This is a genomic window from Ralstonia pickettii, from assembly GCF_030582395.1.
Taxonomy (GTDB): Bacteria; Pseudomonadota; Gammaproteobacteria; order Burkholderiales; family Burkholderiaceae; genus Ralstonia; species Ralstonia pickettii_D.
The window spans coordinates 1-57,671 of sequence record NZ_CP104381.1 but is presented as its reverse complement, the minus strand read 5'-3'; the positions used below and the strand labels follow the sequence as shown (position 1 = coordinate 57,671).

Below are 57,671 nucleotides of genomic sequence, written 5' to 3'. Positions count from 1 at the left end.
CGGCCCCATGCCGTCGGTCACGCTGTAGCCCTTGCCGCGGCGGTCGTCAAAGTACGCCGCGTCGGCCTGGGCCTGCGTGCGGTTGGTGGTGGCATTCACCACGTATTGAACGTTTGCGTTCAAGACCGGCAGATTGAGCTGCGTGCCACCGGCCGTGCCGTCGTTGGGCAGGCCCGTCCACGTGGACGCCACCACCGCCGGGAACGACCCGTTGGCCGGCGCACTCACGCCCGCATCGACGATTTCCGTAAGCGGCTGCCAGAGATCCAAAAAGCGCGTGAACAGGCGCACGCCGGCATTGGTGCCCAGCGTGGCGTAGCGTGCATCGCCGCGCTGGTTGCTGGCGATGTTGTCGACGAACGCCGGTACGCCGCTGGCCACGGCAGCCGTGTCGACAAAGCCGGGGTCTGCCGGCGGCGCCGGAATGGCCTGCGTGGTGGCAACGGGCGTGCTGCTGGTGTTGTCATCGCCGCCGCCGCACGCGGTGAGCGCGAGGGCGCCAAGAAGCGCAACGAGGCTGGAGCAAAGACGCGGGCGGGAAAACACGGGGCGGACAGTGGGGGACATGGTGCGGCGGGCGTGCAGCCCGGCGAGAGCGCTGGAAAGCCCCGCAGTCTCGGCACGCGGCATGAAACAACGGTGACGTTTCGTTGACAAATCCGCGTGATCTACGCCCCACATTGGGGCATTCCTTGCCATGACAGCGCTGCCAGTACGTTATGTCACAGAGTGATACAATTGCCGGCCGCACTCTTTGACTTTGGTGAAGCCTGGTCCGGGCAATCGCCGTCCCGTCGACCATGCCCGCTTCACCTTTGCATCCCGCCCTGCGCCGCTGGCTCCACAGCTTCGTTCCTGCCCCGGTGACGGTGCGCCGGGGCGAACGCATCCGCTCCGCCGTCGGCGCCCTCTTCGGCATCCTGTTGACGGGCACGATGATGAAGTTGGTGCCCGGCGCTGCCACGCTGATCCCGCTGCTGGTCGCGCCCATGGGCGCCTCGGCCGTGCTGCTGTTTGCGGTGCCGGCCAGTCCGCTCGCGCAGCCGTGGTCGATCATCGGCGGCAATCTGGTGGCCGCCACCGTGGGCGTGACCTTCGCACTGCTGGTCGATGATCCGGTGATTGCGTCTGCGCTGGCCGTCTCGGCGGCCATTGCCGGCATGTTTGCGCTGCGCTGCGTGCACCCGCCCTCGGGCGCGGTGGCGCTCACCGCCGTGATTGGCGGCCCGGCCGTGCATGCGCTGGGCTATCGCTTCGTGCTGGAGCCCATCCTGATCCAGTCAGCGCTGCTGCTGGTGGGCGCACTCGTGTACCACGCGGCCACGGGCCACCGGTATCCGCACGCGCAACGCCTGCCTGCTGCCGAGCGTCCGCCCACGGCGGCTGGTTTCACCCGCGCCGACATCGTCGCCGCGCTGCGCCGCCAGAGCGAGCTGCTCGACATCGACCCCGAAGACATCGAAGCCGTGCTGCGCGAGATGCAACTGCAGGCCTACACGCGCACGTTCCAGGCGCTCACCTGTGCAGACATCATGACCGCGCCGGTGGTGACGGTCTCGGCGGGCACGTCGATCCCGCGTGCGCTGCAACTGCTGCGCCAGCATGGCTTCAAGGCATTGCCGGTGGTGGACGAAGACAGGCGCGTGGTGGGCATCGTCACGCGTGTCGACCTGCTCGGCCTGGCACCGGCAGACCTGCGCCAGACGTTGCGCCGCTGGTTCAGCATCGGCGCGCTCACCCCGCCGCGTGTGGCCGATCATATGAAGACGCGCGTGCAGACCATTGCCGCCAGTGCGCCCATGTCGGATCTGGTGCCAATGTTTGCCAGCGCCGGCCACCACCACATTCCAGTGCTGGACGCCGATGGCCGGCTGGCCGGCATCGTCACTGAATCGGACTTGGTGGGCGGGCTGTACCGTCAGGCCAACATCGAGCCGCAAGTCGTCTGAACGGCCATCAAACCGCGTCCATCGGCAACTCGCGGAACGCACTCAGCTGCTCCGCCGCCACCGAGTACGCCACCAGGCGCGGGTAATCCGCCGCCGGCACGCGGTCCGGCACCATCAGTTGGATGAAGGCCCAGGCCACGGCCACCGTTACGCCGGCCTGGCTCAGCTCGTTCTGGTCCACCGGCAACGGCGCGTCCTTCCACTCCGCTTCAAGCGCTTCCAACGCCGCCAGCAACTGGCTGTGCACGCGTTCGACCCACGGCCCGTGCACTTTCTCGCTCGGGCGCAGGTTGTGTTCATAGACGATTTGCACGGCTTTCTCGCACGCGGCGAGCGCCAGGCCGATCACGCGCAGGGTGTACTGGCGCTCGGCAATGGTGGCAGGCATCAGGCTGCGCCCCGCCAGCATTTCTGCGTAATCGATGATGAGCGTGGAGTCGATCAGCACGGTGCCATCGTCGCACACCAAGGTGGGTGCCTTGACCACCGGATTGATGGCGCTGAACTGATCGAAATGCCGGAAGACCGAGACCGACGCGTGCTCGAACGGCACCCCGAGCAACTTGAGCGAAATGGCCGTGCGGCGCACATACGGCGAATCAAGCATGCCGATCAACTTCATGGAATCTCCTGGCTGGTGAGAGTGTGTGACGGGTCGGTAAACCGGGCCGCTCTGCAGCACATTCGGCGCGCGGGCATGGATGCACATGATAGACAGTCAGCGCAAAGCGTGCCTGCGGCATGGGCACGTTTTCTGCGTGCGCAGCATCCGCTTTGAGCCACCGATTTGCCACGCGATTTGAGCCGCCTGATGCCGCCACCGGCCGGCCTCCCGATTTTCTAGAATGCACCACACGGGCCAACGCTGCTGCCCGCCGGACAGGAGACCTTATGCCGTTCCTCGCGCACGACCATGACTGCCTCGGCTGGAGCGGTGAGATGGCGCAGCGCGTGCTGGCATTCGATTGGGCGTCCACGGAGCTGGGCCCGATCGAACACTGGCCATCCAGTCTGCGTGCCGCTGTGCAAATGGTGCTGGCGTGCCCGGTGCCGCTCGTCATGCTCTGGGGCCGCCACGGCTACATGGTCTACAACGACGCCTACGCCGTGTTTGCCGGCGGACGTCATCCGTATCTGCTCGGCTGCCCCGTTGAACTCGGCTGGCCCGAAGTGGCGGACTTCAACCGCCACGTCATGGATGTCTGCCTCGGTGGCGGCACGCTGTCGTACCGCGACAAGGAACTTGTCCTGCTGCGCAGCGGCCGCCCCGAAGACGTGTGGATGGATCTTTACTACAGCCCGCTGCCCGATGACACGGGCCGCCCGGGTGGCGTGCTTGCCATCGTGGTGGAAACCACCGAGCGCGTGCAGACCGAGCGCGAGCGGCAGGCCGCCGAGCAGGCCCTGCGCCAGTTGACCGAAACGCTCGAGCAACGCGTGGCCGACGCACTGTCTGCCCGCGCCGAAGTGGAAGCGCAATTGCGCCAGGCCCAGAAGATGGAAGCCATCGGCAACCTGACCGGCGGCGTCGCGCATGATTTCAACAACGTGCTGCAGGTGATTGCCGGCAACCTGCAGATGCTGGCCGTGGAAGCGCCGGGCAACACGCGCGTTCAGCACCGGGTGGCCGCTGCCACGCGCGCCGTGCAGCGCGGCGCCACGCTGGCCGCGCAATTGCTGGCCTTCGCGCGGCGCCAGCCACTCTCGCCTGCGGTGGTGAACCCGACACGGCTGATCCAGGGCATGAGCGAGATGCTGCACCGCGCGCTGGGCGAAGCCATCAAGGTGCAAACGCACCTGGCCGATGACCTGTGGCACGTGCAGGCCGACCGCAACCAGCTCGAGAACGCGCTGCTGAACCTTGCCATCAACGCACGCGATGCCATGCGCGGCGGCGGCGTGCTGACCATCGCCGCCACCAACGTCACGCTCGACAGCACGCAGGCGCAGGGGCGCGGCCAGCTTGCGCCCGGGGATTACGTCGTCTTCTCCGTCACCGATACCGGCGTGGGCATGCCGCCCGAAGTGGTCGAACACGTCTTCGAACCGTTCTTCACCACCAAGCCCGACGGCCACGGCACAGGCTTGGGGCTCAGCATGGTGTTCGGCTTCGTCACGCAGAGCGGCGGGCATGTCGCCATCGACAGCGCCGTCGGGCGGGGCACCACGGTGCAGCTTTACTTCCCGCGCAGCACGGTGGCCGCCCAGGACGATGCCCTCGAACTGCGCGATACCGTCGTCACGCCCATGGGTGGGCGCGAGACCATCCTCGTGGTGGAGGACGACACCGACGTGCGCCTGACCGCCGTCGACATGCTCACCCAGCTCGGCTACCGCGTGCTGACCGCCGCCAACGGCGAGGCCGCGCTGGAACTCATGAACAGCGGCACGCCCATCGATCTGTTGTTTACCGACGTGATCATGCCGGGCCCCATCAAGGGCGGCGAACTGTCGATCCGGGCCGCGCAACGCGTACCGCCGCTGCCGGTGCTGCTCGTCTCCGGCTATACGCGTGACGAAATCCTGCACGACGGGAGGCTGCCGCCCGGCGTGACGCTGCTCGACAAACCCTACCGGCGCGATGACCTGGCGCGCATGGTGCGCAACGTGCTCAACAGCAGCCGCACAGGGCAAGCGCAGGCGCAGCCAACCTCAACGACATCCATTGACGATGCTGGAACCGCGGTTGCCGACACGTCGCCACCGCCCACGGTGCTCCTGGTGGAAGACGACACCGCCTCCCGCGAAGCCCTGCAGGAGGTGCTCGCCACCTTCGGCCTGCAATGCCTGGCCGCCGCCACTGCGGAAGACGCACTCGCGCTGGCCCACACGCGCCCGGTTCAAGTGCTGCTGACCGACCTCACCCTGCCGGGCCGATCCGGCGCTGAGCTCGCCCGTGCGCTGCGGCCGCTGCACCCACACATGGACGTACTGCTGATGACCGGTTACGGCGCGCACGCCGAGATTGGCGAGCCTATTCCGGGCGCGCGCGTGCTCGCCAAGCCCGTCGAACTGACGCTGCTGCATGAAGCGCTGGCGCCATGGCTCGGTACGACCGTAAACGCGGCAACTCGACATGTGACGAACGCCGCATAATCGCTGCGTCCTGTCACAACTGACCGCGCCTGTCCGTCTAGGGAGCATCTTCCCTAGACGACACCTCCGCCATGACGTCACAACCACACCCCGACCGTGCTACCCGCACTGATCGCGAAGACACGGCCTTCAGCGCCGCGCGGCCTCGGCTTTTTGCGATTGCCTACCGCATGCTGGGCAGCCGGGCCGACGCGGAAGACGTTTTGCAGGACGCCTGGATGCGCTGGCACCAGACCGACCGAACCGCGCTGCAATCGGCCGAGGCGTGGCTAGTGACCGTCGTCACGCGCCTGTCGATCGACCGCCTGCGCGCCGCCAAGACCGAGCGCGAAGCCTACGTCGGCTGGTGGTTGCCCGAGCCGCTGGTTGAACCCGAAAGCCACGCCCCCTCGCCCGAAGCCGCCGTGGAACTGGCGGGCGATCTGTCGATGGCCCTGCTGTGGGTGCTCGAGCGCCTGTCGCCCGAGGAGCGCGCGGCGTTTCTGATGCGCCACGTGTTCGAGCAGGATTATTCGGAGATCGCCACCCTGCTGGGCAAGACCGAAGCTGCGTGCCGGCAGATGGTGCACCGCGCATTTGAGCGCGTGCAGCAGGGGCGCCCGCGCTTTGATGTCGCGCCCGATGCGCATCGGGAGTTGCTTGCGCGCTTTGCCGAAGCCTCGCGGACGGGCCAGCGCGACGCCATCCGCGCGCTGCTTGCAGACGACGCACAACTGGTGGGCGATGGCGGCGGCAAGGTGCCTTCGTTCATGCGCATCATTCAAGACGCCGGGCAGATCACCAAGATCTACTGCGAGCTGGTGCGCGCCATGGGCGACGTCCGCTACGTGCAGGCCCGCGTGAACGGCGAGCCCGGCCTGCTGCGCTACGTGGAGGGCAAGCTGGAATCGGCGCAGTCGTTCGTCATCGAGAACGGCCAGATCGTAGCCATCTACGTGGTGCGCAATCCGGACAAGCTGGCGCACATCGGCATCGGCGCATAAAAAACCGAGTTTTCTGGCAGGGCTGTCACAACGCAGCCGCGACAGGCGTCTTCAGGGTATGGAGCGAGGCAAGGCGAGCACCCGCTGCCCGCTGCCCACTGCCTGCCTCGGCGCCTTCATCCATTCAAACCCTCAGGAGCCACGTATGTCGCAAGCCCCACGCATTGCCTTCTTCGAACTCGCACCGAAGGCGTTCAACCACCTGCTGAACCTGTCCAACGGCCTGCGCCGCGACTTGCTGGGGGCAAGGCTGGTCGACCTCGTACTGCTGCGTGTGTCGCAAATCAACGGCTGTGCCTTCTGCATCGACATGCACTGGAGCGACCTGATGAAGATGGGCGAAGACCCCCGCCACGTGAACGCCGTGGCCGGCTGGCGCGAAGCGCCGTTCTTTACCGAGCGCGAGCGCGCTGCCCTGCGCTGGGCCGAGCTGGTCACCAACACGCCGCACAGCGATGCCAGCGACGAAGAGTTCGCCCGCCTGCGCACGCACTTCAGCGATGAAGAGATCGCCGAACTGAGCTTTGTGATCGTCACCATCAACAGCTGGAACCTGCTGAACGTGAGCCTGCGCAACCCGGTGCCGTTGAACGCGCCGTATGCTGCAGCGGCTTGACAAGCACTGCGCCGCCGGTCGGACGATCGCTGTACAGCAGCGCTTGCGCCCACGCGTAGGCGCTGCACCTACAGGCTCAACAAGTTCAGCCGTGCAGGAAGCGCACCATCAGCACTTCGTCTGCATAGCCCGTGGTCGATTTAAGCGCGCGGGGCTCCACGCCGTAGGTCTCAAACCCGCAACGCTCGTACAGCGCCAGCGCCGCATCGTTGCCGCGTACCACCGACAAGGTGAGCTGCTGCACCAGGCCCGTTGCGGCCGCCACGATGCGATCCACCAGCGCCACACCCACGCCGCGCCCGCGCGCGGCCGGCGCCACGTAAAAGCCCCACAGAAAACCCTTGTGCGCGAGCTTCGCTATCGTTTGCTGCTTGAATCCAACCATGCCGACGATGCGCGCGTCGCTGCCCGTTCCGGCATAGGCGCCCAGCACGATGGTGGTCGCCAAGCGTTCGGCAAACGCTTCCGTGGAGAGCCCCGCTTCGGCCTCATAGGTTGATCCGAATGCGTCGGGCGAATCCTTGAGCGCGGCAAGGCGAATGGCGCGGTAGTCAGCCACATCGTTTGCCTCCGCAGAAGACAACTGACGGATCAAGACTGTGTTGTTCGAGTTTGGGCTGGCGTTGGACATGGCTGGCAAGGCGATCAGCGTGTAGGCGAAAAGCAAACTATAGCCCGCAGTATCGCGCCAATCACACCCGCGCGACCTACAGTGCCGCCTCCGTCCATGAAGCCGAGGGCTCTGTCCGTCAATTGGCCTATGTCGGCATGTGCCCAGCTACCTATGCTTCGGGAAACGCGAGTCAATAAATCTACAAACCGCGACAACCGGAACGGGGGGAAGCCATGGCCGAGCTTTTGATCGCCAAAGCGCAAAGCAGCAGCGCACTCACACAACCCACACCGGCACCGATTCCGCCCGACGCCCTCCGACACGCACGCGGCATGCACGGCGCCGCGCTGGTGATGGCCGCCGCGCTGTCACTGGGGCTCAGTGCCTGCGGTGGCGGCGACGATGCCGGCACCACCACCCCGCCCACGAACAACAACACGCCAGCCCCCACCCCGTCACCCGCGCCCGCACCGGCGCCCAAACCGGCGCCATCGCCATCACCTGCGCCCACACCAACGCCGGCGCCCACACCTGCGCCCGTGCCCGCGCCTGCGCCCGCGACCTATTCCGTGGGCGGCACCGTCAGCGGGCTGACCAGCGGCAAGTCCGTCACGCTGTTGGACAACGGCGGCGATGCGGTTGTCGTCAACGCCAACGGCAGCTTCAACTTCCCCACCAAGCTCGCACAGGGCAGACCCTATGCAGCGACGGTCGGCACACGTCCGGTGGGAGAGACCTGCACCGTCACCAACGGCAGCGGCACCGTAGGCACCAGCAACGTGACCACCATTGCGGTGGCGTGCACGCCCAAGCCCCTGTTCGGCTATGCGGTCAACTCCAATGACGGCACCATCTCCGCCTTCACACTGAATGCGTCCACCGGGCTGCCCACGGCCATCGGTACGGCAGTCACGGTGGGCGCGGGCCCGCTGTCGCTGACCATCGACCCTGCGGGCAAGTTCGTCTACGTGGCCAACGCCAACGCGAACACCATCACCACGCTGTCCATCAATGCCGATACCGGCCTGCTGACGGTCGTGGGATCAGCCACCCCAACGGGTGTACAGCCGTACAGCATTGCGCGCACGCCCAACGGCAAGTTTGCGTACACGGCCAACTATGGTGACAACAAGATCTCGGCGTTCTCGATCAACACCGGCACGGGTGCGCTCACCGCGCTCTCGCCCATTACCGCCGGGGCCAACCCGTACACCGTCACCGTCAACAGCGCCGGCACCTTCGCCTATGTGGTGAACGCCAACAGCGGCGCCACGCCCGGCACGGCCATGGCGTTTGCTGTCAACAACAGTACCGGCGCGCTCACGCAGGTGGGCACCACGGTCAACACCGGCAACACGCCGCAGTTCATTGCGGTGAACTCGGCGGGCACCTATGCCTACGTGACCAACGCCGCAGACAACACCATCAACGTCTACAGCATCAGCAACACCGGGGCGCTCACCGCATCTGGCACACCCGTGGCGGCAGGCACCAACCCGTACTACATCGCCATCGCACCGTCAGGCGGCTTCATGTACGTAACCAACGTGCTGGACAACACCGTGAGCGTCTTCAGCATCAACCCGTCCAACGGGGCGCTCACAGCTGTCGCCACCACGCCCACCGGCAACGCGCCCGTGACCGTGATCGTCAACCCCGCCGGCACCTTCGCCTATGTGGTGAGCGCCGTGGACAACACCGTCAGCGCGTACAGCATCGACAGCACCACCGGCAAGCTGACCGCCGTGCCAAGCGGATCGGCCGCCACCGGCAACATCCCGCGCGGGATGGCGATCGTGGCAGTGCCTTGAGATCCAGGTTGTGGCTGAGCTGAGTTGAGCAGAATCGGTCTGCACAAATGGTCTGCACAAATGCAAAGCCCCTCGCGATGGCGAGGGGCTTTGTGCGCGTTCGTTCAGCGACGGCAGCGATCTTCGGTGTCGATTGCGTGCGTCATGGGCTCGGGATCGAGCGGTGTCGCTGCATGCGTCAATGCAGGATGCAATCGTGCGTCCCCTGAGCACTAGCCAGACTCGGCTCGCCCAGAATGTCGCGCACGGCATCTTCAATCGTGTTGGACAGCGCGTTGAGCGCGAGGTCGTTGTCTTCCGTGCCGAACGGATCTTCAAGCTGCGAGGCGATGGCCTCGTGCGCCATGAAGGTGTATGCCACGAACACCGCAAACACGGGCGTGAAACTGCCGATGCTTTCCACCAGCCCGAACGGCAGCGCCGCGCAGAAGAAGTACACGGTGCGGTGGATCATGACCGAGTACGCAAACGGCAGCGGCGTACCGGCAATGCGCTCGCACCCACCGATGCTGTTCGACAGCTCGTTCAGGTTGCGGTCGAACGCGAGGGCGGCGTACCCATCGAGCGCACCGGCTTGCGCGCGACGCTGCACCCATTCCCCCAGCCACTGCACGATGGCGATGGGCCGGTAGCGCGAGGCCATCACGCGCTCGAGCAACGGCGCGGGCAGGCGGGCGGCGAGGTCGTCGCGCGCATCGGTGTGGCGCAGCTGGTGGCGCAGCGCGTGTGGCAGCGCACCTAGCACCTGTGCGAACTCACGCACGTCTGCATCCGCTGCGGCAGCGTTCAGGCCTTCACCGCGCGGCAACGTCAGCGCCTGACGCATGAGCGAACGCGCCGTGGTGAGCAATTGGCCCCAGAGCTTGCGGGCCTCCCAATAGCGGTCGTAGCTGGCGTTATTGCGAAAGCCCAGGAACACCGCCAGCGCAATGCCGACGAGCGAGAATGGCGTCGTGCTCAGGTTGACCGAGATGGGCAGCAGGTGCGCATGCACCGCGATGGCCACCAACGACACGAGGAAGATCAGGAACAGACGAGGCAGGAGCTGAGGGAGCACCGATCCGCGCCATGCGAGCAGCATGCGGAACCAGTGCAGATGGGGGCGGACAACCATGGGAAGACGCGAATGCGTTGCAGGGGAGTGCGCGAATTATGGCAGAGGCAAGGCCGCGCGGATGCCTGCCTATGCCCTGCGGCTCACTGCACCGCGCCAATGAACGCCGCCAGTTCCGCCGTCTTGGGGCTGGCAAACACCTCTTTGGCCGGCCCGCTTTCATGGATCAGCCCCTGGTGCATGAAGACGAGCTGGTCGCCCACGTCACGGGCGAAGCGCATCTCGTGCGTGACCATGATCAGCGTCATGCCTTCGGCGGCGAGCTGCTTCACCACGGCCAGCACTTCGTTCACCAGTTCCGGATCGAGCGCGGAGGTGATCTCGTCGCACAGCAGCACCTTCGGCTGCATGGCCAGCGCGCGGGCAATGGCCACGCGCTGCTGCTGGCCGCCGCTGAGCTGGTCGGGGTACGCATCGAACTTATCGGCCAGGCCCACCTTGACGAGCATCTGACGCGCGAGGTCGTTGGCGTCGGCCTTCTTCATGCCCTTGACCACCACGGGCGACAGCGCCACGTTCTGGCCGGCTGTGAGGTGCGGAAACAGGTTGAACTGCTGGAACACCATGCCGACGTTCAGGCGCAGCGCGCGCAACCGCGCGGGCGTGGCCTGCGAGCCCTGGAGCACCGCGTTGTCCACGACGATCTGCCCGTCGTCAATCGCTTCCAGCCCGTTGATGGACCGCAGCAGCGTGCTCTTGCCCGAGCCGCTGCGCCCAATGATGGCGACCACCTGGCCGGCCTCCACGCGCAGGTCGACGCCCTTGAGAACGTGGTTGTTGCCGTAATGCTTGTGTACGGCGCAAAGATCAACGAGCGGCATAGAGCTTCTTTTCCAGATGAGAGGCGTAAAGAGACAGTGGCCAGCACAGCGCGAAATACCCAATGGCCACCAGCCCGTAGATGAGGAATGGCTGGAAGGTGGCATTGGCCAGCACCGAACCCAGCTTGGACAGGTCTTCAAACCCGATGATGGAGGCCACCGCCGTGCCCTTGACGATCTGCACGGAGAACCCCACGGTGGGCGCAATCGACAGGCGCACCGCCTGCGGCAGCACCACGTGGCGCATCTGCTGGAAGTAGCCCATCGCCAGGCTGGAAGACGCCTCCCACTGCCCGCGCGGAATGGCCTCGACACAGCCGCGCCACACCTCGGCCAGATAGGCGCTGGTGTACAGCGTCAGTCCGATGGCGGCAGCCGTCCACGGCGACATCTCGAACCCCGCCATGGACGCACCAAAGAACACGATGAACATCTGCATGAGCAGCGGCGTGTTCTGGAAGAGCTGGATGTACGCCTTGCTCACGCGCTGCAGCGTGGCGTTGCGCCCCACACGGGCAAACAGCACCACCAGGCCGGCGGTGCCGCCCAGCGCAAAGGCCATGAGCGACAGCATGAGCGTGGCAAGCAGCCCCTCACCCAGCTTGAGGAGTATGGGCAACAGAGGGATGTCGGCGATCATGCGGCGTCTCCAACGGAAGCGGCTGCGTTGGCAGGAGTAGCAAGCGGTGCAGCGGACACCGCAGGCGCGCGGCGCCCGACAATAAAGCGCTGCCCGATCCAGGCCAGCAAGTGACGCAGCAACAGCGCCAGCGCAAAGTACAGCGCCGTCACCACCAGGTAGGTTTCAAACGCGCGGAAGTTGCGCGACTGGATGAAGTTGGCCGCAAAGGTCAGATCCTGTGCAGCAATCTGCGAGACGACCGACGTGCCCAGCATCACGATCACGATCTGGCTGCTCAGCGCCGGCCACACCTTCTGCAGCGCGGGCCGCAGCACCACGTGCCGGAAGATGGCCCAGCGGCTCATCGCCAGCGCGTTGGCGGCTTCCAGCTGGCCGCGCGGTGTTTCTTGAATGCCTGCACGCACGATCTCTGTGATGTACGCGCCCAGGTTGACCACCGCCGTGAGCAGCGCCGCCTGCCATTCGTTGATCTGCACGCCCAGCGAGGGCAAGCCGAAGAACACGAACATCAACTGCACGAGGAACGGCGTGTTGCGGATGCCCTCCACATACACCTTGAACAACGCATTGAACGGGGCGATGCGCCAGGCGCGGCACACACCCCCGGCAATGCCGATGGCGCCACCGAGCACCGCGCCCGCCGCCGTGAGCGCAAGCGTGAATGCCGCGCCCTGCGCGAGCTGGCTGCTGTAACTGAAGACAGCGCCAAAGTCGAATTGATAGGCCATGGAGGTCATCCGTGGCCCGGCACACCAACGTGGGCGCCGGGCCTGTGTTGCGAAGGCGTGCGTGCGCTTAAAGCTTGGCCGGCAGCGGCATCTTGATCCAGCGCTGCGACAGATCGTTCAGGCGGCCATCCGTCTTCAGCTTGGTGATGACGGTGTTCACCTTGTCCAGCAGCGCGGGCTCGCCCTTGGCCACACCCACGTAGCAGGGCGTGTCTTCCACGGGGAACTTCAGGTCGAGCTGGCGCAGCTTCGTGCGCTCGTTCACCGCGTTGGCGACGATGTTGCCCACCGTCACCAACTGCACCTGGCCGATCAGGTAGCTCTGCGCGGTGGCGTTGTTGTCTTCATAGCGCTTGATGGTGGCCGACGCCGGCGCAACGGCCGAGAGCGCCAGATCTTCAGTCGAGCCGCGTGTGACGCCGATCGTCTTGCCGGCCAGATCTGCCGGCCCCTTGATCGACACATCCTTCGGGCCATACACGCTCTTGGGGAAGGGCGCATACGCCTGCGTGAAGTCGATCACCTTGGCACGCTCGGCGTTCTTACCCAAGCTGGAGATGACGACATCCACCTTGCCCGTGGTGAGGAACGGAATGCGGTTGGTGCTGGTGACGGGCACCAGCTCGGCCTTGACGCCGAGTTCCTTGGCGACGAGGTTGGCCATGTCGATGTCATAGCCCTGCAGCTTGAGGTCTGGCCCCAGCGAGCCGAACGGCGGGAAGTCGTTCGGGATGGCCACGCGGATCACGCCGGCTTTCTGGATGTTGGCCAGCGCATCGGCATGTGCCGGGCGGCCGGGCAGCAACGCCGCAACAGCGCTGGCCGCCATGACGGCATGGAGGAAGAAGCGACGCGAGATGGGGCGCGAAGCGTGGCGGGCAGTGATGCGGGTCATTCAAAAACTCCTTCAGGAAATTCAGGATCAGGAAATCGAGGCGAGGCGAAACGAAGCCGGTTCGTGCTGCATGGGTTCGGGCGTGGCGGGCGGCGCAGTCAGATCAATGCCGCTGCGGCGCGCGGCCGACAGCAGATGCGCGCGCATGGCCTCTGCGCTGGCGGCGACATCGCCCGCGGCAATGGCCTGCACGATGGCGTCGTGCTCGTGCGCGGGGTGGTCGTCTGCGCCGTTGCGGGCAAAGGGCAGGCGCAGGCTGTGGCCGATGGCGTGTTCCAACTGGCCGGCCATCGCCATCAACCCGGGGTTGCCGGACAACTGCGCCAGCAGCAGGTGGAAGTGCAAATCCGCCTCTGCCGCGCTCAGCAAATCATTGCGCTCCAGCGCGTGGGCCAACTGCTGCTGCAGCCACTGCAGGTGGCGCAGGCCGGCGGCATGCATGCGCGCGGCAGCCAGCGCCGTCCAGCCGGGCTCCAGCACCAGGCGCAGCTCGATCAACTGACGCGGCGACAGCGTGCCCAGCGCCGGCGTGGCAAACGGCCGGTGCATGCGCTCGGCATTCGCCCCTTCTGCGCCAAACGTCTGGCCGCGCACCACCACGCCCCGGCTGGGGAGGATGTCCACCAGGCCCAGCGTTTCGAGCACGGTGAGCGCCTCGCGCAACGACGCGCGGCTCACGCCCAGGCTTTCCGCCAGCTCACGCTGCGGCGGCAGGCGGCTGCCACTGGGGTACTCGCCACTCAGGATGCGTTGCTGGAGTGCTTGCGCGACGGAGGATGGAATGCTGTGCATGGGCCGGGATTGGAGAAAGACACGGTCGTGGTCTGACCGGTCGCCCACGGCTTATGCGAGTTTTGTGCCATGCAGCATAAAGCAGCGTATTGCGCGGTATTGCGGGGGGTTGGTTGCCTGGGCTTTGCCCTTGGGTGAGGCGTGGGCTGGGGGTGTGGGGGATTGGGCGCTTGGAGTTGGTGCGGGGTGCACCGGTTTGGGACGTGTGGGCGATGAGGGAGCGGCGTGCGCCAACTAGCGTTGCACCAGTGGCTGAGCGGCGCGGCTATATTGCTTCACCAGAAACGTGACCTCGATGGACGACGTAGACAACTCAGGCACATGGCGACAACTCCAACCTTCTACCCCTACAGCCCGGAGCCGCATCGGGGCATCGCGCAGTCAGCGCCCGTTGCGCGGAATGTCATCAAGCTGGCGATCGACGCCGATGAGGCGGAAGCGTGGTTTTCAGAAACGCATGCGTGCCAACGGCTACGGGAATTGTTTCCGGCAGCCCTTACGTTTTTGATTGAGGATGACTACCTAGGCGAGAAGCAAAAAGCGTCGATCGAACAGGAGCTGGCGCCGGTGAAGGTGACGTGGGAGCCCGGGTATCGGATTGATGGGCGTCACGGGCGTTAGCTCGTTCGCTCGCGGCTGAGAATGCTGGGCAGCGACGCGGCAGCTGTTGTAGCCGGCCGCGTCTATGCAAGAACGGAATCGTGATCGTGTTGTACAGCTTCGCCGCGCGGCTATTTGTCTTGGCCGGCCGGGTCGGCCTCCTGAAGCTCCAAAACGATCGAACGATACCTGGAAAAAACCCAGAGACCGAAAGAGCAACCTACCCAGACAATGGCTGCGAGCATTGCCGCCAGAAACACACCTACGAACGGACTTGCGTTTAATGCTGTAAGACCATGGAGCGGCCTGCCATTCCACATCACCCGGCCAATACCGAACAGCGAGAGAGCCCCGATCAGCAAGCTGAGCGGCACAATCGACAGGTACAAGCCGATCGCAATGAGCTTGATCATTGAGCCGGCGCTAATTCTTTTGACCGTGATATCACGGTACATGTGGTTCGCCCCTGTGCTGGACTCAGTATTGGTACGTGACTTGGAAGCCCGTCGTGATGTTGGCTGTGGCGAAGCCCGCCGGCTTGTAGATCGGCGTGCCCGCAAACAGGTCGTAGGAGAGCGAGCCGAAGCGCGTCGCCCAGCCGCCACGCAATCCAATCACCGCACCAGCGAGTTGCCGTCCAATGATGTTGACGGTGGAAGGACCATAGACGTGGCCGTAATCCACGCCGCCGTAGACCGACAGGCCCGTGTTGCCGATCGGCGCTTGCAGCTCGTTGCGCCAGTAAAAGCCGTAGTCCCCTGCAAGCAGGTTCTCGCCGTCGAAGCCGCGCACCGTGTAGCGGCTGCCAATCGTCAGAGCGTCGAGCGAATACAGGTGGTCGCGCGTGTATTGGCCCCGGAAGGTGGTGACGTAACGCAGGTTCTGCGATGCAATCTTGAACGGCACGGACAGGTTCGCATCGGCCACCACCATGTGGTAGCGCCAGGTCGGGCCGCCGCCATCCGCGAGCGTGTCGTCCTGCGCGCCCAACGCGCCGATGCCTTGGCGATATGCCAGGTTGGCATCGAGCTGCGCCGCGCCGAAGTAATGGCGGTCTGTGAGCCCCACCTCGGCGGTCGTGTTGTTGCGCCGCTGCTGGGGAATCTCCGTGTCCTCGATGAAGCTCTTGCCGAAGCGCCGGGAGAGGCGGAACTGCACGCCGAGCACATCGTTCTGGCTGCGCTCGATAACGCGTTGCAGCTTAAGGTCAATGGTTTGCGACTTGCCGGCAGACACGAACGTCTGATTCACGCCTGCGATCTGTTGGAAGTAATCGCTTGCGTAGGCGGACAGCGTGCCGGTCCAATATCCCCAAGGCACCGAATAGAACGCACTCCAGCCCCGCGTACCGTGCCCATCGTTGCTGTAGTCCAGGTCTTTGGTGTACCCGACGTTGAAGAGGTCGTTCAGGCCCGTGGGGTTGTCGATCGACAGGCTCACATTGCCCTGCAACTTGCCGGTGGCACGCGTGCCGGAATTGTCGACGGAGGCGACCACGCTCCACGGCTTGGCGCGCTTGACGGTTATCACCACATCGCTCACGCCAGGCGCCTGAGTCGGCTCGATCTGCATGTCGACGTCCTGGCTGGCCACGCGCTTCATCTGCTCCAGGCCTTGCTCCAGGTCGCGCAAGTTCAGCAAGTCACCGGCGCGCGCCGGGAAGGCCGACTTCCAGGTGCCGCGCACGCTCGGATCGGCAAAGCGCAGTTGGCCGATGGTGCCGGGGATGAGCGCAAAGCGCAGCGTGCCGCCCGAGAGGTCTTGCTGCGGCACCAGCACGCGCGTGGTGACGTAGCCGCGCGCGAGGATGGCTTGAGAGACGCCCTTGGAAAGTATCTGCACGCCTTGCTTGCCGACGCACTGGCCACGGTAGTGGTCGAGCCAGGCGCGGGCGAATGCGAACGGGTCTTGCGGCAGTGCAGACGCGCCGTGTGTGCGTACTGCTTCCGGCAGGTCTGACGACGCCTCCAGCGCAAAGCGCTCGATGCGAAAGCATGGCATCTCGGTCGGCAGCTCGGGGAACTCGACCGGCGCGGCTTGCTGCGCGCGGACAGTCGGCGCCTGCAACGCCTGCTGGCGTTCACGCGCTTCCTGCTGCTGGCGAAGGCGTTGCTCTTGTTCGGCATTGGCGGCGGCAATCTGACCTGGAGCCGTCTGAGCCAGCACTGCAAAGGGCGCCAGTGTGCACAGCAGCACGCCGATCCATGCGGGAGCAAAGGTTGAGTTGGATGTGTAGTACATGCAGATACGGTTCTCAGCCGCCAGAGGCAGGGTGTTGCGCCGTCAAGGATTTGCCACCGGGCGGCCGCTTGACCGCCCGGTTCTGGATCCATGTTGATCGACGCGCGTCAACTCACGGCGCGGGGGTGACCGCCACCGACAAGGAGGTCAGAGTGCCCAGCACAGAACCGGAGTTTTGCGCCTTCACGAGCCCAACGCCGGGAGCGAACCACAGGTTGCCCGTCGCCACGTTGGTAATGCTGAACGGCAAACCGTTGAAATCGGTACGCCGCACGGCGAGCGAGAACTTGCACGCCTGCGCATAAGTGGCGCTGCCAACGGACACGTCTTCGCGTCCCGCATACGTAAGCGTCAGTTCCTTGATATAGCGCGTCTTGAAGGTCGTAGGCAAAGAAGCAGTACCGCCCGCCTGCTGCTCCAGCATGACGAGTGTGACTGGCGTGTTCAGTTGGAAGTCAGTTGCTGCCGGCACCGTCTTGACCAACCCAGCATACGACAAGCCACTGCCAAAGCTCGCCTTGCCGGAAATGATGGCAGTGCGCAGCTGTTCCAGCGTCATCGGCGAGTAGGTATAGGCGTAGCGCTGCTGCGGATCCGTATCGCCGACCGAGGGATAGCTGATTGCACCGGCAGGCAGGAATGGCGCGTTCGGCAGCATGAACAGAGCGTGGTGCTGGTCAATACCAGCAATCTGGGCGTGAACGTCCAGTCCTGAATAGGACTGTCCTTCAAACGATTGCGCGCCCGCGCCCGTGATCGTAGCGACGGTCACCTCTACGGGCACGGTGGTCGAGGCGGTGACCGTTGCAGTCTTGCCGTTGCCGGGCAGGGTGAAGCAGGAACTATCGGGACTCGTACTGCTCGCCGTAGTTGCAGTCGAGGCGTTGCTCGTGCTGCTGGAATCGCCGCCACCGCCGCAGGCAGTGACCATCAGTGCGGCGGCGATTGCGAGGAGGCTTACTTTATTCTTATTCGTTTGAGCGGCTTTCATGTCTTTATTTAATCAACTCTATTGCATCGAAAAAAATAGTTCGTATAGCGAACGCGATTACGGCAGCGTGCCGGTTCCCGCAGAATGATCGGCATTGATCTTTTGTTGTATTTCATCTTCTGGTACTACCGCCGCCAAGCGAGCAGCGTTTGAGATCAAGATAGAAGGCCGCGCCAAGAAAAACATACTGCGTCATATAACAATGGTGACCCTGTAGTTGCACGTCGATGTGATCTCAAAATTCATCGACTCACTCACTTGCGGGCCGTTTAAGAGTTGCCCAACCTGGGGCGCGAGCTTCAGGTTTCAATGGGTAGCGAAACTTCCAGCTTGCGGGTGAGCTGCGTGGTGATTAGCGCCCCAGTAGCTTGGCGAGGAGGCTCACCTTCTTATCGGAGTGCGGCACCGACGGTCTGCGTACCGCCCCCCAGATCAGGCATCTCTTCTCGGCGCAGGCGCGCGATGACTGCATCGAGCAACGGATCGGAGTACATCGGCACGGGCTCGCGTAACCGAGCATAGTCGGGCCGCATCAACGGATGATCGATTGGCGGATTGTCTAGCCCGCGCTCCTGCCGAAGCCTTTGCCATGCAAGGATGACTGCAGGGAAACGCACGAGTAGCAAGTCGTTGTTGAATTCGTATCCACCGGCAGGCTTCGTGCGGTGCGTGTAGTAGTCACACAGCCACCTGACGTGGTCTTGCATCGGCGTTAGATTCGTGTCGCACCAATGGGTGACCAGATCATTCAGCACGGGTTCGCTGAGGGCCACCGGGGCTCCCTCATCGTCATCGTCGCCCCAGTCATTGAATCCCCATCCCCAATGGACCAGACAGACACGCAGGAGCCAGTGGTACAAGGGCTGCCCGAACATGCCCCCCACGTCGTAGAAGCGCTTGTGCTGATAGAGAACAAGAATTTCCTCTGCCAACAACTTGGCTTCGTCTATCCATCCTGCACACAGGCACCCAGCGAGGGACGCCATCGCTGTGCCAAAACCGGCCTGTCCCCCCGTCGTTGCGCCAACCTGCACGTAGTGGTCTAGTCGAACTCGCCAATATTGGTATGCCCAATAACGCCTAAGCTTGGGCTCCCACACTGACGCCGGTTCGTGCGAAAAAATGTCATGCGTTGCTTTTTCTAGGTCCAGAAGGCACGCAGAAAGTGCCCGCCCAACGAGGTTTGGGAGGCAAATGCGAGGCAAGCCAAGCGCCTCCAGCCGCTCCTCGAACGGCCTATTGTTGCCATGCGCATACTGCTCCATATTGGCGCGTTCATGAAGCCAGCCTTGCTCCAAGTGCTCGGAAAGATTGTCATTGCGCGCCAATAACTCGGCTTCTGATAGCCATTTTTTATACACACCAAGACGTTGCATCGGACTCCTCAATTCGATGGCGGCCAAGGACGCAAACTTGCACTCACCTGCCCGGTGGACCCGCGGCGCGGAATCTGGACCTGCATCACATTGTGGCTGATCGTATATCCCGAGGCAGGGTTCATGTAGCCCTGGATTTGCTGAGCGAGTGCCTGGGCATCGGATGAGACAGCTTGCTTATTCAGTTTCCCGTCAGCGGCATCCTGAATCCAATCGGCGAATTGCTTGGGAAGATTCCCCTGCGGCGTATTGCCCGGCAAGCCATCAAGGTTGCTCTTCACTTCAACGTGGTAGACGGTCTTGGTCTCTTTGTCCACATAGACCAAGTCAATACCGTTCCCTGACGCGTTCTGGATTGGCACAAAATCCTTACCCGTTGCATCCTTCAGCGCCTGACTCTAAATTAGGCCAAGAATTTCCTTGTATTTCGCGTTCATGGCCAAAAAATCATCGAAGCTCATTGCCGGATCATCGTTTAATACGAGATAAACTCCGCCATCAAGTTGCTCGACGTTGGGTGCTTTTCCTACCAGCCTTTTTACGACCTCGCTTGGTCCGTAACCAAGCGCTCGCTGACAAAGTTCCGAGTCCCAATATTGAGCGGCATGAAGAGTATAGATGTTGTTTCTACCGTCTACGTCGATTGCGGGATTTGCTCGAAGCTCGTTGTACCGCGCATTATTTTGCACGGCCTCCCCTTTCTCGTCGAAGGCGGAAGCCCCATCCTCAGAAGGGATGTAGCCTCCACAGTAAGCGGACTCATAAGAGTCAAAGAAAAGAGCCGCTCGATAACCGCGAAATGCGGAGATTGCGCGACACAAATCCCTGTGCAATACGTCTTTATAGTTAATTATCTTATTTGACGTCTTGAATTTATAAACTATCATCTCATCATCAACAGCTTTATCTTCAAATGCAACTCGACCGCCGCGATACTTGTATCCACCAGCGATATTAAGTCCTTTGAATTGGGGCGGCCTGATACTGTAGCCAACATAAAGCTCATCACCAAAATCAGGGAGTGATGGGATCGGTACGCCAGACAATCCCAGCGGGCCGCCGAACTGCTTGAGACCGTTCATGACGATCTCATGACGCCCTTCCGCCGTCTCGCTTTTGTTAGCCCTGTAGTAGATATACAACCTTACGTCCACGGATTTCATGGATTCCTTACTCTCACTGAGACGATATTCCCAAAGCCGTTTTCAATTATGAAATCGCGCGCCAGACTGGCTGTTTTTGTGTTCGGAAACTCATACACAACCTTATATCCTGGATTCTGTTGAAGCGCACTCCTCACCCTATCCAATGTCGAGAGGGTGGATTGCTGTGTTGCATCACTCCAAATTGCTAGCTTCGTTTTGGCATCAATCAGCAAGACCTTCGTCCCGTCTGCCGCCTCTTCGACACCATCGAACTTGACGTAGTTCACCCCGTTCGCGTTCGGGTTGTCGTAGCGCAAGGCTGGAACTGCGGGTTTCCCTGTTGCAAGGTCACTGAACGCACCATTCGTTCCGGCTTGGAAGTCTTGTGCTGCCGAACCACCTCTGGGCGTTTCTGTGACATAGATCAGCCCCTTGTTCTGTCCCCCGAGGCTTCTGGCCTCCGTCTCAGTTAGCACCAGGGTAGATGAGTTCGGCAGTAGGTCGTTCGGCAACCGAGCGTTTGCCGCGCTACCGCCAGCCGCACCGCCCTCTTCCGCCGCTCTGCCGATTGCCGTTGTACCGCGCTGTACCGCCTTTCCGGCCGCTCCTTCCAAGACGACGCTAGGTGCCACCGAATTGGTCATGATCGCGGCAGCGGTCTCAGCACTAATGATGCCAGCTTGCACCGCAGCCGTAGGGTTCGCTAGCGCGATAGAAAGCATTTCTGGAGCCAACGCCGCAAGAGCGAGACCCGCGGTGACTAGAGTAGGTCCTCCCATCAAGAGAACCGCAACAGTTGCGTTCTTGCCGGCAGCGGAGTTCAGGGCGTTTTGCGCTCGCAAGAGATCGCTAACTTGTTTGTCTGAGCACGGCTGCGTAGCACCGCAATATTTCCGAACCAGATCAACTCCGACTATGGCTGGTTTAGGCAGTGCGTGGTTGTTCTCCACCTCGATCGTTGCAGCGTTGGTGGCCGTAGCTGAGTTAAGCCCCGTGGCTCCGGCGACACCAGCAACCAAGCTCCGAACCAGGTTCTCGCGCGCCTGTTTTTCGTCCGGCGTCATGCCATCTGTCGGCCCCAGCAAACTGCCAATTACTGAGCTGGCCGCTGCTCCCATAGCGCCCGAGCCACAACTCTGGCTACTCGCCGCCGCCCCGGCGCAACCAACAATCGCGTGCAGCGCCGCACGGGCACCCTCGCTACCAAGGCTATCGGCCATCTGCTTCACCTGTTGCGTACCGAGTTCCTGCAAGTAGGCAATGGTCGCGTTCTGCGCAAGTTGGCCCATTCCGCCAGTCACATTGGCGCCTGCACCTGCTGTTAACGCAGTGATTAGCATCCGTCCAGTGCCACCCATGCCCCACGTCGCGTTGTCCTGCAGCGTCTGCGTGAGCTGTGCGATCTTGGCTTGGTCCTGCTGGTCGGCCGGCTTGGCCTTTTCGGCATCGAGCGCCTTCTGTGCCTGGGTCGATTCCGCTGCCCGGTTGTTCAGGAAGGTGTTCGTCTCACGAATGAAGGCGCCGGTGATCTCGAACCCGGTCTTGATTTCCTTTTCGTTGAAGATCGGCGCGAGCGAGCCGCTCGTATCCACATTCGTGGAGACGTTGCGGTTCACGCTGGCCACGGTCTGGTCGGCATCCTTGCCGGTCAGCGCTTGCTGCTTGGCACCGTCCGTGATGTGGATGGCGCCGCCGCTGATACCACTGACGGTTGTGCTGCTGCTGCTACCGCTTGCGCCCATCACGATCGGCGGCGCCGCGCTGAAGCCACCACTGGATGGCAGATTGGAGCCCGGCACCTTGTCGCCACCCGTGGTGGCTTGGCCTTGCTGGTTCGTCCCGACACCGCCCGCACCTGGGCTGCCGCTACCACCGCCAATCGGCATCATGCCGCCGCCACCGGTGCTGTAGCCGCCACCAATACCAACGCTGCTGGCGCTGTAGTCCGCGTGGTTGTGAATCTCGCTCGTCGTTAGCGTCGCGGTCGTCAGGCTGTTAGTACCGTCCTGGACAGCCTTGTCCGTAGAGGCCAGCACCGCACCTTTCAGATCGGTGTTGCCTTTCACGTTGACCTGGAAGCCGCCATCCCCGGCCTTGATGCCGGATTGTTCCTTCACGCTGGCGTAATCGCTGTCGATCTTCTGCTGGCTGGCGCTCACACTGCCCGAGGCGCCCATGCCCACCGTTACGCTACCGCCGATCGACTGATCCTTGCTATGGAAGGTACTCGTATCCTGGAGGCTTGCCATGTTCAGGTTGCCGCCCACATCCGCCACCACTTGCTTACCAAAGGCAACCGCGCCCTTGATATTGGTGTCGCCGCCGGATTCCAACGTGAGCTGGTTGCCAGCGTTGACGTGCGTATTGGTCCACGTCACATCGTGGCCGTTGCCGTCGCCGCGCGATGCGCTGGCATTGGCCGTTATGCCAAAGGATGCACCGCTAGAACCGACGGACACAGCAACTCCGACACCACCGCTCATGCTGCTGCTGCCGCGCTGCATGTCGGTGGTGTTCTTGGCCGCCAGCAGGTTGATGTCTCCATCAGCCTTGAGCGACGCGTTATTGCCGGCCTGGATGTCGCTACCCTGCACCGTAAGCGTGGAGTCTTTTCCGTCGCCGGTTGCACGAATGCGCACGTCGCCGCCGGCCCGCACCGTGGAGCCCGCAGCGGTTTCCGCATCCTGCGTCTGCGTGCTTTGGCTCTTGGAACCGCCCACCGTGACCGAGACGCTAAGGCCGCCAGCCGCCTTTGGATCGGCCTTTACGGCATCCATTGCATTCTTTCCCGCAAGGGCAGTGGCGCCGCCGGCCAGCAGTTTAAGGCGCGCGTCCGACGTCTGGCTTGCCGCGCTGCCCATCTGCGAAGCAGTCTGCAGCGCGGCAATCAAAGGAGCCGTCACGGCGACAGTCAAGCCAGACTGCTCAAACTTAGTCTCCTGGCTGCTGTGGCTGGTTTCCCGCGCCTCGGTGATGTCGACCTTCTTGGCCTGGATGTCGACATCGCCCTGCACGGCAATCACGTTGCTGCCGGTCTGCTGGTAGTGATTGCCAGCGGTGAGCGACACATTGCCATTGGTCGAGCCGACCGTGGACGCAACAGCGGTGGTCTGGGTGTTGCGATCATCTTCGCTTTGCTTGCGTGAGCCGATCGTGAAGCCGATGCCTCCCGAGCCCATAAGGCCGCTGGTCTTCTCTTCGCGGAAATGCGATTCGCTCGACGACGCCGTGGCGGCCGTAATATTGATGTCGCGCTTGGCTACCAACGTAGCATCGTTCGTCGCGGCGATACTGCTGCCGTTGACGTTGATGTCCCGGCCGGCCGACACAGCAAGGCTATCCGCCGAAACCGTCGAGCCGACTACGTCAGTGCGCTTGGTTGAGTCGATAGTCTTCGTCGAGGTGGACGACAGAAATCCGGAGTGTTTATCTTCTGACCAACGATCGCTCGTGTGCTGCGTATTCACCGCGCCGACTGTCACATCGCCTGTGGCGACTAGCTTTGCGGTGCCCTTATCAGTGGAGAGAGAAGAGCCAAGCACGGACACGTTGCCCGGTCCCTGGCTAGCGACCGTGGCGAGGCCATCGGCTTGCAGGACCTGATTGACGGACTGGGTCTGCCCCGCCCCGAGCGTCGCATTGTTGCCCGCCTGGATCGTGCTGCCGCTGGCCTTTTCGTCGTAGGACGACTGCTTGTACTGTGCATCGCCACCCAGCGACCCTTCGCTGTGCGTGTGCGTATTGATCGCTGCCGTCGCAGTCACATTGCCCGCCGCAGCCACCGTGGCGTTGTTACCGGCCTGGATGATCGACGAGGTGAGCGTCGCATCGCGCCCAGCCACCGCCACAACGTTCTGGCCCGCAGCTACGATGCTGCCCACGTTGGTCGTGGTCTGATCATGCGAATAGCTCAGCCCGCCGCGCGAAACCGCGTCCTGAGTCGTGCCGATTTGAACCGTGCCCAGCGTCAGATCGCGGCCTGCCACCAGGGATGCCGTGTTGCCCGCGCCTACGCTGCCGCCCAGCATGGTGATATCGCGGCCAGCCAATACGGTCGCATTGTTGGTGGCAGAGATCGTGCCGACCGAGCCGACACCGGTGGCGCCAGCGGTGTAGTTGTTCGGCCCGACCGTGTTCAGGTTCGAGATAAGCTGCGACGAATTGATGACATCACGACCGGCCACCACGCCCACATCTTGACCGGTGATGGTGCCGCCCAGGTTGTGCACATCTTGCACCGCCTGCACCAGAGTCTGACTACCATTTCCACCGAGCACGCCCTGGTTAAGGATGTTGTTGCCCAGGACTTGCGTCGCCACATCGCCCACGATGCGCCCGCTGCTGTTCACGTCGCCCGAGGCGTTCAATTGGACGGTATTGCCGGCCACCAATGCCCCAGTGGAAGCCAGATCGACCGTGTGGGCCTGCGCCAAGTAGAGCTTGGGCACCAGCACCGACTGGTGCGAGCCATCCGGCAGGGTCACATCCTGCGACACCAGCCACACCATATCGGTGGTCAATTGCGCCATCTGCGCGTCCGACAAACCGATGCCCGGCGTCAGGCTGAACGCCTTGGCATATTTCACACCCGAGTCCATGAGGGTGCGGTACTCGTCCAACTGGTCGGTTTGGCCCGCGAGGAAGACGCGGCCGGTCAACTGCGTGATCTGGTCACGTACAAGCTTTTCTTCGTAGAAACCGTCACCCAGGCGCTTTTCCGTGGTCTGCGGGTTCAGGTTCAGCGCGCTCAGCATGTAGTCGCTGGAGATGAACTTGGTGTATTGCGTGAAGCGCGGATCGGTCGCCACCAAGTATGTCGCGCTGGGCGCGGGCTGCACGTGGAAGAGCCCATTGAGGGGCAGCGTCAGGTTCGGAATGCCGCCATTGGCGGTGCCCAGCGTCTGGTAGGCGTGCGTGCTGCCCGTCGTTGCGCCAACGGCGCTGGTGGCCGTGCCGCTTACCGCAGCCGCGCTCGCGGCTCCCTTGCCGGCGCTGCCGACCGCACCGGCGGAATTGCCTGTGACCGTGCCGGCATTGGCAGCGCCGTTGCCAGCACTGGCCACCATGTCGGCAGCGCCGCCTGTCACGGTGCCAGTATTGGCGATGCCGCTGCCTGCACTGCCCACTGTGCTACCGGCGCTCCCCGCGACTGTACCGGCACCGGCAACCCCATTGCCTGCACTGCCGACCGTCGCGCCGCTCGCGCCACCTCCGGTCAGTCCGCTGCCCGTCACCGTTTGGCCCAGGCGGTCGACGGTGCTCACGTTGATGGTCTGTGCCGTGGTCTGGACGGCCTGGTTTGATGTGGCGATTGCAGGCAGCGCCGCGACCGTGGTGGATGCCACAGGCGTGGTTGGGTAGGGCACCACCTGGGTGTCCGAGCCGCCCCAAGTTTTCGCGTGCCAGAAGAAGGTCGAGGTCTCGGTCGTGCTCACGCTTTGTTGCAGCACCGTGCCCTGGTCCGTGACCGTGCCTCCTACGGCCGAGCGAATCAGGTTGCCGCCTGCGGCCATGGTGGATGACCCATTGAGAATCGAGCCACCGTTAGCGTTGACGCGTATCGCGCCTGCGGCGCGAATTCTTGCGGGATCGCTGGCCGAGATGAGTTGGTCAGTCGTCGTCGTAGTCGTCGTGGTGCGCGAGAGTTCGTGGTAATCGCGGCTGTCGATACCCAGGTCGTAACGCACTCGGACCTGATCCGGTTGAATGTTCTTGGTCGGGTCCCAGTCTGGCCGGAAGGTGATCGTGTAGGTGCTTCCGTTGTCCTGAATCGACTGATACCACTGTGCGGCGTTGGCGGTGATATTGCGCGAGAGTTGAGGGACGTTCTGCCGGCACTCGATGTCCTCTCTACCACACTGCCGAAGTGCGTCCGGATCCGGATAGCTCTCGGTAGCCGGCTTCGTTAAGGTCAGGCTCTTGGCTGTGGTGTCAAGGTTGGTGACAGTGGATTTGTCAACGGTGGCCGTGATCGGTAGCGTGTTGAAACCCGTCCAATCAACGACGCCATTCCGATACCACGTTGAGAGTGTCTGCGTGACGCTTTGCGGCGTGCCTGGCGCCGTTACTATGCTCGTGCGTGTGTTGTTGACCGCGCGAGCGGCGATGTCGATGTCGCCGCCCGCGTCGATGGTGGCTGAACGGTTGGTAAGTGTGCCGATTTGGTTGGTCAGAAGGCCGGTGGCCGGGTCGCGCGCGCCATCGCGGGCGATCTGCATGTTGCCGAAGCTGTACAACGTGGCGCCATCCAGGTTCGACACGGAATTGGTCGCGTAGACGTTCAACTGCTGCACCGCCGCCATCACCGCCGCCGCGCCCGAATTGGTAATGTCGGCTGCTTGGACCTGCACGTGGTTGCCGATCACCGTACCGGTGTTGGCGAGCGTCGCGCTCTGGGTCTGCACGCCGTTGCCCTCGATGCGGCCGGCATTGCTGATGGCGTTGCTCGCCGTGACGGACGTGTTCGCGCCGGTGATGTCGCCGGTGGCGGTATTCACCACGTTGGCGCCGCTGGCCGTGGTGTTGCCGGCGGCCCCCAGCGTGCCACTGTTCGTGAGCGTACCGGTGGCCGACACCAGCATGTCGCCATCGGCGCGCAGGTGGTTATTGGCGCCATTGGTGTAGTCGCCCGCCACCTTCAAGGTCAGATTACGGCCGGCGGTCATTTCGCCGTCACCTGACACGGCACCCTGCACGCCAACGTCGTGGTTCGCGCGCACGTTGCCGCCCGTGTTCGTCATCGACGCGACGGCCAGGCTCAGATCCTTGCCGCCCTGCATGGAACCGTTGTTGTTGGTGAGCGTCGCGCCCGTCTGGTTCAGGGTCAGGCCCTGGCCGCCGTATATCAGGCCGCCCTGGTTGTTGATCTGGGCCGTGGTGTTGAGCGTGAGCGCACCGCTGGCCACCAGCTTGGCGTTGGCCGTGTTGGTAAGCGTCTGGGAATTGAGTGTCACATCCCCAGTGCCTCCCATCGAACCACCGGCGTTGTTGATGCTGTTGGTGGCATTGATCGCAGTGGCGCCGTCCCCGGCGTTGACCAGGCGGCCGGCGGCGTTGTCCACGCGCGCGCCGGACACCGTCATGGTGCCGTGCGGGCCATTGGCCGTGATTTGGCCGCCCGCGTTACCGATTGCCCCGGATGCGGTGGCCGACAGATTGCCCTGGGTCTGCGCGGAGCCGGCCGTGTTGTCGAGTTGGCCGCCGCTGGCCAGCGTCAGGCTTGACTGGCCGTAGAGCGTCCCTTGCTTGTTTGTCAGGTCGCCCGTGGTGGAGACGGAGGCCGCGCCCAGCGCCGCCGCGCTGCCGTTCGTGTTGTCCAGCGTCGCGGATTGGGTGGTCAACGCACCGTTGGTCTGGATTTGGCCGTGGTTGGTGTTGGTCAGCGCCGCTTGCGCCGAGACTGACAGCGTGCCGGTGCCGGCGTGCTGCACCTTGCCGCCGTCGTTGTGTACGTTCCGGCCGGACAGGGTGAGGTTGTCAGCATTCACGGCAATCGTGCCGCCGGTATTGTCCAGCGAGCCGCCCGCCTTGAGCGTCGTATCCGTCCGATCGTACTGGGCAAGGATGCCGCCCCGGTTGACGAGATCGCCCGTGGTCACGATGCCGAGCTGGTTGCCCTCGATATGGCCAGAAGAGTTATCCAGCGAAGCAGCCGACAGGGAGGTGGCGTTGCCCGACAGCAAGCCGTTCTGGTTCGTTAGGGCATCTCCCACGTTGGCCGTCAACGCGCCACCAGCGCGCGCGCTACCGCTGCTGTTATCAAACGATTGCGTAGTCAGCGTTTCATTGCCTTTGGCGGTCAGCGTACCGTGGTTCTGCAAAGTCCCTGCGGACACGGCCAGATCGCCGTTGCCGCCGATGACGCCACGGCCCGCCGTACTGGCCGGGTTGGCGTTGAGCAGCGCTTGCTGCACAGCCACCGTGGTGGCGCCGTCGCCGACGTTCACCACGCGGCCCGAGGTATTGTCCAGCGAGTTCGCCGAAACGGACAGCGAACCATGGGCGCTGCTGGCTTCGATGTTGCCGCCGACATTGGTCAAGGCCCCGCCGGCTTGCACTTGCGAATTGCCGCCCGCGTGCAGGGTTCCATTGGTGTTGTTCAGCGCCACCGTGGTGAAAACGGTCTCGGTTCCCTGTGCGGCGATGAGACCGCTGGTGTTGTCGATCGACTGCGCATGTGTCGACAGCGCGCCATTGGTCTGCACCTGGCCGCCGACATTGGAGAGCGCGCCATTGCTGTCCATCGTAAGGGTGCCAGCGCCCGCGTGCTGCAGCTTGCCGCCGTCATTGGTGATCGCGTTGGCGTTGATCGACAGGTTGTGCGCGTTGGCGGCAATCGAGCCATTAATGTTATCCAGCGTCCCGCCCACCTTCAGATCCGTGTCGGTCTGGCTGTACTGGGCAAGTGTGCCGCCCCGGTTGACGAGGTCGCCGGTGGTGGACAAGCTCAATTGGTTGCCTTCGAGCTTGCCGGCAGTGTTGTCGAGCGTCGCCGCATTGATGGTTGTCGTACCGGACGACAGCGAGCCCTGGTGATTGACGAGCGCCCCGGCGACATTGGCGGTCAGCGCACCGTTCGCCGCTGCGCTGCCATTGCTGTTGTCGAACGATTGCGTAGTCAGCGTTTCGTTGCCCTTGGCGGTCAGCGCGCCATGGTTCTGCAAGGACCCGGCCGTCACGTCGAGATCGCCGTTGCCGCCGATGAAGCCACGGCCGGCGGTGTTGTTGGAGCTAGCGTTGACCAGCGCTTGCTGCACCGCCACTGTGGTGGTTCCATCGCCCACGTTCACCACACGGCCGCTGGTGTTATCGAGCGAGGCAGCGGATACCGACAAGGTGCCGTGCGCTGCATCCGCTTCGATGTTGCCTCCGACGTTCGTCAATGCGCCACCAGCCCGCACTCGGGAGCTGCCGCCCGCGTGCAAAGTGCCGTTCGTGTTATTCAGCGCCCCTGTGCTAGAGACGGTTTCCGCACCGTGCGCGGCGATGAGGCCACTGGTGTTGTCGAGGGCGGCGCTCTGTATCGACAGCGCGCCGTTGGTCTGTACTTGGCCACCAACATTGGAGAACGCCGCGTTGCTCGCTACGGTGATGGCACCAGTGCCTGCGTGTTGCAACTTGCCGCTGTCGTTGGTGATCGCGTTGGCGCTGACGGCGAGATTCTGAGCGTTTGCAGCGATCGTTCCGTTCGTGTTGTCGAGCGTCCCGCCAACCTTGAGCGTGGTGTCGACCTGGCTGTACTGGTTGATCGACCCGCCACGGTTCACCAGATTGCCGGTGGTCGTAAGCGCAAGTTGATTGCCTTCGATCTTGCCGGCGGTGTTGTCAGTCGCACCCGCCGTCAACGTGGTGCTGTTTGCGGACAGCGTGCCACTGGCGTTATTGAGGGCGCCGGCAATCGTCGCTGTGAGGGTACCACTCGCCAACGTGCTGCCGTTGCTGTTATCGAACGATTGCGCCGTCAGCACCTGATCACCCTTGGCGCTCAGCGTACCGTGATTCTGGAGGGCGCCGGCCGTAACGCCCAACGCACCGTTGCTACCGATCAGGCCCTGCCCGGAGGCATTCGTCGGATTGGCGTTCAGGAGCGTTTGCTGTACGGAAATCGCGGCAGCACCATCGCCGACATTCACGATACGGCCTGAGGTGTTATCCAGCGTACGTGCGGAGACCGACAAGGTGCTGTGCACGCCGTTGGCTTCAATATCGCCGCCGACATTTGTCAACGCATCGCCGGCCTCCACCTTGAGCGCGTCGCCCGAGCGCATCGTCCCATTGGTGTTGTTCAGCGCTCCTTGCGTCGTGACTGTCTGGGCGCCTTGTGCGGCAAGGAGACCGCTACTGTTGTCTAACGAAGCGGCCGCCGCCGACAAGATGCCGTTCGTCTGCACCTGACCCGCGACATTACTCAGGGTGCCTTGGCTGTCCAGCGTGAAGGTGCCTGTACCGGCATGCAAGAGCTTGCCGCCGTCATTGGTCATCGCCTGGGCGCTCACCGACAGGTTCAGCGCGTTGGCGGCAATCAATCCGTTGGTACTGTCGAGCGTTCCGCCGACCTTGATATTCGTGTCAGCTTGGCTGTACTGGTTGATCGACCCGCCTCGGTTCACCAGATTGCCGGTGGTCGTCAGCGCAAGTTGATTACCTTCAATCTTGCCCGTCGTGTTGTCGACCGAAGCTGCGGTCAGCGTCGTGCTGTTTGCTGAGAGCGTACCTTGGTTGTTGTTGACGATACCGGCAATCGTTGCCGAGAGTGCGCCACTGGCCAGTGCCGTGCCGTTGCTGTTGTCGAACGATTGTGCGTTCAGCGTCTGGTCACCCTTGGCGCTGAGCGTGCCGTGATTTTGCAGGGCTCCTGCCGTGATATTGAGGGCGCCGTTCCCACCAATCAGGCCTTGCCCTGGGACGTTCGTCGGATTGGCGTTGAGCAAGGTCTGCTGCACCGCCACTGTGGTCACACCATCCCCGACGTTCACCACGCGGCCGGAGGTGTTGTCCAGCGACGCCGACGATACGGACAACGTGCTGTGCGCACTGTTGGCCTCGACATTGCCCCCGACATTCGTGAGCGCCCCACCGGCTTGCACCTTGAGCGAATCACCCGCATGCACCGTACCGTTCGTGTTGTTCAATGCCCCTGCAACGGTCAATGTCTGTGCGCCTTGCGCGATCACCGATCCACTGGTGTTGTCCACCGAGCCCGCCTTAGCCGACAACGTGCCATTGGTGCGCACCTGGCCGCCTACGTTGGACAGCGCACCGGTGGTGGTCACTGAGAACGCGCCCGAGCCAGCGTGCTGCAACTTGCCGCCATCATTGGTCAGCGCCTGCGCGTTGACCGTCAGGTTCTGCGCATTGGCTGCAATCGTGCCGCCCGTGTTGTCCAAGGCCCCGCCGACCTGCAGCGTGGTGTCGGCCTGGCTGACCTGGTTGATCGCACCGTTTCGGTTGCTGAGGTTGCCCGTCGTGGTGAGGCCGAGCTGGTTGCCTTCGATCGTTCCTGCCGAGTTGTCGATCGACCCTGCGGACACGTTGGTCGTATCGGCCGACAGCGTGCCATGCTGGTTGTTCACGGCGCCTGTCACATTGGCTGCGAGTGTGCGGCCGGCCTTCACGCTGCCGTTGCTGTTGTCGAGCGTAGCAGCGTTGAGCGCGGCATCGGTTGCCGCGCTGATCTGACCACGGTTCGTCAGCGTTTGCGCGGTGATGGTGGCTGCGCCGTTGCCGCCAATCACGCCGCCCTGCGCGCCATCGGCCGTTGTGCCGGCCGCATTGGTAATCGACGTGGCGGCATTGACCGTGAGGCCATCTGCGTTGAGAGAAACGAGACGGCCAGCGGTGTTGTCAATCGTGGAACCGGAAACCGCAAGTGCGCCTGCGGCTTGAACCGTACCCTGGGTGTTGTTTACCGCACCGGTGGACTGCACGCCCAGGGCGGCCTGGCTGACGATCTGCCCACCGGCATTGGACACGCTGCCGGCTGTGACCTGCACGGGGCCATTGCCGCTCAAGCGGCCGGCATCGTTGACGAAGGCCCCTGCTGCGTTGGCATTCACAGCGCCACCCGCATGGGTCGATGCGCCGGTCAGATCGACATTGCCGGAAGAATTGAGCGCCAGATTGCCGTTCACCGAGGTCTGGCTGCGTGCCAAGCTCACGCCTGCGCCTTGGAATGTCGCATTACCGCCGGCCGCATTGGTGCCTGTGGCAGACAGAGCGCCAGTTGTGGTGACCTTCAAGTCAGCGGCTTGCGCGACAGCGCCGCTTTGCGCAACGCCGGCGCCCAGGCTGCCGGTGGAGTTCACGGCGCCCGCGTCGACGGACAGGCCTTGCTGCGAGGCGAGCGCACCGGCGTTGGTCAACGTTCCATCGGTGGACAGCGAGACAGGGCCGCTACCGTAGGTCGCACCCGAGTTCGTCACATCGCCGCGCGCGCTGGCGTTGAGGTTGCCTGTGGCACTGGTCGTGCCCGCCAGAATCAACTGGCCCCCAGACGTGAGCGTCAAATCGCCGGCCTGCGCGGCCGTCACACCCTTTAGGGACACGCCGACGCCATTCTCAGTCGACGCGAGCAGAATCTTGTTCGCGTACATACCGCCCAGCGCGCTGACATCGATGCCGACGGACGGTGCGCCGCCATCGCCGGCGATGGGTGTGGCGGCCAGCGTATTGCGGTCGACCTGGTTGGCGCCCGCAATCACATTCAATTGGTTTGCATAGACCGCCGCATTGGCCTGTACGGCGCGGGCGATCAAGTCCACCTGGTCGACATTGGCCGCGTTCAGGCCCCCGCCCTGGATGGTGATTTGTCCGCCCGTGACGCGATATGCGTCCAGGCTGCCGCTGCCCCCGAAAACGGGAATCCCAGTGGTTAGGGTGGCCCGGCTCGTGTTAATAAAGCCGCCCCCGCTTACCGTGATGCCATTCGGGTTGGCGATGACCACCTCCGCGCGCTGCCCGGCCACCTCGGTGTAGCCCTGGATGGTCGTCGGCGACGTGCTGGTGACCTGATTGACGATGATGCGAGCGCTGCCGCCAGGCAACAGGTTCGGGTTACCGTTGATATAGCCCGCCTGCTGGGTCTGCGTAATGGTCGAACTGTTGTTGAGGATGTTCCCGGCCGCAGGTACGTTGAACTGCGAGTACGTATTGAGCGAGACCCCGCTTCCGTTCGGGCGGGCGATGTTCACCTGCTGCAAACCGTTTGCCGTCTGCACAACTTGTGCGCCCGAGCCTGGAGCGGCCACCACCTGCGCATGCACGGCCGCAGGCACACCCAACGCGCACCAGGCCCCAAAGACCACTGGCAGCACAGTAAAGCGAGCCACCGAAACGGCCACACCAACTGCGCCCTGAGCACATGCGCCCGCGTTGCGCCCCTTACCGGTACTCGAGGCCGTTTCCTCCACGGCAACCAGCATGCCCCGAACGGCGTTGAATACAGTCCGATAACACTTTGCGTTCATGATGTTTCTCTACTGGCAATGGAGACGGCAAGTGCCTGCTGGCGACCGGGCGCGATCGCAAACAGGCGAGGAAAGGCGACGACAGGCAGGCCGCTCGCACCGGAGCGGCAAGATCGTTTCACTTCAGGGAAGAGGCAGGTCAGCGTATGCGCCGACGAAAGACACGCCGAGCGGATGTCCAGCGCCTTGAAGACACACAGCGGCGCGCCTGAGATGTCGTCTCATGCGAAAGCACTCCCTGCCCCGTCTGAAATGGAACAACCCCGACGGCCTCACTCGACTGACGGAGGGAGTGCCTTTTGCTGTTTGCGCGGATGATAATCGAAAGGACCGCCTCGAAGATTAACAACCGTGAACTCGATGCAAATGCGCGACGTTCAAGGATATTTACATCTGAATTCGGCGATATTGAATTCAGATTAATTGAGACTTGGCAGCGCGATTTCGGCAATGGCATTGGTGAAGACGTCATCCGAGCGCGGGGAATTCGCGCTTGGACCACCTCGGGCCGGCCGCCCTTACCAATTCCGTACGCTCCCACCCCGCGACTTGGGGATGGCGGCGGGGTTGCCTGCCGCCTACTGTCGTCGTGCGCGCTCTGCGCGACCACAGGGAGGGATGCATGAAGCGAGTGATTGCACTGCTGACCATACTGACCGCCGCATGGGCGCATGCTAGCGACAGCGTAAAGCCGGTGAGCCCGGGCACGAAGTCAGGGACATCAACCTCGGGAAACAAGTCCGGTGGTGGCGCCGATTCCGGGGGGCGCACATCTGGTGGCGGCACAGACGGCGGTGGCAAAGCGCATGACCCCGCCACGCGGGTGGACATCTCCGGAAATCGCCCGGAACGTCCTGGCGGCTACAACAGCAAAGGTGAAAGCCTCGAGCGGCCAAAGGACAACGCTGGCCCCATCCGATCGGGCGGAGGCGGCGGCCCTGCGCTTGGGCCTAAGCCTAAGGAAACCAAGGACGGAAGCTGACAGCCGAACGCATCCGCCCCGCCGCTCGTCACTGATACTCCATCAGCACCGACATGGCGCCATTCACAGTGCCGGGCGTGACGTTGGCTTCGGTCTGAACGTATGACACCCGCATCGGGATCGAGAACGAACCGCCGGTTTCGCTGTTGTAATAAGCGATTCTGGTCGGCGTATCGAATACAACAGCCGCCCCTGCACTGTCAGTTACCCTGATCCTCACGCCTTTGGCGGTCGATTGGGCGGAAAGCGGCAATACTCCCGCTGACATCTCAACGTTGTCGCCCATCGGTTTGAGCCTGTAGAAAATCCTGTTGTATCCCTTTGGGCAGTTGTTAATGCTGATCCGGAAGCTGCGCTCGGCAGCCGTTGTCCCAATGCCGGCCAAGGTTCTTGCCCGGGTGGGTTGCAGTTCCACGGTCTGACTTGGCACTGAGCAGGTTCCTTCGATTTTGGTCAGCCTCGTGCTAAGGCGGATGTAGTTATCGATCCTGCTGGATCCCGACGTTGTCTTTGTGAAAAACCAGAACTGAATTGGATCGGTGGTTGTTCCGTTGCCCAACTCTGGGGAACCGTCCCTCAGCAGTTGAATTTCGATCGGCGAAGAAAATTTTATGGACGGTTGATTTTCATCCAGCCTTGTCTGTGGTTCCCCATTGACGAGGACTTGCATCCGCAAGCCTTTGATTTCTGTGATGACGGTCGGTCCGTTTGATACCAAGCCCGGTACGTCACTCGAGGCGACATGAACATAGCTAATAGGACGGAAATTCACCAACCTGCATGTGCCCTCGTCACATAACGCTTGAGGCGTCAAATAGGCTCTCGCCACAACGGTATTAGCCGCAACATCCCGGGGCAGTGAGAGTGCGGTAGGGAAAGGGCGGAAGTCTGCGCCAAAAGCGGACGTGGCCGCAGTCAAGCCCAGCGTCGTTGCTACTGCCCGTTTCACCATGCGCATGGCTTTCAGACCCAGCCGGTGCATCTTCATTAGTCTCTCCTCCATATGCTCGGCAGTTTTGGAACCGCGTGCCTGGCGCATCGACCTATTGCACGGTCCTTCCACCGAAATTAGGTACACGTTTCAGTCGTTGGGGGATACCCAGGATGCGCCCGGTTATCGCAAACGCAGCGCTACGCAGGATGGTGCGATAACGGCTGGGCACATGGAGGTTGATTGTGTGTATCGAGGTTTGTTGGCGGTATCAGACCAATCCTAAGACCGTAAGCGCCGGGTGAAGAATCCGCGCGGTCTGGTTTGACGCTGTAGCAACCCAGACAGCCCGCAAACGGCAGGGATACTGCGAGGCATCTATGGGTCTCGTCAGGAAGAACGCCATGGCAACTATTCGAGTCTGCGCATGCTGCGGCCAATCCTTCATCCCACGCTCGCAAGTTCCGAATCAGACTTACTGCTCCATGCCGGCCTGCCAACGAGCGCGGCGACAGCGTTGGCAGCACGAGAAGATGGCGAACGATCCGGACTACCGCGAAAACCAAAAACGCAGTCAACGCGCTTGGCATGAGCGGCATCCGGACTACTGGCAGCAGTACCGGAACGCCGCAGCTAAAGGCGGGGAAACTAAGGACACGCACAAGAGGGGCCGAGACTCCTCGTATGCCGGCTCACTCCCGCCCAACTTCCCGGCTGGCCTCTACCGAATCGAGCCTGTTTTCCAACCGAGCGGCGCAACAATGGACGCGTGGATCGTACGAATGACGCCCGTGTATCTCGACCACTGATGCAAAAAGGACCTGTGCAAACATAGGACGTCATAGGCTCCGCATCTAACAACCGTTACCGTTTCTCCCATGTGAATCCTGGCCACTCCTGCGAGGCAGGAAATGGGCCTTCGAATCCACAGGCGCCCACGTCCGTTAGCTGGCATTGGCGGAAAAAACTCTACGCGGTTGGACGTATGGCCGAAACATTTTCGAGACCTCCCGACGAGCCGTTCCTGCTTCGTGGCGCCGAGTACGTTCGGATGTCGACAGAGCACCAGCAATATTCGACACAGAATCAGGCCGACAAGATTCGCGAGTACGCCCAGCGTCGCGGTATCCAGATTGTGCGGACCTATGCCGACGAGGGAAAGAGTGGCCTTCGTCTCGATGGCCGCCAAGCACTACAGCAACTCATCAAGGACGTGGAGTCGGGCACTGCAGACTTCCAAGTCATCCTGGTCTATGACGTCAGTCGGTGGGGCAGATTTCAGGACGCCGATGAAAGCGCCTATTACGAGTACATCTGCCGCCGTGCCGGCATACAGGTGGCCTACTGCGCGGAACAGTTTGAGAACGACGGTTCACCTGTCTCGACTATCGTCAAAGGCGTCAAGCGGGCCATGGCTGGCGAGTACAGCCGCGAGCTGTCTGCCAAGGTGTTCGCCGGCCAATGTCGGCTGATTGAACTGGGGTATCGACAGGGCGGGTCAGCGGGATACGGCCTGCGGCGCGTCCTGGTTGACCAGTTGGGTACCGTGCGAACTGAGCTTGCGCGCGGCCAGCAAAAGAGCCTGCAAACCGATCGCGTCATCCTGATGCCAGGGCCGGACGAAGAGACCGCAACGGTCAACCAAATATACCGATGGTTTATTGACGACAACTTACTGGAGTCGGAAATCGCCGGTCGTCTCAACGCCAGCGGGATTCGCACAGACCTCGGTCACGAATGGACACGCGCAACGGTGCGCCAAGTGCTGTCCAACGAAAAGTACATCGGCAACAACGTCTACAACCGGACGTCTTTCAAACTCAAGAAGCATCGGGTGGTCAACGGACCTGAAATGTGGATTCGGAGGGACGGGGCTTTCGAAGCCATCGTGTCACCCGAACTGTTCTATACAGCGCAAGGCATTCTGCGCGCCCGTGCACGACGATTCAGCGACGAAGAACTGTTGGACAAGTTGCGCAATCTCTATCGAACGCGGGGGTTTCTGTCGGGCTTGATCATCGACGAAACGGAAGGCATGCCTTCGGCCGCAGCCTATGCACACCGCTTCGGTAGTCTTGTACGAGCGTATCAAGCGGTCGGCTTTACGCCAGATCGTGATTACCACTACATCGAAATCAATCGCTTCTTGCGGCGTTTGCATCCGCAAATCATCGGGCATACGGAGCGGATGATTGCCGAACTAGGCGGCTCAGTAGAACGTGACTCGGCAACCGATCTGCTCACTGTCAATCGCGAGTTCAGTGTTTCGATCGTCTTATCCCGCTGTCAAATGCTGGAGACCGGCAGCCACCGGTGGAAGGTGCGCTTCGACGCTGGCCTTCTCCCCGACGTCACCGTAGCCGTGAGACTCGACACGACCAACGAAGGACCGCTGGACTACTACCTGTTGCCACGGTTGGACTTTGGTTTGCCACGCATCAGCTTGGCCGATCACAACAGATTCGAACTGGAGACCTATCGATTCGGCAACTTGGACTACCTCTATGGCATGGCCGAGCGCAGCCGCATCAGGAGGGCCGCATGACGAGGAAACACGCCAAGCCTGACCTGCGCATGATTCCGCTGGACACTATCGAAGTGCTTAACCCCCGGGACCGGAACGCACAGAAGTTCGAGGATATCGTCCGCAACATCCAGACCATCGGTTTAAAGAAGCCGATTACTGTCACCCCTCGCCCTGGGCAAGACGGCGCGGAGCACTACCTGTTGATCTGTGGTGAAGGACGCCTCAAGGCGTTCCGAGAGTTGGGGGAGAACTTTATCCCTGCGCTGGTGGTGGAGGCCACCGATGAAGACGCTTTCGTGATGAGCCTGGCCGAAAATATTGCCCGCCGGAAGGGCAACGCCTTGGAGCTATTGGCAGGTATTGGCCGACTGCAAGAGCAAGGCTATGACAAGAAAGCGATCGCTGAGAAAACCGGACTGACACTGGACTATGTACACGGCATCCTGCAACTCCTCAGCAGCGGTGAAGAGCGCCTACTTGTGGCGGTAGAGTCGGGGCGCATTCCGTTGACAGCAGCGCTTGTCATCTCGGGAGCCGGCAACAATGACCGTGCCGTACAAGTTGCGTTGCAGGAAGCCTATGAGACCGGCCAGTTGAGAGGTCACCAATTGCTGCACGCCCGCCGCGTTATCGAGCGGCGGCAGGCACTCGGAAAGACCTTGGCGCGCAGCGCGCCTCGCAAGCCGGCTGAGGTAACGACATCCAGTTTGGTGCGCAATTACCAGAAAGAAGTCGAACGTCAGAAACTGCTTGTCAGAAAGGCGGAGACAGCACAACAACGGCTGCTTTTCGTCGTTGAAGCCCTGCGGGAATTGATGCTCGATGAGAGCTTCACGGTGTTGCTCCGCGCCGAGCGTTTGGACACGCTCCCCAAATACCTCTCTGATCGAGTCTGGCCGGGGGGTCATACCTCATGACCGATCTGCTCGGGTTCATCCCTCGGCCACTGACGCTGCCGCTTGAGAACATTCTGCCGTCGCGCAAGACTCCCGAGGGCCTCCAGCAATCTGCGAAGTTCAAACAGATTCTGTCGTCCATTGAGGCGATCGGCATGATCGAGCCGTTGAGCGTGGGCAAACCCGACAAAGCCAGTGGACTGCACATCTTGCTTGATGGTCATATCCGACTCGCTGCGCTGAGGGAATTGGAGTTCGTGGATGCGCCTTGTCTGGTTGCCACCGATGACGAAGGCTATACGTACAACAACAGACTGAACCGGGTGAGCACGATTCAGGTGCACTTCATGATTCGGCGCGCGCTGGAGCGCGGTGTGCCTCGCGAAAAGCTGGCCAAGGCGCTGAACGTCGATGTTCGGCACATCATCATGCACGCGGCGCTGCTCAATGGCGTTTGCCCGGAAGCCGCAGAACTGCTGAAGGACTTTCACTTCTCACCCAACTTGGGCGCCGTGCTCCGCAAGCTGAAGCCCACTCGTCAGATCGAGTGCGTCGAACTGATGATCGCGGCGAACAACATCACGGTTTCGTATGCACAGGCGCTAGTTGCGGCCACGCCAAGCAATCTGCTGCTACATGAGAGCAAGCCGCGCAAGTTGGGCGGTGTCACCGCTGAGCAAATGGCAAAGATGGAGCGCGAGATGGGGAACCTGCAAGGCCAGCTCAAGTTGGTCGAGCAGTCCTACGGACAAGACGTCTTGAATCTGGTCCTCGCTAAGGGATACCTCACCAAATTGGTGGGTAACGAAGCGGTGTTTCGGTTTCTGTCCCAAAAGCACCCTGATGTTTTACGTGAATTTGAGACCTTGACACGGTCAGTGTCGCTGGAGGCCTGAACAGGGCGCTGAACCACTGCCTCTGTTGGCATTCCCGCCCGTCACGGGAATGCGTCAATCTGTTGTTATTGGCTGTAGCCACGCCGCTCTATGGCGGCTAGCACGTCCCACGATTGCGGATCGACATCGCGGCCTCCGAGCGACATCGATACGTACGCATCAATCGCATCCATAAAGCCCTTGATAAAAGCCGGCGGGAACGCGTGTGCGGAGAGGTGTTGAAGCTCTTCACGCAGCATGCCCGGGCGGCATTGGCCGTGGCTGCGCATGGCGGTTCGCGTGCGCTTGAGATACGCCTGCGCTGCGATGGCGCCGTTCAGGTAGGTGCGGTTTTTGGTGAGCCTACCTGTGTCGGATGACGTGGGCGCGTGCGTGGGTGGTTCGGGTGGAGACGGATAGGACGCGGGGCGGTGCCCGCTGTGATTTGCAGTCATGACAGCCTCTTGGATTAAATAAGAGACCCGTCATTCGTCGCCAGACGAGGTGGCGGGCCCGACGGCGAGGCTGGCGAACCGGCTCCAAGAAAACCGGCAGACCCGAAGGTCTCCCCACCCGGCCCGCCATAAAACGCGCGAGCAAGTGCTCGGGGCTGACCGTGCATGACATCAGCCCCTCTTGGAAAAACCACGGATCGCCAGACCCGGCTGCCGTTGGAGCAGCAGCGCGAGCAATTATAGCGACCGGGGAGGCGGGGAAAGTTGGATTATTGATTCGCGCGCAGTGGCGGTCAGAAGGTCACGCTCCACTCTCTGACAGTGAAGCGCCAGGGTAAAACACTGGAGCTTCACCCTCAGACACTGGAGCGTCAGTGTTAAACACTGGAGCTTCACCCTCGGACACTGAAGCGTCAGTGTTAAACACTGGAGCTTCACCCTCGGACACTGAAGCGTCAGTGTTAAACACTGGAGCTTCACCCTCAGACGCTGGAGCGTCAGTGTTTAACACTGGAGCTTCACTCTCAGACACTGGAGCGTCAGTGTCAAACACTGGAGCTTCACCCTCAGACACTGGAGCGTCAGTGTTAAACACTGGAGCTTCACTCTCCAACACTCAAAGTGCGAGGGCTAAGTCTCTCGCTCAAAGCACGAACGCCGACGCGGTGAAACGGTGCGCGCCGTGTAATGCGCGACCCCTTTCCGTCAAAAATTGTGCGTGGCATTGAGATACGCAGCAACGTTGCCCAACATCTCCGTGTCGTGCCGACCGGCATGACACTGATAGCTGCTTTAGAAGGATTTCAATGTCTCAAAACCTGATTTCGTTTCAACTCAGCGCCACCGACGTAACCGCCATTGATGGCGCCCTGAAGACCCTGGAAGAAAAGCTCGTCGGCCTGATTGGCCTGTCGACCGAACAACGCAGCAAGCTCATGAAGATGGGCCACAAGTCAGAAGCGTTCTGCCGCGAAGCCTTGGAACTGCTCAGCAACAACCCTGGCGTGCTGCCGGGCAACTTCAGCCTGCAGGAAATGCGCCGTGACCTAACGGGCTTTGACACCCTGCGCCCGCGCGTCGCCCGCATGGACAAGCTGCTGGAACGGATGCGTGATTCGCAGCTAGCAATGGGTAGCGATTTGATGTCGGCCGCGCTGGAGGGTTACACGTACTTGAAGGTTGCGGGCAAGGGCGAAGGACTGGAGGGGGCGCGTCGGGCGCTGTCGACTCGGTTTAGTCGGAGGCCGAGGAAGAAGGCGGAGGAGACTGCGCAGTGAGGTGATTGGTTGTTGATGGATTGAAGAGAGCCGCCCTTTGGGCGGTTCTCTGTTGATGGAGCGGCTAGCGTCGCCATCCGAGGCGAACCTTGTACGTTGCTCCAACCACGTACTCGCCGCCTGCACCAGGCTACGCCCCCTTGCACAAGGTGCCGGCAATCTAGTTGTGAACCACCAGAGCCCCCTTTCCCAAGGTTATAGGCAATGCGGTGGGGAATTCGCCCCCCTGATAAACTACGACACCCCGGCGTCCAGCCGGGTTTTGCACTCGCATAGCCAGACAGAAAAAATGACGCGTGAACGCTCGATACCCGTAATTGATTTATTCGCGGGGCCAGGAGGGCTTGGGGAGGGTTTCTCGTCGATCATCGGCCGAAACGGCAAACGACGATTCGAAGTCAAAGTCTCAATCGAGAAAGAAGAGATCGCACATCGAACTCTCTCGTTGCGTGCCCTCTTCCGTGCCCTTCCACCAAACGCGATCCCGGATTGCTACTACGACTATTTGCGCGGCAATATTTCCCGCCAAGAACTATTTGCGCACCCCACAATTTCGGATCAAGCGCGCGAAGCAGCCGGAGAGGCCCGTTGCGCAGAGCTAGGGGTGACGCCACACGCCGAGATTGACAGCTGGATCAAGGAAGCACTCGGCTCAGAAAGAGAGTGGGTGCTCATTGGCGGCCCGCCGTGCCAAGCGTACTCACTGGCAGGGCGCTCGCGGCTGAGGCCAAAAGACCCCGAGAAATTCGAGGCAGACAAACGACACTTCCTTTACACGGAATACCTACGCATCCTGCGCGAGTTCGGCCCGGCTGTGTTTGTCATGGAGAACGTCAAAGGGATGCTGACCTCTCAGCATGGCGGCTCGCCCATATTCGACCGCATCCTTGCCGACCTGCGTTCGCCGGGGAACGGCCATGAATACCTGATTCGTTCCTTTGTCACTCACGGAGACAACCTGGAACCAAATGACTACCTGATCAAGTCTGAAAACTATGGTCTTCCGCAGGCAAGACATCGTGTCATCCTTTTTGGCATCAGGAAGGACTTGGCATCCGCGGGTGCCAAGCTCCTTGCGCGAGAGGGCCGCTTTTCGCTTAAGCCGGCTCCGACACAGATCAGTGTGAATCAAGCACTTGCAGGACTGCCGGCGCTTCGAAGCCGCCTCTCGCGCGAAGAGGATAGCCATGATGCGTGGTTGTCCGCATTGGCAGAAACAATTGCGGGACTGAAAGGATGGCGCGTGCCTCACCGCACGAACATTGAGATGCGCATATCTCGAGCGGTTGAAGCGGCAAAACGTCATCGCGCTTTCGGGGGGCTGTTTCTATCTGGCTCGACCAGTGCAGAAAAGATGCCGGCACAGCTGCGTGATTGGGTACTTGACTCAAAACTCGGTGGCGTGATCCAGCACGAGACCCGCAAGCACATGCGCTCCGATCTTGCGCGATACATGTTTGCATCGTCTTTCGCCGACGTTTGTGGCTGGTCGCCGAGGCTCCCCGATTTCCCTGGCCGATTGCTACCCAAGCACGGCAATATGACCGCCGCAGAAGTGCCCTTTGTCGATCGTTTTCGCGTGCAGCTCGGGGGGCAACCGTCCACTACAGTGGTTTCGCATATCGCGAAGGACGGCCACTACTATATTCACCCAGATCCGTCACAGTGCCGCGCTCTCACGGTTCGAGAGGCAGCACGGCTCCAAACGTTTCCTGACAACTATTTCTTTGAAGGAAATCGGACCCAGCAGTACTGGCAAGTTGGCAATGCCGTCCCGCCCTATCTTGCGCGGCAAATCGCTGAGGTCGTGCTGGACTTTATCGATTCCACCCGGAATTGACTGTCTGCAGTCTTGGTCCCACCGTCATACAGTAGGACTGGCGTGCTTCACCCACGTGGCGAACTCCCTCGGGAGCAAATTAAGAAAGTTCGCCGGAGTGCAATCCTCCAAGTCATACGTCAATTCCAGTTGACGTGCGATGCTGGCAAGTCTTCGAGCTGAGCCGCCACTCTTTCCTCCTGCCCCTCTCCTAGGTTTCTGCAGGTCCTTGTCAAAGTACATCGCATACGCGGAAGCAATAATTGTCCGGTTAGCAAACAGATGCTGGTAAGCGCCCAGCTGCTCATTGATATCTGTTCGGGTTCCCTTGCCGCTGGTGAGTAACAGCACCTTTGCGTGCTCCCCGTGCGCTTTAACTGCTAGCCACGGCGTCCGCACAGCATGCCGGTAGTACCTGCGAAAGCTGAATCTCTCTTCCAGGACATAAACCGCGTCTTCAAGTGGCTTACGGATGCCCGCGCCATCCGGCTTGCACAACTGATCAAAATAGAAAAGAGCGAGCCAAGACCACAAACCATGGTTCCGAGAGATCAGACGATCCTCACAGTCAACAAAGACCTGGTCCATGTACCTACCGAGCTCATAGGCAGATGATGTTAACGCGCGAGCAGAATTGACCCACCTGGCGGGGTGATTTGCATCGAAATTTGACCCACGTGATTGAATGTTCTGCTCATTTTTTGAGCAGGGGATACGGAGGTGATCACGGTGGGCATGTTGGCCAAGATCAGGCGGATGTATTTCCGCGAGAAGGTGCCGTTGCGGGAAATTGCACGGCGAACGGGGTTGTCCCGGAACACGGTGCGGTCGTGGCTGCGAGAGCCAGAAGCGACGGAGCCGAAGTACCCGAAGCGGGTCAGTCCGAGCGTGGTGGACGAATGGGCGGGGCAGCTTGAGGAATGGCTGCGCACCGACAGCCATCGTCCGAAGCGTGAGCGCCGCACGGCGCGCTTCATGTTTGAAGCGATCCGGGCACAGGGCTACAGCGGAAGCTACACGCGGGTGAGCGAGTTCGCTCGGCGCTGGCGAGAGCAACAAGCCCAGGCTCCCCGACGCAAAGCGTTCGTGCCGCTGGCCTTCGAGCCAGGTGAAGCGTTCCAGTTCGACTGGAGCTGCGAGTATGTCTTCGTCGGCGGGCTGCGCCGACGTCTTGAAGTCGCCCATGTGAAGCTGAACGCCAGCCGCGCGTTCTGGCTGGTCGCCTATCCCACGCAAAGCCACGAGATGTTGTTCGACGCGCACGCCAAGGCGTTTGCCGCGTTTGGCGGTGTGCCACGCCGAGGCATCTACGACAACATGAAGACGGCGGTGGACAAGGTTGGCCGTGGCAAGGAGCGCACGGTCAACGCCCGCTTCGAGGCGATGTGCGGCCACTACCTGTTCGAGCCGGAGTTCTGCAACCGGGCCTCGGGCTGGGAGAAAGGCATCGTCGAGAAGAACGTGCAGGACCGGCGCAGGCAGATCTGGCACGAAGCGGCCCAACGGCGCTGGGCTTCCCTGGCGGCGTTGAACGACTGGGTGGCCGACCAGTGTCGGCAGGCATGGCGGGCACCACATCCGCAGTGGCCCGAGTTGATGGTCGAGGATGTGCTGCAGGACGAACGCCCCCGGCTGATGCCGAACCCGCGCCCGTTCGACGGCTACGTCGAGCAGTTCCTGCGGGTGTCCTCGACGGGACTGATCCACTTCCAGCGCAACCGCTACAGCGTGCCGACCGAGTTCGTGAACCAGCTCGTGAGCGTGCGGTGCTATCCGGCGCTGCTGAGCGTCGTTGCCGACGGTCGCGAGATAGCTCGTCACGAACGCAGCTTCGAGCGGTACCTGACGTTCTACGACTGGCAGCACTACATCACGCTGGTCGAGCGCAAGCCAGGCGCGCTTCGCAACGGTGCGCCGTTTGCCACGATGCCGCAGCCTCTCCAGGAGCTTCAGGGGCATCTACTCAAGCACGCCGGTGGCGACCGTGTGATGACGCAGGTGCTGTCCGCCGTTCGCGAACACGGCCTGGATGCCGTGCTGGTGGCGGTGCAAGCCGCGCTCGACTCAGGGCGGCCCAGCAGTGATCACGTGCTCAACGTGCTGAGCCGGCTGAAAGCGCCGGCGCAGCACCGGATCGTGGCCGCCACCACGCTCAGCCTGACCGAAGAACCTGTCGCGGATGTGAACCGCTATGAACGTCTGCGCGCACCGGAGAACCAGCATGTCCAATGAGATCGTTGCCCGCCTCAAGGCACTCAAGCTGCACGGCATGGCCAGCGGCTGGACTGAACTGTACGCGCAGTCCCGACATACCGAGTTCGATCCCGAGCGCTTCATGGAGCAATTGCTGATGGCCGAAGGTGCTGAACGCGAGGTTCGCTCGATTGCCTACCAGATGGCCGTCGCCCGGTTCCCGGCGCACCGCGACCTGAAGGGCTTCGACTTCGCGCAGGCCCGTGTCGACGAAGGGCTGATCCGGGATCTGTACCAGATGAAGTTCCTCGACAGCGCACACAACGTCGTGCTCATCGGCGGGCCGGGCACCGGCAAGACGCATCTGGCAACCGCCATCGGCATCGAGGCCATCCAGCGTCACGGCAGGCGCGTGCGCTACTTCTCGACGGTCGAACTGGCCAACACACTGGAGTTGGAAAAAGCTGCCGGCAAGCACGGACAGCTCGCGCACCGGCTTATGCATGTCGATCTGGTGATCCTCGACGAACTGGGCTACCTTCCGTTCAGCCAGACCGCCGGCGCGCTACTGTTCCACCTGCTCTCGAAGCTGTACGAACGCACCAGCGTGGTGATCACGACCAACCTGAGCTTCGGGGAGTGGGCCAGCGTGTTCGGCGATGCCAAGATGACCACGGCGCTGCTCGACCGCCTCACGCATCACTGCCACATCGTTGAAACCGGCAACGAGTCGTGGCGCTTCAAGACCAGCTCGGCGAAGGCTAGGCCAGCCCGTCGAAAGGGCTCAAGGGAGGCAGAAAACGAAGAGTTATCCACACCGCAGTAACGCTTTACGCCGTCTCGGGGTGGGTCAAATTTAGATGAAAACCGTGGGTCAAATTTAGCTGCGCGCCAACAAGATGAGAACGCCCGCTGCTCCAACGTGACTGGTTGCGCAAATCGGTCGGAGTATCTACCGTCGTTCAACAGATATGACGGCGGACTGGCTGATGGACTGGTACGCAGCACCGCCAAGTACTCTCGAAATTTAGCTAGACCTTCTTCATTGAGAACGCGCACAAGAGACATGCCTAATCCCCCAATATTCTCTGCATCACGCCGCGCTCTGCAGCGCAGCGATCACGCTCGACGCAAACCGATTTTTTTCGGCAAAGGCTGCAGCGATATCATCGGCGAGCGAGTCCACTGCGTCCGCATCCATACTTTCTTCCGATACGTCCCTGCCGAGCTGTGCTGAAAACCATGTGAGCCAGTCCCCTACCCACTCGTCCTCATCGTCGAAGTCATCGTTCTCGCGTAGAACCTCGCGAGCAAGCCGCCTCACCACCTCAGGATAAATGGCCCCCTGAAGAAATGCATCGCGCTTCAACCTTTCGATCAGGTCCGGAACGCGACTGTTCACAACCAGCGAAGGGCCCGCATCCTTATCAATCTCAAGCTGCCAAATTTCTTCCGCTAGGTCAGCAGTCCGCACCGGCAACAGTGGCCGCCTGTCGTCGCCATCCGAATCGTCCTCCGGACGGATCCCATTCGCGGATGCGAGTATCCGACCAACCTCACCCGCCTCGTCCACCACCTTGACTCGGAACAGGACGGTGGCTCCAGCGTCAATATCGGTAAGGAGGCACGTCTCAGGAGGTGTTACAGCTCGAACCGTCCCAAACGCAAAGCGCATCGATGAGCTCTTTACATATGGCTCAACATAGACCTTCGCGTCGGGGTCTAGCCTCATGTCCGCTGGAAGTTGTATGTCCGCTGTAAACGACGGAGGTTGTCCCATACCTCGTTCGGTTATTCGAATTCGGACATGCTCTCGGAGTATTCGCTTACGACCTGTTGAATTGATTCGAAAGCCCATTATTGCCTCGATGCGTCGACGATGAGATCTCGTTTCCCATCAAAACCTGTTACAGAGACCTCAAATTCAGGACTGTTAGCCGTGACAACCAAAATGTTGGGAGTCTGAGCATTCACGGTCGCGTCCTTGCTCACGACCTGTAGCTCGTTCTTCGAGAAGTCAAAATCAAGTGGGTCGTGCTTCGAGAAAGCATTCCCGCGAAGCACGTCATAGGCCGCTCGTATCCGAATCACCAACGGTAGTTCGTCTGGATGCAGCGATCTATCACCTTGGATGGAAAATCCTCCATTTAACCTCTTAAGGCGATACGCCTTCTGCTTGGGTGGAGGTGGATTTGGATGAATCGGCCGAACAACGGGGCCTCTAGATTTAGTGCCGCGAACGCCCGCATCAGCTGAGGCGGAGAAGAAATTGATGAGAGCGTTTTCGTCCACCTGCTCAAGGGACGAAACGATCTCGCCGTACAGCTGCCGTAGGGCATATCGAATCTCTTTGAGATGTGCTGCAGCATTTCGCCACCCTGCAGTCAATTTTTCTGCACTGGCGGACCAGCTCGTGTGAGCCGGATTCTCCGCGTCCCCCAAGAATTCGGAGATTGGCTTGTGATCCGCGACAAGAGCGGCAAGTACGTGATGTCCACCGAAGTACCTTGCCTCGGCCGGCAAAACGATGGCATCCCGGACAAACAGCGTGTCGCTGTCGGCGCCGGTCCGTTGAAGGAACAGATCGAAATACGTTTCGATTTCTTTTCCGTCTTTACGCTTCAACAGGAGCGGCGCCCTTACACAGAGACACTCGTCGGCCTGATACCGGCCGCGAAGTGTGTCGATACTCTCCCCTAGCGCCGCTTTCATTCCGAGGCTTGCCCAATTCGCGGGGAGATAGTGCGGAGCAGCATCCCCCGTACGCACGGCTCGCATTGCACTGATGAACTGTGCCAACTCGCCGCTTACGAAGCGCGGACCGCCATGGACCTTCGCTAGCGCCGCGAAAGACTCGGCGTTAATGGTCACCGAGCCAACGGTCACCACAAGTTTGCCGAGCAGGATTGGAAAGAAGTAATTACGCAGAGTGGCCTGAATGATTCGTTGCTCTGTCACGCTGGCCAGTGCACAGGGAATCGCGATTGACAAACCAGGCTCGGTAGTCCGTATCAACCCGCAAGCGCGCGCGAGCTCATTGATTTCCGCTGAATCAGTAATAGGCAGCTGCATCCCGGACTCTCCGAGCGCGCAATAGAAACCGTGTGAATCAAATCGCTCTCCATTAAGGCTGTGCGTCGTGAGAACCGCCTGCCCCATCAATAGAGCCTGCTTAGGATCATCCTCACGGACGGTCAATCCAAAGAAGGCTCTAATCTGTGAGGTGCTGGAAAATACCAACTTGCCCAACCCCCAGCGCCCCAATGATTTTCCCCCTTTGTGCGACTTGCCCATTCGGCGCCAAAAGTCACAGAACGGCTCTTCATCCATCGAGTTCCAGCTTCCGGTCAATCCGGTGGTTCCGAAGTCTTCGATAACCAGCAATTTTGACTTGGCTAGGTCGAGTGACTCGGGCATCAACGAGCACTCACGAAGCCGCATCGTGAGTTGCTCTAGGTCGAGACATTTGCTTAGGACATGGCAATCCGACTGGCTCGGCTGGTACATCGCAAACCGCACGCGTACCGTCTCACCATCGGCCCCGGCATCAAGACTGTTCTGAAGGGTTTCACGCACCAAAGCATCCGCCAACTCAACGTCATCGTTATTGAATTGATCTCGTTGCGTCGGTGGCCGGTCCATTTCGTCATCACGAAGGCACCTGAAGCGAAGCTGCATAGGATTCCCCCCTCCCAGTTGTAAGCCTAAAGACTGAACTCACCGTCGGCGCCTTGGGCGCCTCCGGTGAAGCGAAGCTTCATCAGCTCAAGCTCGCGCTGAAGCGTCCGGGCAATTTTTCGAACATCATCTTCGGTGTACTCATAGGCGGACCGATTGGACAGGTTGCCTATCAGGCGGATGTCCTTGATAGTTCGATTGACCCGATTCGTCGCAAGCTCAATGAACTTTCCACGTTTGTCTCGCATATACATCCCACAGTCGCAACATTCGCATAATATATCGCATATGTTACGCCCGGCAAGGCCATGTCTTTCCTCCAATCACCCGCATCGAGATGACTGAAACAACTGCTGCACGCAGCCGGAATATGGCTGCCATCCGCGCCAAGGACACAGGTCCGGAAAAGCTCCTGCGGTCAGCGATCTTTGCTCGCGGCTTCCGATTCAGGATCCATGTCCGAGGGCTGCCAGGATCGCCGGACCTAGTATTCCCGAAGTTCAAAGCCGCGGTGTTCGTTCACGGCTGCTTCTGGCACCGTCACATTGGGTGTCGATTCACGACCATGCCCAAAAGCAACGCTGCCTTTTGGGCCAAAAAGTTCTCCACTAACCAGCAGCGCGATATAACTGCTCGCAAGCGCCTGCACGACTTAGGCTGGCGCATTGGCGTGGTGTGGGAGTGCGCGATCCGCCGATCGCCTGACGCGGCTGCTGCAGCTCTAGCGACTTGGCTACTCGCAGGCGGGTCGCCCGATACAGATATCGGTGCGGATCTGCTGGCCTAAGGACTGGTCTGAGTACAAGCAGGGTCCCTCTCACCACTGAACGCGTTCCACAGATTTTCAAAATGGCAAGGAGTCCCTGCCACGCGCATTGTGAAAGGCAGCGGCGTTGACTGCACTTCCGCGGTCATGGCATCCAGCAAAGCCTTGTGGAGATCACTGATTACATTGGCTGAAGGGCCGATCTCAGTGCGCAGGCGGCAAAAATGGGGCCAATTCATCACAGCCAAACGGGGATGTTGCGTAGCGAAACCAAAGCCTTTGGTCCTCGCAACCGTACGGGAGATACCAAACAGACGAACGGAAACGATTGAGAGACGTGAATCAAGCTTTAGCCTGAAGGTTTTTGCCAACCGCTCTTTCGAAGAACCATCTAGCCATTGCTCGACTTTTGCTGCCCAGTCATCCATCTCCCTTGAGAGATTACTCGCTCTACTGCGTAACTGACGAACATCGTTAGTGGAAAAATCCTGCCATTTGATCTGAAACAGAGCTAGCTCACCTGTCGTACGATCAAAGATGGCAGCATCGACATCCGTTACGGTCTTACGCCCGTCTCGCAGCTTGATATTCCCTGGGACGCAAAAATATCTATTTCCACAAAATTGACCGTAAAGATCAGCTCGCAACCATCCCTCTCTAGGTGCCGAGAGACAGTTCCTCGAATCACCACCCCGCGACTCTAGAATATCTCGAATAGAATTAAACGGATTCCGACAGATAGATGAAATTGGCCGGAGCATCAATCCATTACCGAGGTCAACAAGCAATGGCATGACGGGATTTGTAGAACTAGAGATACGCGGCACATCATCTGGATGTAAGGCGATAGCTGAAAGTATTTTCCTAACAACCTCTTTATCCATAAAAGTAAGACCACAAATTGTCTCCTCGATTTCCTCTCTTGGAGTCCAAATGGTAAAACTCTCTGAAATAGATATTTCTGGCCGACTCTTTCCCGCAAGCAACACGAAGTGGATGTGTTTTAAATGCAAACTCGCCATCGCGGCCACCACCATAGTCAAATCCCGGACGCGAACCCCCGCGACGTTGGCATCTGGATGAAAGCCCGCGTCTTCACGCCAATCAGTGACAAGAAGAAGGGCCTTCGCTAGGAAATGACAATCGACCTCCGGGAGCGCCCCATACCCTGTCATGACGCCATACCCCGAGTCCCAGGGAAACAGCAAAGGTCGCATGAGCTCATCGATATCGCAACGAAGCCACTGGGCTAAGGGTGATGGCCCTTTCGAGCTGAGAAAACGGCCGATACTGCCAGCCACTTGGTCCAGTTCATCTCTACCGAATATCATCCACCCCATAGAGGGTTGCCCACTTTGGAGCTGGCTAAGCCTGCGTTCCAGTGTTGCCCATCGGGAAAACTCGATGTTATCCAAGAACTGATCGAGGACACCGCTACCGCCTTGGATTGTCCAACCGTCCTCGGTCCTTTCTGCATTCGCATATTTATGCCGCACCATTTCAGCCACTCTTCTCATCAGAGTTGCGCGGCCCAATTGATGCAATATTTTCAGAGCAGATTCCCGTCCCTCCCTCGTCGGTGTCACCAAGGGAAAACCCTTCGACTGAGGGAGTTTTGTGAGCAGATATGCTGTAGCGCTATTCAAGCCAAGCCATATGATTTCCATATCCCACGGCTTTAACCTAGATTCCGGCGGCAACGGCTTCTGAAACACAGACCAATAGTCAATCTGGCGCAAAGCCTCCGTGTAAATGACGAATCGATCTGCGGTGTTAAGAGGAAGAATAGAGGCGACTCGATTCCGCTCGGCGGTAGCCAGACCATCCAGTTCAAGAGCAGCCTGATCATTTATCACGAAAGACACCTATCGAGTCGCGTTATTTTTTCGATGTTTATCTCGATTATTCTGCTACATGACTTTCGGTTATGTCGCCCCCCACTGAAGAGGGAACTCCAAAGCCAGCGCCCCTCCCAAGTCAAATCGGCTCCGCCTTGCAAAGAACGGAGTATTTGTGCCGATTTACTCATAACTCTTGTTGCGGGTAGCGCCTGCCAGTCACGGCATGGCGGCATAACGATGCCCTGACACGCTCGTCGGGCTACTACAAAAAAAAACACCGAGAGATTTTCTCTCGGCGTTCTTTTTTTTCCTGCGACTAGCTAACTTCAAACATCAATATTCCGCGCCACCAACGCATTGCTCTCAATGAAGTTCCGGCGCGGTTCCACGTCGTCGCCCATCAGCGTGGTGAAAATCTGGTCCGCGGCAATGGCGTCTTCAATCTGCACGCGCAGCAGGCGGCGCTGGGTGACGTCCATGGTGGTTTCCCACAGCTGCTCGGGGTTCATTTCGCCCAGGCCCTTGTAGCGCTGGCGGCTCACGCCGCGCTCGGCTTCGCTCAGCAACCAGGTCATGGCGGCGTGGAAGTCGGCAACGTTCTGCTCGCGCACCTTGTCGCCGGTGCCGCGGCGTACCTTGGCGCCGTCGCCAATCAGGCCCTGGAAGGTGGCGGCGGTGCTTGAGAGCGCGGTGTAGTCGGCGCCGGCCACAAAGTCGGCGTCGATGTGGCTCAGGCGCTGGTTGCCGTGCTGGCGGCGGACGACCATGATGCGGTACTTCTCGGTCTTCTCGTCGTACTGCATGAAGGCGTCTGCGGTGGCGCCGCCGTTGGCGCTGCTGGCGTTGCCTTGCATTTCGAGCAGGCGGGCCTTGAGCGTGCGGGCGCTGGCTTCGGCTGCGGCTTCGTTGGACAAGTCCAGCGACACGCCTTCGGCAATGGCGCGCAGGGCGTCGGCGTCAATCACGCGAGACAGGCGCTCGATCACGCTTTGGCTGAACTGGTACTGGCGTGCGAGTTCGGCCAGGGCGTCGCCGGCAATCTCGGTGCCGTCGGGGCGCACGAGCACGGCGGTGTCCAGCGCCTGGCGCACGAGGTAGGCGGCCATCTCGACGTCGTCTTTGATGTAGCGCTCTTCCTTGCCGTGCTTGATCTTGTAGAGCGGCGGCTGGGCGATGTACACGTGGCCGCGCTCGATGATCTCGGGCATCTGGCGGTAGAAGAACGTGAGCAGCAACGTGCGGATGTGCGAGCCGTCTACGTCAGCATCGGTCATGATGATGATGCGGTGGTAGCGCAGCTTGTCGAGGTTGTAGTCGTCTTTGCCAATGCCGGTGCCCATGGCGGTGATGAGCGTGAGCACTTCCTGGCTGGAGAGCATCTTGTCAAAGCGCGCGCGCTCGACGTTCAGGATCTTGCCCTTGAGCGGCAGGATTGCCTGGAACTTGCGGTCGCGGCCCTGCTTGGCCGAGCCACCTGCGGAGTCACCCTCGACGATGAAGAGTTCTGACAGCGCGGGGTCTTTCTCCTGGCAGTCGGCCAGCTTGCCGGGCAGGCCCATGCCGTCGAGCACGCCCTTGCGGCGCGTCATTTCGCGGGCCTTGCGGGCGGCTTCACGCGCGCGGGCAGCTTCAACGATCTTGCCGCAGATGATCTTGGCGTCGACGGGCGTTTCCAGCAGGAAGTCGCTCAGCGCCTTGGCGACGACTTCTTCCACGGGCAGGCGCACTTCCGACGAGACGAGCTTGTCCTTGGTCTGCGAGCTGAACTTGGGCTCGGGCACCTTGACGGACAGCACGCAGGTCAGGCCTTCGCGCATGTCGTCGCCCGAGGTGTCGACCTTGGCTTTCTTGGCGATCTCGTTGTCGGCGATGTACTTGTTGATGACGCGCGTCATGGCGGCGCGCAGGCCCGTGAGGTGGGTGCCGCCGTCGCGCTGCGGGATGTTGTTGGTGAAGCAGAGCACCTGCTCGTTGTAGGCGTCGTTCCACTGCATCGACACTTCCACGCCCACGCCGTCTTTCTCGCCGGCGGCAAAGAAGATGGTGGGGTGCAACGCGGTCTTGTTCTTGTTGATGTACTCAACAAAGCCCTTCACGCCGCCCGAGAAGGCGAAGTCTTCTTCCTTGCCGGTGCGCTGGTCGGTCAGCCGGATGTGCACGCCGTTGTTCAGGAACGAAAGCTCGCGAATCCGCTTGGAGAGGATCTCGTAGTGGTATTCGACGTTGGTGAAGATCTCTTCGTCGGCCAGGAAGTGCACTTCGGTGCCGCGCTTGTCGGTAGTGCCCGACACACGCAGCGGCGAGACTTCGACCATCTTGCCGTCCGGCGCTTCCATCGTTTCGATCAGACGGTTTTGCGGGATGCCGCGCGCGAAGTCGATGTGGTGGACCTTGCCGTCGCGGCGGATGGTCACCTTGAGCCATTTCGACAGGCCGTTCACGCAAGACACGCCCACGCCGTGCAGGCCGCCCGAGACTTTGTAGCTGTTCTGATCGAACTTGCCGCCGGCGTGCAGCTCAGTCATGACGATTTCGGCGGCGCTGCGCTTGGGCTCGTGCTTGTCGTCAAACTTGATGCCGGTCGGGATGCCGCGGCCGTTGTCCACCACCGAGATGGAGTTGTCGGTGTGGATGGTCACCTGGATCTCGGTGCAATGGCCGGCCAGTGCTTCGTCAATGGAGTTGTCCAGCACCTCGAACACGAGGTGGTGCAGGCCGGTGCCGTCGGACGTATCGCCGATGTACATGCCCGGCCGCTTGCGTACCGCCTCCAGGCCTTCCAGGATCTGGATCGAGGCGGCGCCGTAGCTGCTGCCATCGGCGGGGGTGGATTGCGGTTTCTGCTCTTCGGTCATGTCGTTCTGCTCGCAGCCATGGGCGTTTTGCGCACACAGCGGGGTTGCTTAAAAACGGCGAAGGGGCGGATCGTCACGATCCAGCCCCTCGTCTTGCTCTGGGTGCAGCGGTGCGTCAAATGCGCATCGGCATGACGACGTACTTGAAGGTGTCGTCGTCCGGCAGGGTGATGAGTGCGCTCGAATTGGAGTCGCCCAGGCTCACCTGCACTTTTTCGGCCTTGAGGTTGGCCAGCACGTCCAGCAGGTAGGTGACGTTGAAACCGATATCCAGCGCATCGCCCTGGTAGTCGATTTCGAGTTCTTCCTGCGCTTCTTCCTGGTCAGCGTTGGTGGAGCTGATCTTCAGGACGTTGGTGTCGAGCATGCAGCGCACGCCCTTGAACTTGTCGGTGGTCAGGATGGCCGTGCGTTGCAGCGCCTGCTGCAGGAAGGCACGGTCGATCGTGAAGCTGTTGCGGTAACCCTTCGGGATCACGCGCTGGAAATCCGGGAACTTGCCTTCGACCAGCTTGGAGATCAGCTCGATATTGCCGAAGGTGAACTTGACCTGGTTGGAGGCCAGTTGCACCGAGACGGGATCGTCCACGTCTTCCAGCAGGCGTTGCAGTTCGAGGATGGTCTTGCGCGGGATGATGACTTCCTGACGGCCGCCGGCGCCTGCCGGTTGCTCGCCGGTTTCAACGCCGCAGTAGGCCAGGCGGTGGCCGTCGGTGGCGACGGCCATGACTTGCTTGCCATCCACCACCAGCAGCATGCCGTTGAGGTAGTAGCGGATGTCTTGCTGGGCCATCGCGAAGTGCACCATCGCCAGCAGGTGCTTGAGCGTCTTCTGCGGCAGCGTGATGCGGGCACCGAAATCGGTCGCCTCTGCAACGGTCGGGAATTCTTCGGCGGCCAGCGTCTGCAGCGCAAAGCGGCTCTTGCCGGATTGCACCGTCATGCGCTTGTCGTTGAGCGTGAGGGCAACTTCGCCGTCAGGCATGGCACGCAGGATGTCGACCAGCTTGCGGGCGGCCACGGTGGTGGCAACGTCGCCCGCGCCGGCGCCGCAATCGGCGTGCGTGGTGATCTGGATTTCGATGTCGGTGGACAGGAAGGAAACCCGTTCACCTTGCTTGGTGATCAGCAGATTGGCCAGGATCGGCAGCGTGTGTCGGCGTTCCACGATGCCGCTCACGATTTGCAGCGGACGCAGCAGGTTGTCTCGCGAGGTTTTGACCAATTGCATGAAGGCGATCCTTGGCTTGAGAGGTGACACCGCGCGCGCCCCAGCCTGGGCCACATGGGCCGGTGCCTGCAGGAGCATTCGCGATTAACCCAAAGTTGTTGTAAATCAAGGGGTTAATCACAAATTATACCGCAAATAAGGGGGCGCTGGATAGCGTCACGCGCGCGGCAAATATGTCTATTGTGCATGAAAAGACGCCCGCATTCGAGCGGGCGTCTGTCGAGGCTTGATTCAGGGCGAATGGCGCTGCCATGCGCTCTGCTGACCATCGCGCGGTCAGCCCTTGAGCGTTTGCTCCAGCACGTGCAACTCGTGGTTGAGCTGGGCGTCCTTGGTGCGCTCGTCGGCGATCTTGCGCACGGCGTGCAGCACCGTGGTGTGGTCGCGTCCGCCGAACAGTTCGCCAATCTCGGGCAGGCTCTTCTGCGTGAGTTCCTTGGCCAGATACATGGCGATCTGACGCGGGCGCGCGATGTTGGCCGGCCGCTTCTTGGAGTACATATCCGCGACCTTGATGTTGTAGAAATCCGCGCAGGTCTTCTGGATGTTCTCCACCGAGATCTGGCGGTTCTGCACGGTCAGCAGGTCTTTCAACGCCTCGCGCGTGACCTCGATCGTGATCTCTTTGCCGTGGAAGTTGGAGTACGCCAGGATCTTGCGCAGCGCGCCTTCCAGCTCTCGCACGTTCGAGCGCAGGTGCTTGGCCACGAAGAAGGCCACCTCTTCCGGCACGGTCACGTTCTCGGCCTGCGCTTTCTTCATCAGAATCGCAACGCGCATTTCCAGCTCGGGCGGCTCGATCGCCACGGTCAGGCCGGAGTCGAAGCGCGAGATCAGGCGGTCGTCGATGCCGGTGATCTCTTTCGGATACGTATCGCTGGTGATGATGACCTGCGCCCGGTTGGCGATCAGCGCCTCGAACGCGTAGAAGAATTCTTCCTGCGTGCGGTTCTTGCCCGAGAAGAACTGGATGTCATCGATCAGCAGCAGATCGAGCGAGTGGTAGTAGCGCTTGAAATCGTCAAACGCCTTGCGCTGGTACGCCTTCACCACATCCGACACGTACTGCTCCGCGTGGATGTAGCGGATGCGCGCACGCGGGTTCTCCATCAGCATGAAATTGCCGATGGCATGGATCAAGTGGGTCTTGCCCAGGCCCACGCCGCCATACAGGTAGAGCGGGTTGTACGACTTGCCCGGGTTGTTGGCCACCTGGATGGCCGCAGCACGTGCCAACTGGTTCGCCTTGCCGGTGACGAAGTTGTCGAACGTCAGGATCTGATTGAGCCGCGAGCGCTCGTGCACGGAATCGTCCACTGGCGCCTGCGGCGGCGCGGCCAAGCTCGTGACCACGGCGGGCGCCTGCGGCGGCATGCGATACGACTGCGCGCTAACCTCGGCGGCGTCCATCACGGGCACGTCGATATCGGCGGCGGCATGGCTGGCCGTTGCGAGCGCGGTTTCGCGATACACAGTCGGCGCGGGGCGCAGCGTGCCAGCGTCATGCGAGACACCGTTGCCGGCCGGCATTGCCTGCCGCTGCTGACCTGCTTGCGCCCCCAGCGGCTGCATTGGCACCGGGGCGAGCGACGGCTGAAGCGCCGCCTGGCGCTGGCCGGCGGTCGGGTCGAGCACGAACTGCACGTCGACCGCCGTCTCCCAGTAGTCGCACGCGAGCGACTGGATGCGGCCCGAGAACTGGCTCTTGACCCAGTCGAGCTTGAAGCGGTTGGGCGCGGCAATCCGCAGCGTGCACGCCTGTTCGTCAAACGACAGCGGCGTCAGCGGCTTGATCCACGTCTTGAATTGTTGCGGGGTCAGCTCACTCTCGAGTTGAGCGGACGCCGCATGCCAGAAATCCTGCATCGTTATCGTTAGGTGTTTGACCGGCGCCACACGCGTCTGATGACGTCCCCGGGAGGGCCGGCCGCCGGGCTCCTGGCGCAGGCCAGAAACCGGGTGGCTT

Annotated in this window: 40 protein-coding genes (1 of these 40 running past the window's edge); 14 read left to right on the top strand and 26 right to left on the bottom strand. The window is 61.4% G+C overall.

Features of this window, described 5'->3' with window-relative positions:
* Window positions 1-567, bottom strand: partial view of an acid phosphatase gene (locus N5B55_RS00200; RefSeq protein ID WP_304538774.1) — the 5' end (the start) only. It extends 1,422 nt beyond the left edge of the window; the window shows 567 of its 1,989 coding nt (coding positions 1-567); it begins with the start codon at window positions 565-567; the stop codon falls past the left edge of the window.
* Between the two features lie 233 nt (window positions 568-800).
* Between N5B55_RS00200 and N5B55_RS00195 the strand changes: the two genes are divergently transcribed.
* Window positions 801-1,949, top strand: coding sequence for an HPP family protein (locus tag N5B55_RS00195; protein ID WP_304538773.1), 1,149 nt, complete (start codon window positions 801-803; stop codon window positions 1,947-1,949).
* Between the two features lie 7 nt (window positions 1,950-1,956).
* Here N5B55_RS00195 and N5B55_RS00190 read toward each other — a convergent pair whose 3' ends face one another.
* Window positions 1,957-2,571 carry a glutathione S-transferase gene (locus N5B55_RS00190; RefSeq protein ID WP_304538772.1) on the bottom strand — a complete coding sequence of 205 codons (615 nt, stop codon included), beginning with the start codon at window positions 2,569-2,571 and terminating at the stop codon, window positions 1,957-1,959.
* 269 nt (window positions 2,572-2,840) lie between these two features.
* Between N5B55_RS00190 and N5B55_RS00185 the strand changes: the two genes are divergently transcribed.
* The 3 genes from N5B55_RS00185 to N5B55_RS00175 all read left to right on the top strand — a co-directional run bounded on the left by N5B55_RS00185 (window position 2,841) and on the right by N5B55_RS00175 (window position 6,644).
* Complete coding sequence (locus tag N5B55_RS00185) at window positions 2,841-5,045, top strand: response regulator (RefSeq protein ID WP_304538771.1); 2,205 nt, start codon at window positions 2,841-2,843, stop codon at window positions 5,043-5,045.
* Between the two features lie 71 nt (window positions 5,046-5,116).
* Complete coding sequence (locus N5B55_RS00180) at window positions 5,117-6,028, top strand: RNA polymerase sigma-70 factor (protein WP_304538770.1); 912 nt, start codon at window positions 5,117-5,119, stop codon at window positions 6,026-6,028.
* Window positions 6,029-6,173: 145 nt separating this feature from the next.
* On the top strand, window positions 6,174-6,644 hold the full coding sequence (locus N5B55_RS00175; protein WP_154206137.1) for a carboxymuconolactone decarboxylase family protein: 471 nt from the start codon (window positions 6,174-6,176) through the stop codon (window positions 6,642-6,644).
* A gap of 85 nt (window positions 6,645-6,729) precedes the next feature.
* Here N5B55_RS00175 and N5B55_RS00170 read toward each other — a convergent pair whose 3' ends face one another.
* Window positions 6,730-7,275: a GNAT family N-acetyltransferase gene (locus tag N5B55_RS00170; RefSeq protein WP_304539817.1), complete on the bottom strand. Its 546-nt coding sequence runs from the start codon at window positions 7,273-7,275 to the stop codon at window positions 6,730-6,732.
* A gap of 215 nt (window positions 7,276-7,490) precedes the next feature.
* Between N5B55_RS00170 and N5B55_RS00165 the strand changes: the two genes are divergently transcribed.
* Window positions 7,491-9,068: a lactonase family protein gene (locus N5B55_RS00165; RefSeq protein WP_304538769.1), complete on the top strand. Its 1,578-nt coding sequence runs from the start codon at window positions 7,491-7,493 to the stop codon at window positions 9,066-9,068.
* Window positions 9,069-9,246: 178 nt separating this feature from the next.
* Here N5B55_RS00165 and N5B55_RS00160 read toward each other — a convergent pair whose 3' ends face one another.
* The 6 genes from N5B55_RS00160 to N5B55_RS00135 form a co-directional block, all read right to left on the bottom strand.
* On the bottom strand, window positions 9,247-10,182 hold the full coding sequence (locus N5B55_RS00160; protein WP_304538768.1) for a bestrophin family protein: 936 nt from the start codon (window positions 10,180-10,182) through the stop codon (window positions 9,247-9,249).
* Between the two features lie 83 nt (window positions 10,183-10,265).
* On the bottom strand, window positions 10,266-11,003 hold the full coding sequence (locus N5B55_RS00155; RefSeq protein ID WP_012760853.1) for an amino acid ABC transporter ATP-binding protein: 738 nt from the start codon (window positions 11,001-11,003) through the stop codon (window positions 10,266-10,268).
* Window positions 10,990-11,643: an amino acid ABC transporter permease gene (locus N5B55_RS00150; protein ID WP_009239334.1), complete on the bottom strand. Its 654-nt coding sequence runs from the start codon at window positions 11,641-11,643 to the stop codon at window positions 10,990-10,992. The genes N5B55_RS00155 and N5B55_RS00150 overlap by 14 nt, the downstream gene beginning before the upstream one ends.
* The gene (locus N5B55_RS00145; RefSeq protein ID WP_304538767.1) at window positions 11,640-12,374 is read right to left on the bottom strand and encodes an amino acid ABC transporter permease; all 735 of its coding nucleotides are present in this window, start codon (window positions 12,372-12,374) and stop codon (window positions 11,640-11,642) included. The genes N5B55_RS00150 and N5B55_RS00145 overlap by 4 nt, the downstream gene beginning before the upstream one ends.
* Before the next feature lie 67 nt (window positions 12,375-12,441).
* On the bottom strand, window positions 12,442-13,269 hold the full coding sequence (locus N5B55_RS00140; RefSeq protein WP_037027927.1) for a transporter substrate-binding domain-containing protein: 828 nt from the start codon (window positions 13,267-13,269) through the stop codon (window positions 12,442-12,444).
* A gap of 27 nt (window positions 13,270-13,296) precedes the next feature.
* Window positions 13,297-14,061 (bottom strand): FadR/GntR family transcriptional regulator, encoded by a 765-nt coding sequence (locus N5B55_RS00135; protein WP_304538766.1) that lies wholly within the window; start codon window positions 14,059-14,061, stop codon window positions 13,297-13,299.
* A 321-nt stretch (window positions 14,062-14,382) separates the two neighbouring features.
* Between N5B55_RS00135 and N5B55_RS00130 the strand changes: the two genes are divergently transcribed.
* Window positions 14,383-14,682: a hypothetical protein gene (locus tag N5B55_RS00130; protein ID WP_304538765.1), complete on the top strand. Its 300-nt coding sequence runs from the start codon at window positions 14,383-14,385 to the stop codon at window positions 14,680-14,682.
* Between the two features lie 110 nt (window positions 14,683-14,792).
* On the opposite strand, the gene N5B55_RS00125 is transcribed toward N5B55_RS00130, so the two are convergent.
* The 8 genes from N5B55_RS00125 to N5B55_RS00090 form a co-directional block, all read right to left on the bottom strand.
* Window positions 14,793-15,116 (bottom strand): hypothetical protein, encoded by a 324-nt coding sequence (locus N5B55_RS00125; RefSeq protein WP_304538764.1) that lies wholly within the window; start codon window positions 15,114-15,116, stop codon window positions 14,793-14,795.
* Window positions 15,117-15,138: 22 nt separating this feature from the next.
* Window positions 15,139-16,902, bottom strand: coding sequence for a ShlB/FhaC/HecB family hemolysin secretion/activation protein (locus N5B55_RS00120; protein ID WP_304538763.1), 1,764 nt, complete (start codon window positions 16,900-16,902; stop codon window positions 15,139-15,141).
* Window positions 16,903-17,014: 112 nt separating this feature from the next.
* Window positions 17,015-17,893 (bottom strand): hypothetical protein, encoded by an 879-nt coding sequence (locus N5B55_RS00115; RefSeq protein ID WP_304538762.1) that lies wholly within the window; start codon window positions 17,891-17,893, stop codon window positions 17,015-17,017.
* A 389-nt stretch (window positions 17,894-18,282) separates the two neighbouring features.
* Window positions 18,283-19,269: a hypothetical protein gene (locus tag N5B55_RS00110; RefSeq protein ID WP_304538761.1), complete on the bottom strand. Its 987-nt coding sequence runs from the start codon at window positions 19,267-19,269 to the stop codon at window positions 18,283-18,285.
* A gap of 8 nt (window positions 19,270-19,277) precedes the next feature.
* Window positions 19,278-19,631, bottom strand: a complete 354-nt coding sequence (locus N5B55_RS00105; protein ID WP_304538760.1) for a hypothetical protein — start codon at window positions 19,629-19,631, stop codon at window positions 19,278-19,280.
* Between the two features lie 36 nt (window positions 19,632-19,667).
* The gene (locus N5B55_RS00100; protein WP_304538759.1) at window positions 19,668-20,351 is read right to left on the bottom strand and encodes a hypothetical protein; all 684 of its coding nucleotides are present in this window, start codon (window positions 20,349-20,351) and stop codon (window positions 19,668-19,670) included.
* 77 nt (window positions 20,352-20,428) lie between these two features.
* On the bottom strand, window positions 20,429-33,379 hold the full coding sequence (locus tag N5B55_RS00095; RefSeq protein WP_304538758.1) for a hemagglutinin repeat-containing protein: 12,951 nt from the start codon (window positions 33,377-33,379) through the stop codon (window positions 20,429-20,431).
* Between the two features lie 1,010 nt (window positions 33,380-34,389).
* Entirely contained in the window at window positions 34,390-35,349 is a 960-nt protein-coding gene (locus N5B55_RS00090; protein ID WP_304538757.1) for a fimbrial protein, read from the bottom strand.
* A gap of 928 nt (window positions 35,350-36,277) precedes the next feature.
* Between N5B55_RS00090 and N5B55_RS00085 the strand changes: the two genes are divergently transcribed.
* The 3 genes from N5B55_RS00085 to N5B55_RS00075 are packed head-to-tail and all read left to right on the top strand — an operon-like array spanning window position 36,278 to window position 39,611.
* The gene (locus N5B55_RS00085; RefSeq protein ID WP_304538756.1) at window positions 36,278-37,837 is read left to right on the top strand and encodes a recombinase family protein; all 1,560 of its coding nucleotides are present in this window, start codon (window positions 36,278-36,280) and stop codon (window positions 37,835-37,837) included.
* Complete coding sequence (locus tag N5B55_RS00080; RefSeq protein ID WP_304538754.1) at window positions 37,834-38,736, top strand: ParB/RepB/Spo0J family partition protein; 903 nt, start codon at window positions 37,834-37,836, stop codon at window positions 38,734-38,736. The genes N5B55_RS00085 and N5B55_RS00080 overlap by 4 nt, the downstream gene beginning before the upstream one ends.
* Window positions 38,733-39,611, top strand: a complete 879-nt coding sequence (locus tag N5B55_RS00075; protein ID WP_304538753.1) for a plasmid partitioning protein RepB C-terminal domain-containing protein — start codon at window positions 38,733-38,735, stop codon at window positions 39,609-39,611. Before N5B55_RS00080 ends, N5B55_RS00075 begins: the two co-directional genes overlap by 4 nt.
* Window positions 39,612-39,676: 65 nt before the next feature.
* Here N5B55_RS00075 and N5B55_RS00070 read toward each other — a convergent pair whose 3' ends face one another.
* Entirely contained in the window at window positions 39,677-40,045 is a 369-nt protein-coding gene (locus N5B55_RS00070) for a hypothetical protein (protein WP_304538752.1), read from the bottom strand.
* A gap of 806 nt (window positions 40,046-40,851) precedes the next feature.
* On the opposite strand from N5B55_RS00070, the gene N5B55_RS00065 reads away from it, so the two are divergent.
* Both N5B55_RS00065 and N5B55_RS00060 read left to right on the top strand, forming a co-directional pair.
* A complete protein-coding gene (locus N5B55_RS00065) occupies window positions 40,852-41,322 on the top strand; it encodes a hypothetical protein (RefSeq protein WP_304538751.1) in 471 nt (156 codons plus the stop codon).
* Window positions 41,323-41,611: 289 nt separating this feature from the next.
* Entirely contained in the window at window positions 41,612-43,162 is a 1,551-nt protein-coding gene (locus N5B55_RS00060; RefSeq protein WP_304538750.1) for a DNA cytosine methyltransferase, read from the top strand.
* A 24-nt stretch (window positions 43,163-43,186) separates the two neighbouring features.
* Here N5B55_RS00060 and N5B55_RS00055 read toward each other — a convergent pair whose 3' ends face one another.
* A complete protein-coding gene (locus N5B55_RS00055) occupies window positions 43,187-43,729 on the bottom strand; it encodes a hypothetical protein (protein WP_304538749.1) in 543 nt (180 codons plus the stop codon).
* 141 nt (window positions 43,730-43,870) lie between these two features.
* On the opposite strand from N5B55_RS00055, the gene istA reads away from it, so the two are divergent.
* Together istA and istB are read left to right on the top strand one after the other, a co-directional pair.
* Window positions 43,871-45,373 (top strand): IS21 family transposase, encoded by a 1,503-nt coding sequence (gene istA, locus N5B55_RS00050; protein ID WP_024542408.1) that lies wholly within the window; start codon window positions 43,871-43,873, stop codon window positions 45,371-45,373.
* Complete coding sequence (istB, locus tag N5B55_RS00045; RefSeq protein WP_024542409.1) at window positions 45,363-46,160, top strand: IS21-like element helper ATPase IstB; 798 nt, start codon at window positions 45,363-45,365, stop codon at window positions 46,158-46,160. The genes istA and istB overlap by 11 nt, the downstream gene beginning before the upstream one ends.
* Window positions 46,161-46,427: 267 nt before the next feature.
* On the opposite strand, the gene N5B55_RS00040 is transcribed toward istB, so the two are convergent.
* The 3 genes from N5B55_RS00040 to N5B55_RS00030 all read right to left on the bottom strand — a co-directional run bounded on the left by N5B55_RS00040 (window position 46,428) and on the right by N5B55_RS00030 (window position 49,260).
* The gene (locus tag N5B55_RS00040; RefSeq protein WP_304538748.1) at window positions 46,428-47,009 is read right to left on the bottom strand and encodes a hypothetical protein; all 582 of its coding nucleotides are present in this window, start codon (window positions 47,007-47,009) and stop codon (window positions 46,428-46,430) included.
* A gap of 182 nt (window positions 47,010-47,191) precedes the next feature.
* Window positions 47,192-49,012 (bottom strand): hypothetical protein, encoded by a 1,821-nt coding sequence (locus N5B55_RS00035; protein ID WP_304538747.1) that lies wholly within the window; start codon window positions 49,010-49,012, stop codon window positions 47,192-47,194.
* Between the two features lie 26 nt (window positions 49,013-49,038).
* On the bottom strand, window positions 49,039-49,260 hold the full coding sequence (locus tag N5B55_RS00030; RefSeq protein ID WP_304538746.1) for a hypothetical protein: 222 nt from the start codon (window positions 49,258-49,260) through the stop codon (window positions 49,039-49,041).
* An 89-nt stretch (window positions 49,261-49,349) separates the two neighbouring features.
* Here N5B55_RS00030 and N5B55_RS00025 point away from each other — a divergent pair, with 89 nt between their 5' ends.
* Entirely contained in the window at window positions 49,350-49,799 is a 450-nt protein-coding gene (locus N5B55_RS00025) for a very short patch repair endonuclease (RefSeq protein ID WP_304538745.1), read from the top strand.
* Here N5B55_RS00025 and N5B55_RS00020 read toward each other — a convergent pair.
* The 4 genes from N5B55_RS00020 to dnaA all read right to left on the bottom strand — a co-directional run bounded on the left by N5B55_RS00020 (window position 49,796) and on the right by dnaA (window position 57,571).
* Entirely contained in the window at window positions 49,796-51,634 is a 1,839-nt protein-coding gene (locus N5B55_RS00020) for a hypothetical protein (RefSeq protein WP_304538744.1), read from the bottom strand. The genes N5B55_RS00025 and N5B55_RS00020 overlap by 4 nt on opposite strands.
* 311 nt (window positions 51,635-51,945) lie before the next feature.
* Window positions 51,946-54,474, bottom strand: coding sequence for a DNA topoisomerase (ATP-hydrolyzing) subunit B (gyrB, locus tag N5B55_RS00015; protein WP_065860120.1), 2,529 nt, complete (start codon window positions 54,472-54,474; stop codon window positions 51,946-51,948).
* A gap of 115 nt (window positions 54,475-54,589) precedes the next feature.
* The gene (dnaN, locus tag N5B55_RS00010; protein ID WP_004628148.1) at window positions 54,590-55,705 is read right to left on the bottom strand and encodes a DNA polymerase III subunit beta; all 1,116 of its coding nucleotides are present in this window, start codon (window positions 55,703-55,705) and stop codon (window positions 54,590-54,592) included.
* A 276-nt stretch (window positions 55,706-55,981) separates the two neighbouring features.
* Window positions 55,982-57,571, bottom strand: a complete 1,590-nt coding sequence (dnaA, locus tag N5B55_RS00005) for a chromosomal replication initiator protein DnaA (protein WP_304538743.1) — start codon at window positions 57,569-57,571, stop codon at window positions 55,982-55,984.
* Window positions 57,572-57,671 lie beyond the last annotated feature (100 nt).

Excerpts from the sequence above, each read along its gene's own strand:
- N5B55_RS00085 (WP_304538756.1), top strand. The coding sequence starts at position 36,278 with ATGGCCGAAACATTTTCGAGACCTCCCGACGAGCCGTTCCTGCTTCGT.
- N5B55_RS00135 (WP_304538766.1), bottom strand. The coding sequence starts at position 14,061 with ATGCACAGCATTCCATCCTCCGTCGCGCAAGCACTCCAGCAACGCATC.
- N5B55_RS00195 (WP_304538773.1), top strand. The coding sequence starts at position 801 with ATGCCCGCTTCACCTTTGCATCCCGCCCTGCGCCGCTGGCTCCACAGC.
- N5B55_RS00080 (WP_304538754.1), top strand. The coding sequence starts at position 37,834 with ATGACGAGGAAACACGCCAAGCCTGACCTGCGCATGATTCCGCTGGAC.
- N5B55_RS00145 (WP_304538767.1), bottom strand. The coding sequence starts at position 12,374 with ATGGCCTATCAATTCGACTTTGGCGCTGTCTTCAGTTACAGCAGCCAG.
- gyrB (WP_065860120.1), bottom strand. The coding sequence starts at position 54,474 with ATGACCGAAGAGCAGAAACCGCAATCCACCCCCGCCGATGGCAGCAGC.
- N5B55_RS00165 (WP_304538769.1), top strand. The coding sequence starts at position 7,491 with ATGGCCGAGCTTTTGATCGCCAAAGCGCAAAGCAGCAGCGCACTCACA.
- N5B55_RS00040 (WP_304538748.1), bottom strand. The coding sequence starts at position 47,009 with ATGCGCTTTGCGTTTGGGACGGTTCGAGCTGTAACACCTCCTGAGACG.
- N5B55_RS00120 (WP_304538763.1), bottom strand. The coding sequence starts at position 16,902 with ATGTACTACACATCCAACTCAACCTTTGCTCCCGCATGGATCGGCGTG.
- N5B55_RS00150 (WP_009239334.1), bottom strand. The coding sequence starts at position 11,643 with ATGATCGCCGACATCCCTCTGTTGCCCATACTCCTCAAGCTGGGTGAG.
- N5B55_RS00140 (WP_037027927.1), bottom strand. The coding sequence starts at position 13,269 with ATGACCCGCATCACTGCCCGCCACGCTTCGCGCCCCATCTCGCGTCGC.
- N5B55_RS00070 (WP_304538752.1), bottom strand. The coding sequence starts at position 40,045 with ATGACTGCAAATCACAGCGGGCACCGCCCCGCGTCCTATCCGTCTCCA.
- N5B55_RS00190 (WP_304538772.1), bottom strand. The coding sequence starts at position 2,571 with ATGAAGTTGATCGGCATGCTTGATTCGCCGTATGTGCGCCGCACGGCC.
- N5B55_RS00035 (WP_304538747.1), bottom strand. The coding sequence starts at position 49,012 with ATGCAGCTTCGCTTCAGGTGCCTTCGTGATGACGAAATGGACCGGCCA.
- N5B55_RS00075 (WP_304538753.1), top strand. The coding sequence starts at position 38,733 with ATGACCGATCTGCTCGGGTTCATCCCTCGGCCACTGACGCTGCCGCTT.
- N5B55_RS00065 (WP_304538751.1), top strand. The coding sequence starts at position 40,852 with ATGTCTCAAAACCTGATTTCGTTTCAACTCAGCGCCACCGACGTAACC.
- istB (WP_024542409.1), top strand. The coding sequence starts at position 45,363 with ATGTCCAATGAGATCGTTGCCCGCCTCAAGGCACTCAAGCTGCACGGC.
- N5B55_RS00060 (WP_304538750.1), top strand. The coding sequence starts at position 41,612 with ATGACGCGTGAACGCTCGATACCCGTAATTGATTTATTCGCGGGGCCA.
- N5B55_RS00155 (WP_012760853.1), bottom strand. The coding sequence starts at position 11,003 with ATGCCGCTCGTTGATCTTTGCGCCGTACACAAGCATTACGGCAACAAC.
- N5B55_RS00090 (WP_304538757.1), bottom strand. The coding sequence starts at position 35,349 with ATGAAGATGCACCGGCTGGGTCTGAAAGCCATGCGCATGGTGAAACGG.
- N5B55_RS00180 (WP_304538770.1), top strand. The coding sequence starts at position 5,117 with ATGACGTCACAACCACACCCCGACCGTGCTACCCGCACTGATCGCGAA.
- N5B55_RS00130 (WP_304538765.1), top strand. The coding sequence starts at position 14,383 with ATGGCGACAACTCCAACCTTCTACCCCTACAGCCCGGAGCCGCATCGG.
- N5B55_RS00055 (WP_304538749.1), bottom strand. The coding sequence starts at position 43,729 with ATGGACCAGGTCTTTGTTGACTGTGAGGATCGTCTGATCTCTCGGAAC.
- dnaN (WP_004628148.1), bottom strand. The coding sequence starts at position 55,705 with ATGCAATTGGTCAAAACCTCGCGAGACAACCTGCTGCGTCCGCTGCAA.
- N5B55_RS00175 (WP_154206137.1), top strand. The coding sequence starts at position 6,174 with ATGTCGCAAGCCCCACGCATTGCCTTCTTCGAACTCGCACCGAAGGCG.
- N5B55_RS00170 (WP_304539817.1), bottom strand. The coding sequence starts at position 7,275 with ATGTCCAACGCCAGCCCAAACTCGAACAACACAGTCTTGATCCGTCAG.
- N5B55_RS00185 (WP_304538771.1), top strand. The coding sequence starts at position 2,841 with ATGCCGTTCCTCGCGCACGACCATGACTGCCTCGGCTGGAGCGGTGAG.
- N5B55_RS00110 (WP_304538761.1), bottom strand. The coding sequence starts at position 19,269 with ATGCAACGTCTTGGTGTGTATAAAAAATGGCTATCAGAAGCCGAGTTA.
- N5B55_RS00100 (WP_304538759.1), bottom strand. The coding sequence starts at position 20,351 with ATGAACGGTCTCAAGCAGTTCGGCGGCCCGCTGGGATTGTCTGGCGTA.
- N5B55_RS00025 (WP_304538745.1), top strand. The coding sequence starts at position 49,350 with ATGACTGAAACAACTGCTGCACGCAGCCGGAATATGGCTGCCATCCGC.
- N5B55_RS00125 (WP_304538764.1), bottom strand. The coding sequence starts at position 15,116 with ATGTACCGTGATATCACGGTCAAAAGAATTAGCGCCGGCTCAATGATC.
- N5B55_RS00160 (WP_304538768.1), bottom strand. The coding sequence starts at position 10,182 with ATGGTTGTCCGCCCCCATCTGCACTGGTTCCGCATGCTGCTCGCATGG.
- N5B55_RS00095 (WP_304538758.1), bottom strand. The coding sequence starts at position 33,379 with ATGAACGCAAAGTGTTATCGGACTGTATTCAACGCCGTTCGGGGCATG.
- dnaA (WP_304538743.1), bottom strand. The coding sequence starts at position 57,571 with ATGCAGGATTTCTGGCATGCGGCGTCCGCTCAACTCGAGAGTGAGCTG.
- N5B55_RS00030 (WP_304538746.1), bottom strand. The coding sequence starts at position 49,260 with ATGCGAGACAAACGTGGAAAGTTCATTGAGCTTGCGACGAATCGGGTC.
- N5B55_RS00115 (WP_304538762.1), bottom strand. The coding sequence starts at position 17,893 with ATGAAAGCCGCTCAAACGAATAAGAATAAAGTAAGCCTCCTCGCAATC.